The 41,425-nt window shown below is 46.4% G+C and carries 37 protein-coding genes; 2 read left to right on the forward strand and 35 right to left on the reverse strand.

The window, feature by feature from the left end:
* Positions 1–11: 11 nt before the first annotated feature.
* The 17 genes from DW835_RS15890 to DW835_RS15965 form a co-directional block, all read right to left on the reverse strand.
* Positions 12–764: a hypothetical protein gene (locus tag DW835_RS15890; RefSeq protein WP_242993531.1), complete on the reverse strand. Its 753-nt coding sequence runs from the start codon at positions 762–764 to the stop codon at positions 12–14.
* Positions 765–826: 62 nt separating this feature from the next.
* A complete protein-coding gene (locus tag DW835_RS18525; RefSeq protein WP_243037220.1) occupies positions 827–994 on the reverse strand; it encodes a hypothetical protein in 168 nt (55 codons plus the stop codon).
* Positions 984–1,883 carry a hypothetical protein gene (locus DW835_RS15895; protein ID WP_008118603.1) on the reverse strand — a complete coding sequence of 300 codons (900 nt, stop codon included), beginning with the start codon at positions 1,881–1,883 and terminating at the stop codon, positions 984–986. Before DW835_RS15895 ends, DW835_RS18525 begins: the two co-directional genes overlap by 11 nt.
* A 29-nt stretch (positions 1,884–1,912) precedes the next feature.
* Positions 1,913–2,668 carry a flagellar filament capping protein FliD gene (gene fliD, locus DW835_RS18530; protein WP_243029158.1) on the reverse strand — a complete coding sequence of 252 codons (756 nt, stop codon included), beginning with the start codon at positions 2,666–2,668 and terminating at the stop codon, positions 1,913–1,915.
* A 21-nt stretch (positions 2,669–2,689) separates the two neighbouring features.
* Positions 2,690–3,469 (reverse strand): FlxA-like family protein, encoded by a 780-nt coding sequence (locus DW835_RS15905; RefSeq protein ID WP_118669764.1) that lies wholly within the window; start codon positions 3,467–3,469, stop codon positions 2,690–2,692.
* A 288-nt stretch (positions 3,470–3,757) separates the two neighbouring features.
* Positions 3,758–5,128 carry a GHKL domain-containing protein gene (locus DW835_RS15910; protein WP_118669793.1) on the reverse strand — a complete coding sequence of 457 codons (1,371 nt, stop codon included), beginning with the start codon at positions 5,126–5,128 and terminating at the stop codon, positions 3,758–3,760.
* Positions 5,125–5,838 carry a LytTR family DNA-binding domain-containing protein gene (locus DW835_RS15915; protein WP_118669794.1) on the reverse strand — a complete coding sequence of 238 codons (714 nt, stop codon included), beginning with the start codon at positions 5,836–5,838 and terminating at the stop codon, positions 5,125–5,127. Before DW835_RS15915 ends, DW835_RS15910 begins: the two co-directional genes overlap by 4 nt.
* 417 nt (positions 5,839–6,255) lie before the next feature.
* Positions 6,256–8,658, reverse strand: coding sequence for an alpha-galactosidase (locus DW835_RS15920; RefSeq protein ID WP_118669099.1), 2,403 nt, complete (start codon positions 8,656–8,658; stop codon positions 6,256–6,258).
* A 3-nt stretch (positions 8,659–8,661) separates the two neighbouring features.
* Positions 8,662–10,020, reverse strand: a complete 1,359-nt coding sequence (locus tag DW835_RS15925; protein ID WP_118669100.1) for a glycoside-pentoside-hexuronide (GPH):cation symporter — start codon at positions 10,018–10,020, stop codon at positions 8,662–8,664.
* A gap of 76 nt (positions 10,021–10,096) precedes the next feature.
* A complete protein-coding gene (locus tag DW835_RS15930) occupies positions 10,097–12,541 on the reverse strand; it encodes a glycoside hydrolase family 2 TIM barrel-domain containing protein (RefSeq protein WP_118669101.1) in 2,445 nt (814 codons plus the stop codon).
* A gap of 56 nt (positions 12,542–12,597) precedes the next feature.
* On the reverse strand, positions 12,598–13,176 hold the full coding sequence (locus DW835_RS15935) for a TetR/AcrR family transcriptional regulator (RefSeq protein ID WP_118669102.1): 579 nt from the start codon (positions 13,174–13,176) through the stop codon (positions 12,598–12,600).
* A gap of 370 nt (positions 13,177–13,546) precedes the next feature.
* A complete protein-coding gene (locus tag DW835_RS15940; RefSeq protein ID WP_118669103.1) occupies positions 13,547–14,653 on the reverse strand; it encodes a ribonuclease E/G in 1,107 nt (368 codons plus the stop codon).
* Positions 14,650–15,381, reverse strand: coding sequence for a TIGR03936 family radical SAM-associated protein (locus DW835_RS15945; RefSeq protein ID WP_118669104.1), 732 nt, complete (start codon positions 15,379–15,381; stop codon positions 14,650–14,652). The genes DW835_RS15940 and DW835_RS15945 overlap by 4 nt, the downstream gene beginning before the upstream one ends.
* Before the next feature lie 106 nt (positions 15,382–15,487).
* Positions 15,488–17,362, reverse strand: a complete 1,875-nt coding sequence (locus tag DW835_RS15950) for a TIGR03960 family B12-binding radical SAM protein (protein ID WP_118669105.1) — start codon at positions 17,360–17,362, stop codon at positions 15,488–15,490.
* Between the two features lie 22 nt (positions 17,363–17,384).
* Positions 17,385–18,578 (reverse strand): hypothetical protein, encoded by a 1,194-nt coding sequence (locus DW835_RS15955; protein ID WP_118669106.1) that lies wholly within the window; start codon positions 18,576–18,578, stop codon positions 17,385–17,387.
* Between the two features lie 26 nt (positions 18,579–18,604).
* Positions 18,605–19,741: a DUF58 domain-containing protein gene (locus DW835_RS15960; protein WP_022313523.1), complete on the reverse strand. Its 1,137-nt coding sequence runs from the start codon at positions 19,739–19,741 to the stop codon at positions 18,605–18,607.
* Positions 19,738–20,688 carry a MoxR family ATPase gene (locus DW835_RS15965; protein ID WP_118731417.1) on the reverse strand — a complete coding sequence of 317 codons (951 nt, stop codon included), beginning with the start codon at positions 20,686–20,688 and terminating at the stop codon, positions 19,738–19,740. Before DW835_RS15965 ends, DW835_RS15960 begins: the two co-directional genes overlap by 4 nt.
* Positions 20,689–20,887: 199 nt before the next feature.
* Between DW835_RS15965 and DW835_RS15970 the strand changes: the two genes are divergently transcribed.
* Positions 20,888–21,187: a hypothetical protein gene (locus tag DW835_RS15970; protein ID WP_117465686.1), complete on the forward strand. Its 300-nt coding sequence runs from the start codon at positions 20,888–20,890 to the stop codon at positions 21,185–21,187.
* Here the strand turns inward: DW835_RS15970 and hisIE are convergent.
* From hisIE to DW835_RS16015, 9 genes are all read right to left on the reverse strand, one after another.
* Positions 21,165–22,451: a bifunctional phosphoribosyl-AMP cyclohydrolase/phosphoribosyl-ATP diphosphatase HisIE gene (gene hisIE / locus DW835_RS15975; RefSeq protein WP_117465687.1), complete on the reverse strand. Its 1,287-nt coding sequence runs from the start codon at positions 22,449–22,451 to the stop codon at positions 21,165–21,167. The two genes, DW835_RS15970 and hisIE, sit on opposite strands and share 23 nt — an antisense overlap.
* 56 nt (positions 22,452–22,507) lie before the next feature.
* Positions 22,508–23,095 (reverse strand): imidazoleglycerol-phosphate dehydratase HisB, encoded by a 588-nt coding sequence (gene hisB / locus DW835_RS15980; RefSeq protein WP_118669108.1) that lies wholly within the window; start codon positions 23,093–23,095, stop codon positions 22,508–22,510.
* Positions 23,096–23,128: 33 nt separating this feature from the next.
* A complete protein-coding gene (gene hisD / locus DW835_RS15985) occupies positions 23,129–24,421 on the reverse strand; it encodes a histidinol dehydrogenase (RefSeq protein ID WP_118669109.1) in 1,293 nt (430 codons plus the stop codon).
* Between the two features lie 49 nt (positions 24,422–24,470).
* Positions 24,471–25,127, reverse strand: a complete 657-nt coding sequence (gene hisG / locus DW835_RS15990) for an ATP phosphoribosyltransferase (RefSeq protein WP_118505207.1) — start codon at positions 25,125–25,127, stop codon at positions 24,471–24,473.
* Positions 25,127–26,272 carry an ATP phosphoribosyltransferase regulatory subunit gene (hisZ, locus tag DW835_RS15995; protein WP_117465689.1) on the reverse strand — a complete coding sequence of 382 codons (1,146 nt, stop codon included), beginning with the start codon at positions 26,270–26,272 and terminating at the stop codon, positions 25,127–25,129. Before hisZ ends, hisG begins: the two co-directional genes overlap by 1 nt.
* 119 nt (positions 26,273–26,391) lie before the next feature.
* Positions 26,392–26,928 (reverse strand): Holliday junction resolvase RecU, encoded by a 537-nt coding sequence (locus tag DW835_RS16000; protein ID WP_022313515.1) that lies wholly within the window; start codon positions 26,926–26,928, stop codon positions 26,392–26,394.
* A gap of 18 nt (positions 26,929–26,946) precedes the next feature.
* A complete protein-coding gene (locus DW835_RS16005; protein ID WP_118669110.1) occupies positions 26,947–27,969 on the reverse strand; it encodes an RluA family pseudouridine synthase in 1,023 nt (340 codons plus the stop codon).
* 26 nt (positions 27,970–27,995) lie between these two features.
* Positions 27,996–28,580 carry a hypothetical protein gene (locus tag DW835_RS16010; protein ID WP_118669111.1) on the reverse strand — a complete coding sequence of 195 codons (585 nt, stop codon included), beginning with the start codon at positions 28,578–28,580 and terminating at the stop codon, positions 27,996–27,998.
* A gap of 18 nt (positions 28,581–28,598) precedes the next feature.
* Positions 28,599–29,309: a pseudouridine synthase gene (locus DW835_RS16015; RefSeq protein ID WP_118669112.1), complete on the reverse strand. Its 711-nt coding sequence runs from the start codon at positions 29,307–29,309 to the stop codon at positions 28,599–28,601.
* 75 nt (positions 29,310–29,384) lie between these two features.
* On the opposite strand from DW835_RS16015, the gene DW835_RS16020 reads away from it, so the two are divergent.
* On the forward strand, positions 29,385–30,341 hold the full coding sequence (locus tag DW835_RS16020; protein WP_118669113.1) for a nucleoside recognition domain-containing protein: 957 nt from the start codon (positions 29,385–29,387) through the stop codon (positions 30,339–30,341).
* Here DW835_RS16020 and DW835_RS16025 read toward each other — a convergent pair.
* The 9 genes from DW835_RS16025 to recG all read right to left on the reverse strand — a co-directional run bounded on the left by DW835_RS16025 (position 30,296) and on the right by recG (position 41,345).
* Positions 30,296–31,732 carry an N-acetylmuramoyl-L-alanine amidase gene (locus tag DW835_RS16025; protein ID WP_118669114.1) on the reverse strand — a complete coding sequence of 479 codons (1,437 nt, stop codon included), beginning with the start codon at positions 31,730–31,732 and terminating at the stop codon, positions 30,296–30,298. The genes DW835_RS16020 and DW835_RS16025 overlap by 46 nt on opposite strands.
* Before the next feature lie 77 nt (positions 31,733–31,809).
* Complete coding sequence (locus tag DW835_RS16030; RefSeq protein ID WP_022313509.1) at positions 31,810–32,409, reverse strand: hypothetical protein; 600 nt, start codon at positions 32,407–32,409, stop codon at positions 31,810–31,812.
* 14 nt (positions 32,410–32,423) lie between these two features.
* Positions 32,424–32,933 (reverse strand): pantetheine-phosphate adenylyltransferase, encoded by a 510-nt coding sequence (gene coaD / locus DW835_RS16035; protein WP_022313508.1) that lies wholly within the window; start codon positions 32,931–32,933, stop codon positions 32,424–32,426.
* Between the two features lie 20 nt (positions 32,934–32,953).
* Positions 32,954–33,502 carry a 16S rRNA (guanine(966)-N(2))-methyltransferase RsmD gene (gene rsmD / locus DW835_RS16040; protein WP_118505217.1) on the reverse strand — a complete coding sequence of 183 codons (549 nt, stop codon included), beginning with the start codon at positions 33,500–33,502 and terminating at the stop codon, positions 32,954–32,956.
* Positions 33,503–33,533: 31 nt separating this feature from the next.
* Entirely contained in the window at positions 33,534–35,774 is a 2,241-nt protein-coding gene (locus DW835_RS16045; protein ID WP_118669115.1) for a DNA topoisomerase (ATP-hydrolyzing), read from the reverse strand.
* Between the two features lie 46 nt (positions 35,775–35,820).
* Complete coding sequence (locus tag DW835_RS16050; RefSeq protein ID WP_118669116.1) at positions 35,821–37,743, reverse strand: DNA topoisomerase subunit B; 1,923 nt, start codon at positions 37,741–37,743, stop codon at positions 35,821–35,823.
* A 151-nt stretch (positions 37,744–37,894) separates the two neighbouring features.
* Positions 37,895–38,320 carry a DUF2500 family protein gene (locus DW835_RS16055; protein WP_118669117.1) on the reverse strand — a complete coding sequence of 142 codons (426 nt, stop codon included), beginning with the start codon at positions 38,318–38,320 and terminating at the stop codon, positions 37,895–37,897.
* A 22-nt stretch (positions 38,321–38,342) separates the two neighbouring features.
* Positions 38,343–39,212, reverse strand: a complete 870-nt coding sequence (locus tag DW835_RS16060; RefSeq protein WP_118669118.1) for a DegV family protein — start codon at positions 39,210–39,212, stop codon at positions 38,343–38,345.
* 87 nt (positions 39,213–39,299) lie between these two features.
* Entirely contained in the window at positions 39,300–41,345 is a 2,046-nt protein-coding gene (gene recG, locus DW835_RS16065; RefSeq protein WP_347559398.1) for an ATP-dependent DNA helicase RecG, read from the reverse strand.
* Between the last annotated feature and the right edge of the window lie 80 nt (positions 41,346–41,425).

Raw genomic sequence — 41,425 nt, forward strand, 5'->3', positions numbered from 1 at the left:
AATAATTTCTATTATATTGAACGACTTGGATATTTAATTTCCGTTGATGTAAATTCATCTTCTGCCAAAACATTGATATGCCCACTGCTGTCAATAGCATACTCTTTACCATAAACGGAAAACGTATCTCCTTCTTTATACCCGATTTCTATCCAGTTTATATCATTTAACTGTTTTATCTTGGCGTCAACATTTATGGTCTTTCCTGATTCCTGCAATAAATAAGTGTGTTTTCCTGCTCCCGTATCTATAGAAAAGAATCCCGGAGAAATCCCGACTTTCTCACAGACTGACAGTACTTCCTCATTACTGTAGAGATAACCCCACACACTCTTTCCCTGTGCCAGATCAGATAAAATATTACTTGCTTTGCGCATTTCCCACTTATAATTTGTTCCTTTTTGATTTGTATTCTCTGCAAGCAACGATTCCGAGGCTGCCCAGCCTATCCTTCCATTATTGACCGTCCATGTATATTTACTGCCACTTGATGTTGTCCATGAATAATAATTTTTATTACTTAATACCAAAGAATTATTTGCAGCACAAATACCTGACATGGTGCTTGTATTCATTTTCGGTACTGCATAATTAGGTACTACCTGTCTGCTCCCATTAAGGTCAAAGGAAATAACCCCATACTCCTTAAAATCAGAATTATATCCACAGGAAACATTCTCCCCAAAATTGATTGCATCCAAAATAGCACTTGAATTATTATAGTTTGCAAAATAATAAGCCAATTCACTATTAGAAATATTCACATTTTTATCTATCAGTGCAGCTATGGATTGCTTTGAAAAGCCTCGTGCAGCATCAGAAATACTTAAACTGTCCTGTTTTTATTATTTCCTGCTCCAAGCAACATCTGTATTGCCTTTTGGTGTATTCCTGCCTCTGCCTGTTTTGAATATGTCAATAGCTGGTTTACTGTGTTTACATCTGTCACTGTCCTCATAATTATTCCAAACCCTTTTTCAACATTAAACGCCAAACATATGCTGCAATTTGTCCAGCATATTATTTACTCTGCCTTCAACAGCTTCTGGCTGATTCCTTAATTCATACCTGCTTCCATAGTAATCATTTAAACGGTCTTTCATCTCATTACAAAATAATTTTTGATCTGTTTTACCATTTAAAAACTGATTGCAGATACCACTTATCTCTTTCTTCTCATTTGTATAAAAAGCTGTCTCATCTGAGATTATTTCTGACTTGTACTTATAAGATTCTGTTTTGCTTCCAATTCCAACAACCATGTAATCTGGTGTCATTTTCTCCATGATAGAATTACGTGCCGAATCATTAAAATGAACATATTCGTCAATCATGTCTGAAAAACCTGCTTGTAATTGCTCTGGAACATACATTTCATTTACTTTTCTTAGCCCCGCTTCACTTGCACTTAACAAAAATACAGATTCATAGGAAGTTCCTCTATATCCCTCCTGAGCATTCAAAAAATCTACATCTGCTGTCATTGCATTAATCTTCTCTTTTAAATCTTTCATTTCATCTTCTGTCAAATATTCAGAAGCATTTTCGTCCAGCCATTTTTCAAAAACCTCTGACTGATTTTCCGAACAGCCTTCAAACGCACTTTGTTCTCCAGAAATGGAAGTTGCTTTCAAATCTAATTTGAATAAATTTTCACATTTATATTCTGCTGGTATCTCTCTTATTGCTCCATTAATAGATGAAAAATGCATTGTATGAAAATCCGATACCTTATTACGAGCAGTCTCAACTAACTTTCTTGCTGAATCACTGATTTTCACATCATCCTCCGAAATAATATTCTGAGGAACAGTTGTTTTCTTCTCAACCTTATTTTTTATCATCTCTGGATTATTAATATACCTATTTCCTTGAACTTTCATAGCAACCTCCCTAAGTTAGTCCACACTTTCTATACTTCTTTATCTATCTTGATCGATGTCAAAGAAGAATCCGTCTTAGAGTACGTACCATTATTTGTATAGGTTGCACTCGCCCGGTTTGCAGCATTCGATATACCAGTTGCTTTCTGCGATATTTTGCTTACAAAAGAATTATATCCTGTAAAGACCGTTTTCAGCGAACTGATATCTGCCTGCTTTAAAGCATCCTCATCTAATTCCAACTTGTTTCCTTTTCCTATGGTAATACCTATTTTGGCAAGCATATTACTGTTTTTGTCTGTCATTCCAGTCATCCATGAAGCATTTCGCAATACATCCTTTGTATTAGATTCTCCGGCTTCCTTAACTACATCATTATAATCTTCAACAAAAGATTTTACTGCCTTGGTGATTTTATCCCAGTCATAATCCTCTACCTCAATCTCTTCCCCCGTTTTTTCATCTTTCTTTTTTATTTTCTTTTTTTCCCAAAGAGAAGAGTCATTCAAAGCATCTGCTGATTTTTTCAGAGAATCTGCACTTGTTTTCATCAAGGTAAGTTTTTGTGAAGTATCACCTTTTCCCGATAATTTTTCAGCATCCTGTTTTGCATAATATGCTTTCATAAGTTTTCCATAGCTTCCATTTTTGATTGCAGCATAATCAGAAAGCATATTTGTATTGCCTACTGATGAACTATCTGACGTTCCACTAAACAACGCTGAAAAATCTACATTGCTGTTATATTTACTTGTATAATCACTAAAACTTTTGATTTCTGACATAACACCGGCCTCCTTTCCGAACTATAAACGTATATCGATCGGTGTATATACTACCGACTGTCCACTTTCTGATGCTGGATTTTTTATTGTTTCTGCTGTTTCTGTTTTAACATCTGCATTCTCTGATGCATCTGTTGCCGTATCTGCATTTTCCTGTGTATTCTCTGCTTTCTGCGTTTGATCCTTCTTTGTTTCTGCTGCATCTGTACTGTTGTCTGTCTTTGCTGCTTCTTCCATAGATTTATTTGCATCTGAAAGTGAAGACATCTGTGCTACTGTTGCAGACTGCGCTTTTGCCTGCAAATCTGCCAGTTCTTCTTCTTTCTTTTCGGTATTGCCTTTTCCAGCATCCTGCTTGATTTCAGACTCAAGCACACCGGCTCTTCCTTCCATCTGTGTTGCCATACTACCCTGCACTTTTGCTTGCTTCATAGATGAATCTGCGGAAATCATTGCCCGCATACCTGCCTGTGACAAGCCTGTTCCTTTCTTTGCAGATGTATTTTTTGTACCAACCACCATATCATCCATAGATGATTTTTTACTCTGCTGTTCCTTTCTCTGTTCAATCTGGTGCTGTCTTAACTGTTGATTGAGATTTGTAATTTCCTGTTGTATCTCCTGACGTTTCTTCATCTTATCCTCTAATGACAGTTCTTCATTTGATGATAAGTCCTGCAATTTCTGCTGTGCATTTGCAATCTGATTCTGAATATTTTTACTCACAGAATCATTCGCCTGTGCCATTCCCATTGCTCCTGTCTGCGTATTCGTTCCGTTAAATCCATTAATTTTCATCATTTCGTTGTCCTCCTTGAGCTAATACTCTGAAATCCGTTTCCTGAAAATCTGTATAACATGATTTCTCTTTATTTTTTCTTTCGGCATATCTTTCTTCACAATAAACCGTGATGTTGTGAACCGCCCTTTTTTCGTTGTGAAGCAGTCTGAAAATGCTTTTCAGACTGTCGCAGTGCTCCTCAAATATTGTTGCAAGCAACATATTTTCATCGCTACCTGCGCAAAAAAAGCACTACATATTTCTGTAATTTCTGTAATTTACAAAATACATAGTGCCAATTTATTTCTTTATTCTACCTGCATCATAATGCTAAGGATTACTTCCTCATTTCCCTGCTCCAAAGATATATCTCCCATATACATTCTGGCAACCCGGCGAATGTTATTCAAACCCATTCCATGTTCCCCCCCAGATTTGGTTGTTTCTGGCAAATCGCTATCACCAAAATTAAGCTGACCCCCAAAACTGTTTTTTATGGTTATCATAAAGATACTGTTTTTCCGAAAAGAAGAAATGCTGATATACGGATCATCTCCACTTACATTTTCCATGCAGTTATTCAAGGCATTATTCATGATCACACTCAAATCAAATGCATTTAACTTCGTATTCTGCGGATAATGAAAATCTGACAGAAACCGAATCTGCCTTTCTTTTGCTTCTCTCAACTTTTCCATCAAAATGACATCAATTACCGAACTTCCTGTCTTTATTTCCGGAGATACCTCGTCCCATTCATTTTTCAGATGTTCCAAGTATTCTGTAGCATCATCCATGTTATTATGTGCCACCAGATGTTCCAGTGTCTGTATATGATTTCCCATATCATGGCGCATGGAGCGGATATCCCGATACAACTTTTCGACTTCCCCGATATGCTTTTTCATGTCACTGATCTGATTTAATACCAGCTCTTGTCCCCGCTGTTCTTCCTGCATCTCTTTCCAGTTTTGAAACATTACAATCACAACAAGAATAGCAACTATGGAAATCAGATAGTGTAAAAAGCTTAAAGCTCCATAAAATCCATATGTAACAATCAAGTTCTTTCCAGTATCTCTTTCGTATATCATGAGATAATATTGTAAAATGCCATACCCAGTGACGCCTACAAGTGAAGGTATAATAAGCATTACCATCTCTTTGATGCTCATTTCATCTTTTTTGTATATATACGCTTTATTGATCAGTCCTATTGCAACCGCAATAAAAGCAATACAAAGTACAATATCCAAAACTCTGGTTCCAACATATAGTCCGTATTGCAACCACACTTTTTCTGCACTCATATTCCGAAATACAAGTGCTTTTGTAACAAGATCATCAAGTCTGCCTGCCATTGCAACCGTTAACCATCGGATAGAAAAGAACGTAATTGCAAGAAATATTTTCTGATATATATTTCTTCTGTCCTCTACATACATTGCAAGAAACGCTGCTATAACTCCAATCAGATATGCGGAAAAATTATCAATCTGTGGCGGAATCATATATAAAACAAGCATAATCGTAATATAAACAATACTGACTGCCACAGCCCCTTTTTCCTTTTTTATATAGGGACAAACAAATTTTCCAAAATAGATTCCTGTAATCATAAGGAGTGCAATAACAGAAATTTTCGATGTAACCATCCAGCATTTTTCTACCAAACTCATCCGATTTCTTTTCCTTTCCTCTGATTATATTTCAAATATTGTTTTACAAACTCAGAATAATTCTGTTTTGCAATCAATGCAGTTCCATTTTCCATCGTCACACAATTTGCATCATATTTCTGAACATATTTGAAATGTACGAGGTAGGCTCTGTGTGTACGAAAAAAATCTGCTCCCACAATTTCACTCAGTTCCTGCAATTTTCCATAATATTCAATATTCGTATCCCGTGTATGGATAATGACTTTTCGATTATATACCTCGGCATACACAATATCCTTCAAAAACACTTTCATATGGCTTCCTCCGGACTGCACCATCATGTATTTTTCATCCGATTGATTTTCAGAATATTTTTCAATGCTTCTGACTGCACATTTCACAACTTCCTCAAATTTTTCATCTGAAAATGGTTTCAGCAAATAATGAAATGCTGCAACATCAAATGCCTGAAAAACATACTCCTCCACAGCAGTTACAAATATCAATACCATTTTTTCATTTTTCTGACGCAGAATCCTTGCCGTTTCCATTCCATCCATTCCTGGCATCTGAATATCTAAAAATAGAATATCCGGCTCACAACCACTTGCAATCAATTCATCACCAGATAAATATTTTTCTATTACTACATCCGGTAATAATTTCTTTATTTTTTCTTCTAATATCAATCCTATAGACTTTTCATCATCGCAGATTGCAATTTGCATCTTGTCACTTCCTTGCTTACATACAATTATATTTATTATATCGGAAAAGTTCTTTTAATAGCTAGCCACCATGTTGTGAACCGACATTTTTTTGTTGTGAAATAGAATATCACATATAACGCATTATTTGCTTCCTGTTAATACGCAAAAACACTGTATCTCAAACTCATTGAAATACCATGCTTCCCCGAATTTTCTATATTGTCCTATTGATATTATTACTTTACTATCCGACACGCCTCTGGGCGTGACTGTATCTATCAAAAAAGAAGCCAGCAGTTTATTCACACACTACTGACTTCCTATACTGCTCATTTTATTTACTTCGCTGCGTCTCAGACAAGTTATTACAATACCGACCGACCTCATTAGATTTTCAGGCCTGACGAGGGGAGGCCGGTATATAAAAAAGCATTATTATTCCACAGCTTCCATAAAGTACATCCGGGAGGAAAAATCCGGGAACAGTCGGGTGTCGGAATTATATCCGGTTCCGGCGAAAGCAGGCTTCAGAGCAATACCCGCAAGCATCAGGGTATCTCCGTAAGCGGTCAGATCTTCTTTTTCGCCATCCATATTCACAAATCGTGAAAGAATCTCCTGTAATGCGGATCCTTGCTTGATATGCACCGGGGAAACGGTGTTCACAAGGTCTCCGAAGTCCTTCAGATTGTATTTGATATTCCTGCCGTAGAAATGATATTTCACATCAGGAAGTAACCCCACCGGGCGATACCAGTCATGGGATTGGTTCGGAGTTGTCAGGCGTCGGAAGAACAGCCCCACTGCTCTTCTGCCATCCGGGGACACGCAGGTCCAGGATAAGGTTTCCGAGTCGGAATCCTCGTTTTCTGTTCCACGGTAAAAGGTTCCAAACTGGAAAACATCCCGCCAATTTTTATAAAGTGCAATCTGTTCCCGGATCGCATTGAGATCACTTCCGGACAGATCCTTTAAATTGCATTCATATCCTAAGACGCCGAAGGAGGCCACCTGAAAACGGGTCTCAAGGGGTGTGATTCTTAAGGTCTGATGATTTGGACAGGATGACACATGTGCTGTAAATACCGATAAGGGATATCCGTAGCTGTAACTGTTCTGAATCCCGGTACGGCACAGGGCATCGGTATTGTCGCTGGCCCAGATCTGTGGGAAATAACTTAATATTCCCAGATCAAAACGATTTCCACCTGAACTGCAGCCTTCAAACAAAATCTCAGGGAAACGTGCGGTCAGTTCATCCATAATATGATAAAGCCCCAGCACATAACGATGTGCCGTCTCTCCCTGTTTTGCAGCCGGCAGATAAGGGGAATAAATATCACTGAAATTACGGTTCATATCCCACTTCACATAACGAATGTCTCCGGAGGAAAATACCTTCGTCATGGAATCTATTACATATTGTTGCACTTCGGGATTGCACAGATCCAAAAGGCGCTGATTGCGCCCCTCGGAATGGGGGTGTCCAGGAATCATCATTGCCCAGTCTGGATGTTCTTCATAGAGCTTACTTTTCTCACTGATCATCTCCGGCTCTACCCAGAGACCGAAATCCATCCCCAGGGCTTTGATCTTTTTACTGAGGGAAGAAATTCCTCCGGGCAGCTTCTTCGGATCAGGGGTCCAGTCTCCCAGGGAGGAGGTATCGTCATTCCGCCCGGCAAACCATCCGTCATCCATAACGAACAGCTCAATACCGACATCTTTTCCGGCTTTGGCAAGCTGTAACAGTTTCTTCTCATCGATTTTGAAATAACATGCTTCCCAGCTGTTTAACAGAAGCGGACGGGGTCTTCTCTTCCATGCTCCCCTGACAATATGCTCCCTGATAAAGGAATGTAACTGTCGGCTGAGTCTGCCATACCCCTTCGAAGAATAACTTAAAACAGCCTCCGGTGTATCAAAGTGCGCTTCCGGAGTCAGCTCCCAGGAAAAACTTTGTGGATTGATCCCACTTACAAAGCGCAGTTTCCCATAAGAGTCTTTCTCAAGGGCTTCATAATGATTTCCACTGTAGATCAGATTGCAGCCGATACAGGAGCCAAAAGTCTCACAAGTGTTCTTATGTCCCAGGATCATAAAAGGATTCGAACGGTTCGAAGAGGTTCCTGTATAAGAAGCATTTACAAATTTGCCGGAACGTAAGGAAATCTGTTCTCTGTGCATCTCTCTTGCCCAGGCACCGCTGAAATGAGTGATCACGGAATAATCCTCTGTCAGATCTAACTGTGCACTGAGGCATCGATCCAAGGTGACAGATGCGTCACTATGGTTGATCAGCCGTGCACTCCTGGTAATGACATCACATTCTTCGAATACGGTATAAAACAGCTGCAACTCCAAATGATTCGTAACATCCTGCAAAACAATCTGAAGGCATTCCGCGGAATCAGTTCCCACTTCCGAATAGCTGTGAGGAAGTCCGGAATCCTGCAGGCACTGCTCTCTTTCCTTTAAAGTAATAATTTCATAGGAATCAAAAGTAAAGTCAGAGGTGACACTTCCGTCAGCAAATCTGACTTCCAAAAAGGGGTCCCGGATATCTCCCTTTCCCAACGTACCAACCTCCAAACAGACATCTTCCATGGAAATCTGCGGATGTTCCCTGTCGTAGGTACAGGTGTTTCCCGGAGCGAAGGCTCTCTGTATGACAAGGGGCGTACAGGAGGAAGGATCCTGTGAATCCACAGTGATCCGCTCCCCGTAATACAGATGTTCTAAATGTCCGGTCTCCATGACCCACATTCCATAGGTTGTGTGGGCTGTCTGTAAAAAGAACCATGGTCTTGTATCGGAATCTTTTACAATCTGAATCATGCTTTAAGCCTCCTGAATCTCTTTTAACCGCTCCTCGGTCAGTTTATATTTTTTATGAAAGAAAATGACACCAATGACAAGGAGCAGAATGGGGAACAGTGTCATCGTCATACGAAGTCCCACTACAGAGCTTCCGGAAGCTCCTGCAGTTGCCACTGCATCACTGGTATCAGAGCTTAAGTTGCAGAGGTTCAGGCACAGGGAGGCTGCTAATGCAGCTACACCGGAAGCCAGTTTTACCACGAAGGTCTGCATGGAGAAAATGACACTCTCGTCTCTGCGGTGATTTTTCCATTGACCGTAATCTACGGTATTTGCCAGAAATACGGTGGTCAGCACCGTCAGCATACCGTTGGCGGCAAAGATCAGAAAACCGGGAATAAACAGTAAAAATACATTCCCCATATTGGTAAAACATAAGACAAGCAATACCAGATATCCCGCAATGGCCATCAGAAAGCTGACGTAGAAGATCCGGATGGTGCTCATAAATTTACGAAACAGCGGGAACAGAAGCATCATGGAGAGGATCTGCACTGCTCCGCCGAAGGTATTGAACAGTGTATAGGAATTGTACCAGGTATCTCCGCCAAAATCGTATTTAAAGAAATAAATTACCAGGTTGGAGGTGGTATAGACCGCGCAGTTGATCAGTACGATGGTAATGACCACTGCCATCGCCTGATCGTTCTGAATTAACGCCTTGAACATCTGACCGATGGAAGGTGCGTCCACATCTACCGTAGATTTTTCCTTGATATTAATACAGGTAACGGCAATAAATATCACGAACAGCGCGGCAATGATCAGGGTGAACCGGGAAAAACCGACCCGCTCTTCTCCTCCGCCCAGGGCATTAACGCAGAGCATGGTGATCACGGTGATGATGGCAGAGCCTACACCGGCACAGGAACGTCCCAGCGTAGACAATCCTTCACGCTCTTTTCCGCTGTGAGTAAATGCCGGTATCATGGACCAGAAGGGAATATCCATCATGGTATAGGTCACGCCCCAGAGAATATAGGTGACTGCCGCATATGCTACCAGTCCATTGCCATTCAGTGCAGGCGGTGCCGAGAACATCAGATACAGAACAACAGCATTGGTTACTGTGCCGATCATCAGCCAGGGGCGGAACTTCCCCCATCTGGTCCTGGTCTTTGCCACGATGACGCCCATGAAGGGATCGTTAAACGCATCGAACACTCTTGCAACCAGCAGAATGATACCCATGGCTACGGCGTTCACGCCTAAAATATCCTGATAATAATACAAAATATAGCTGGCAGACAGCATGTATACCATATCCTTGCCTACCGCACCCAGTCCATAAGAAAATTTTTCTTTTTCGCTTAAACTCATGATTAACCCTGATCCTTTCTTATGCAATCTTTTGAAATCCTTTGAAATCTTTCTCTCAAATGAAACCATTAAATCATTATACCTTAATCTGAAAAGGTATCCGTACTTCCCCTGCCGTCTGTGACTGCAACAGCAAAGCTCCTCGACCGGATCTTCCCATACTCTTAACATAAGTTCCACCCATGCCGCCCTGTAAGGCAATGGTGTCAGGTCCGATGATGGCAATGTCACCTTCCGCGGTGATCCGTACCGGCTCCTGATAAAAAGGAAGCACATTGCCGTGGGCATCCACAGCCCGGATCCGTACCAGTGCCACGTCGTAGCTGTGATGCTCTGTCAGATTCGTGTGATCCGCTTCCGCCTGCAGCCGGATCCCATTTACCGGCTCTTTGGTGACAGACTTTATGACTTTGCCGTTTTTGATGGCATCAAAACGGTATACGGTGGCGGTACCGCCCCAGTCACCGATGTATTTCGTGTAAAGCTTTGTCACCTCCGCAAAATCAATATGATACAGCAGTGCCAGCTTTAATGCGGTAGGATACAATCTCTTCGGAATATGGTTCAGACTGCCTCTGGCCACGATATTCATGGCATCCGCCATTTCTTTCGCATGTTTCGGACGGAACCGTTCGTTCTTCTCCAAAGCATCACCGATAAAGTCATCGATGAGAATGGGACCGTGCTTTAAATGCTTATAAGGGGACATTTCTGGCCGGTATTCCTTGATAAAACGGTCGTTTTTATACATTCTCACACTGTCGGCATTGGACAAAATATACAGGTTTCCGCGGTTGCAGCCGGGATGCTCTCCGATATCCATGGAGGAGGTGATCTGAAGCACGGGGATCTCATCCTGTTCACAGGCATAAACGGAAGCTGCGAGCTTCGGATTACGGAACATATCCATGACACCGTGATAACAGATCCGGTCACCGCTTCCGAAGTCCTTATGGGTATTGTAGTCGAACATACACCAGCCGAAGCTTCCGGCGATATCCTCCTGCTCCGCTACGGCATCCAGTACGTTGGCATGGCGGATCGCATGTTCACTGCGGCGTTCCTCATTATCGAAGGCTTTTGTGGGATACATGTGTCCGTTGTATTCGCTGATCAGGTAAGGCTTGTCGGTATCGGAAGTGACCTTTTTCTTCGGGTCACAGCCGGGAGTCTCGCCGTCGTGCAGAAAATCGTTATAAGTATAGACGTCCTCCAACAGATGGCTTTTCTTAATAGCCCGGACACCGCCGGTAGGTCTCGTGGGATCCAGCTTATGTGCCACGGCATTGGTCTTTTCGTAAAACGGATCATCATCCGGGGATTCATTGATCCGTACACCCCACAAAATAATCGAAGGATGATTGCGGTACTGACGGATCATGTCCTCTGCATTGACCACCGCCTGTGCTTTCCAGGTGTCATCTCCAATATGCTGCCAGCCGGGAAACTCTGTGAAGACCAGAAGTCCCAGTTCGTCGCACCGCTCCAGAAAATAATGACTCTGGGGATAGTGGGAAGTCCGCACGGCATTCAGCCCCAGCTCTCTTTTTAACAGATCCGCATCCAGTTTTTGCATGCTCTCCGGCATGGCATAGCCTACATAAGGATAACTCTGATGGCGGTTCAGACCCCGGATCCGCAGTTTTTTGCCATTGAGGTAAAAGCCGTCTTTTTTAAAAACTGCATCCCTGATACCGAAGGTAACCTCTGCTTCGTCCAGAAGCTGTTCTCCCTGCCAGAGCTGGGTCTTTAACAGATAAAGATGAGGGTGTTCGGTATCCCACAAAAAAGGATGTGGAATCGTTCCCTGAATACGAAACGGGGTCTCAGCCGTAGTGCCTGTGGGGACATTCTGTTCGCAGAGAAACTGCCAGTCATTATCTGATGTTACATCTGATACCACACCCGACATTACAGCATCGCTCTTTAACATATAATATTGTCTGACATTAAGGTCTTTCGCAACTTCATAAAAAGTGATTTCAGAAGTTACCTGAGCCTCATCCGGTGTGATCAGCGTGTGTACGAAAATATCCTCAAGGGCAATCTGATCTTTTACTTCGAGATACACATCCCGGTAGATGCCGCCGTAGGTCATATAATCGATCACGTAACCGAAGGGAGGCACATTTAAGTCTTCTCTGCTGTCCAACCGGACACACAGCACATTGTCCTGTCCGTAGTTCGCATATGCCGACAAATCTACAGTAAAGGCGGTGTAGCCGCAATGGTGCTCTCCAACCTTGCTGCCGTTGAGATAGACGGTACTGTCATGACCGGCCCCTTCGAAGGTGAGCAGGATCCGCTTGCCCTGCCATTCGGTCGGAATATGCAGATGGCGTCTGTAGCCGCTGACCATCTGGTAGAGAGATTCGTCAAAATAGTGAAACGGGGTCTCCTTACAGGTATGAGGAATTCGGACGGGCTGCAGGGTCTCTTCCGGATATTCTGTTGCAGTCATCCCCTCCTGAAAGTTCTCGTTAAAAAGCCAGTCTTCGCTTAAATAGATTTTCTGATTCATGGTTCGTTCCTCTTTCTTTGGGATATTATGGATTAATTCTGGATTATTCCATTGCCTCATTCTGATCTCTGTACGATGCCATACATGAGGATTTCCACAACTTCCTTCAGGGCATCTGCATAAGTCAGCTGATTTCGAGAGAGAATATCTCTCTGGAAGAACTGCTCAATGGAAGCTTCTAACATCATTTTCACCAGACAGATGGGAACCGGGCGGATGCTGCCCTCAGCCATGCCCATCTCGATCAGCTGGATTGTAGGCTCCCAGCCAGTGGAAAGTCTGAGTTCTACCTTCTGGTAGATCTTCGGGTATTTGTCCCGGAGGGAATATAATTTTCGAAGATCGATATTCTGATAACCTTCCGGCAGCACTCCCAGGATGCGGTGCAGTTTTTCCACTACACCGAGGGAAGGATCGGTCAGGATCATCTGCTCGCTTTCCTTGATGGAGTCAAAGATATAATCTACCATGGCAAGAAACAGTGCTTCTTTATCATCGTACACGGTATAGATGGTTTTCTTGCTGATCGAGAGTTCCTTCGCCAGATCATCCATTGTGAATTTCAGCCCTTTTTGATCGAAGACACGCAGGGTGGCGTCGAGAATATTTTTTTGCAGACCTTCTGTGGTATCCATCGCTTCTATTCCTCCGTTCGGTAAGATTGTAATTACAGTATGGAAACTGAAAAGTAAATTGTGGTTTCCTATAAAAACAGGGTAGCATTTTTGAAAAAAAAATTCAAGAAACGTTTTTGCCAAAAAGAGTTTCCGAGAATTGTGAAATATAACAAAAAAACCAGCCAACAAAACGGTTGACTGGTGAATGACAGAGTCTATAAATAGTTTTTCATGATGCGGTACAATGCTCTTGGATGCAGCGGTTTGGAAAGATACTCGTTGATTCCTGCATTTCTGGCCGCTGCAATATCCTCCGGCAGTGTTTTGGTACTGGCGGCAATAATGGGGATTCCAGGTCCGTCGGTATGGGTGGAAGCGTTTAATTTTATTATCTCTTGAATTGTTCTGCCAGCGTGGGATGAGATTTTTTGCGGGTGATCTCCACCAATCCTAAAGGCGTCATATCCACGATGCGGGGATGCTGGGGATCCCCTGCGGTCAGATTCTTTAATGTCTCCAGTAACTCCTTCTGCCGTTCCTTTTCCGCCATATTGATGAAGTCCACAATGATGATACCGGACAGATTCCGCAGGCGCAGCTGTCTGGCTACTTCTCCGGCAGCCTCCAGGTTTACCTGATAATAGGTGTCCTCTCCTGCTTTTTTCGCTTCGTTTTTACCGGAATTGACATCGATCACCGTCATGGCCTCCGTAGGCTCGATGACGAGATACCCTCCGCATTTTAACCAGACTCTCGTATCCAGTGCTTCCTCCATGCCGCGCTCCAGAGAATACAGCAGGCGTAAAGAGATCGCTGGATCATCGTAGAACCGAATGGACTTTTGTTTTAATAAAGGGTGATCTCCTTCCGACAGCTGACGATAGATCTGAGGATCATCGGTAAGGATCTCAGAATATTCCGAAGGATCCGCCATCTGCTCCAGGACCTCGTAAACGGCCTCAGAAGGCTTCAAAAGGCAGGTGAAGTACACTTTATGGTCTGCCTGCTCCCAAAGGCTCTGAAGGGCTTCAGAAGCGTTCTCAGGGGTGCTCCCGTTTTTACAAAGCAGCTGCTTCATCCGGGCAGGATCCGCAGTGGCGGAGGCACGCTTTGTCTTCTGGGCATCTCTGGTGACCATGACTACCAGCTCGTCTCCAGCTTTCAAGGTACCGTCTGCCTTACGATTGGTCAGATACGCCGCACCTGCTTCCCGCAGGGGTAGAAAGCACAATTCTCCGGGCAGGATCTCCACGAAGCAGGCATCAATATTTTTTGCCACATTCTGTATTTTCCCCAGATAGATGCCACCGATCTTACTGGCATCTGACCGCAGTACGCGTATAGCAGCCACGCCCCGGGCATTGACAAGCAGAGCTGCCCTGCGTTCCCGCAGACAGGTGAAGATCAGTTTTCCCTCCGTGCAATCCGTGGATTTACGGATCTGATTTACTTCTTTTTCTCTGGCCGGTCGTCCGCCGGTGAGACTGCGGCTCATTCCGTGTCACCGGAAGCTGCCCTGTAAGCTTCCTCACTGTCGAAACCTATGGCATCCAGGGGGAGAAGGGCGTCTGTTTCGTTTCTCAGATAGGTCTCTTCTCTGTTGACCAGAAGGGCATTTTCCTGCAGGGTCTCACCATTTTCGGAAAATAATGCTTCAATGACCTGAATGGGTTTGATATTTCCGGCACTGGAGGCATCCACCAGCAGATAAAGCTTTTCGGACTCCACCACCTTCATCTCATAGATACCTTCTTTTAAATTGATCTCCCGGCTTCCCTTTTTTGTCTCTTTGGTAATGAGGATCTCATCTTTTGCAAGAAAACGATCCACCGCGGAGCCCAGATCAAAATGAGGCCCTCTGCCCTCCCGGAAAGCTACCGTATATCCGGCGGCAGCAACGCTGGCCATGGCATTGCCGGCCTTGTCCGGCAGAATTTTCACCGAAGTAATCTCGATTCCCGGTACGGAAGCGGCATTCAACCGCTGCATTACATCCTCACAGGAGGTCAGGGAATGCACTTCCAGGTCCATATATTCTCCGTTGCTGGTCAGTCCCACGCCTAAGGGTGCGGCGAAGGACATGATCTGATGCGGGCTGAAGCCGCCGGTGTATGCCACATCCAGTTCTGCTCTGCGGTTGGCTTTCTGGAAGAAGCGCATTACATCCAGATGGCCAATGAAACGTACCGGTCCGTATTTTCTGAATTTGATTCTTAACTTCATAATTTCTGTCAGATTTCTATGAGGCCTTCCGTGAAAGACCTGAAATTTCCCTTTCTTCGTATTTTTCTACACTCTATAATGTGTCACAAAAGCATGCCCCTTACAATCATCCTCTGGGCTCCACACAGATACCGCAGCCGAATCTGGCGGCACCGCAGCCCTGACATGCCTGTTTGCAGTTCGGTGAGATCGTCTCGTTTTTCGCTTTCTGCCATTCTCTCTCCAGAAAGGCTCTGGATACACCGCAGTCCAGGAAATCCCAGGGCAGGATCTCGTCCAGAGGCCGTTCTCTGTGGGAATAGAAATCCGGATCCAGACCACAGGCTTCAAAAGCTTCCATCCAGACATCGTTGTGGAAATACTCACTCCAGGCATCGTAGAAGCAGCCCTTGTTATAGACATATAAAAGCACCTGGGACAATTTTCTGTCACCTCTGGCCAGAACACCCTCCAGAACGCTGACATCCGCTTCGTGCCAGTTGTACTTGATGCTCTTCTGGTTCAGCTGCTCGGAAATGGCCTTTCTGGTCAGATATGCCTTTTCCACGAACTCTTCCTTGGTACACTGGGGCGCCCACTGGAATGGCGTAAAGGGCTTCGGCACGAAGAAAGAGGTACTGGTAACAATCTGCACTCTGCCGTTGACACGTTTCTCCTTCGGCACCGTATCGAAGAAAGTGGCCGCAATTTTGTTGGAAAGCTCAGCGATTCCCCGGATATCCTCTTCGGTTTCCGTGGGATGTCCCAGCATGAAGTACAGTTTGACTCTGGTCCAGCCGCCTTCGAAGGCAAGGGCGGAACCCTGTAAGATCACTTCTTCAGTGAGTCCTTTATTGATGACATCCCGCAGTCTCTGGCTGCCGGCTTCCGGCGCAAAGGTCAGACTGGATTTCTTCACATCCTGTACTTTGCTCATGACATCCAGAGAAAAGGCATCGATACGTAAAGACGGCAGGGAGATATTGATATGTCTCTTATCACACTCTTCAATCAGGAAGTCAATCAGCTCCGGCAGCTTGCTGTAATCGCTGGAACTTAAGGAACTTAAGGAAATCTCCTCATGACCGGTGTTTTTCAACATTTCCATGGCGTACTTTTTCAGAACTTCCACATCCCTTTCTCTGACGGGACGATACAGCTGTCCTGCCTGACAGAAACGACAGCCGCGGATACAGCCTCTCTGAATCTCCAGAACGACTCTGTCCTGTGTGACTTTGATATAAGGAACTACCGGCTTCATAGGATAAAAGCTGTCGGTCATATCCGTTACCAGCTCTTTGCGGATCCTTGCGGGAATTCCCTCTTCCGTAGGTCGAAAGGAAGCAATGGTGCCATTTTCATGGTAAGTGGTCTCATAGAACCGGGGCACATACATTCCCGGCAGCTTTGCCACCCGGCGTAAGAATTCTTCTCTGCCTGTCTTCTCCGTCCGGCATTTCTTATAGAGATCGATCAGCGGCCGGTACTGGGTCTCGCCTTCTCCGATATAGAAAATATCAAAGAAATCGGCAATGGGCTCAGGATTATAGGTGCAGGGACCGCCGCCGATAACGATGGGACAGTCCTCTCCACGTTCGGTGGCAAGCAACGGGATCCCCGCCAGATCCAGAACCTGCAGAATATTCGTATAACACATTTCGTACTGAATGGTGATTCCCAAAAAGTCGAAGTCTTTTATCGGATCCTGACTCTCCAGGGCAAACAGCGGAATGTTCTCCTTACGCATAATTTCATCCAGATCCACCCAGGGAGAATACACACGCTCACACCAGACATCATCCCAGGAATTGAGCATGCCATACAGGATCTGGATTCCCAGGTGGGACATACCGATCTCGTAGACATCCGGGAAGCACATACAGAAACGGACATCAATGCTGTCCCTGTCCTTCACTACGGCATTGACTTCGTTGCCGATGTAGCGGGCCGGTTTTTCGATCTTCATCAGAATATCATCATTTAACGCTAACTTTTCGTTCATATTTACCTCAGGTTATTGATTTTTACATATAATTTTTCATCTGCCGGACATCTCCGTCTGTGCAGGGGACATCGGAATAACGGGCTTTTTCATAGATTTCAGCCATTCCTTCCACATCCAGCGATTTTTCGGCATCTCTAGCAGTATAAAATGGCAGGCTCATCTTTGCAAGCCCGCTGGCATTTATTTTTTTCTGATACATCCGCCTTATCTTCTGGCCGGCATCTAAGAAAGCAAAAGAAAACCATTTCTGCTTCTGCTTTGCGGCAGTATTTTCCGGGGCAGCCTCCAGGTGTTCCCGCTTGTCCATGCTCTCCGGCTGTTCAGAAACAGTGCCGGGGAGGGAAAACTGCATTCTGTCCCTGAGAAATGTGATCAGCTTTTGAATTCCGCGGTACAGCAGAAATACGCAGACGATCAGAAGTGCGATCATGGCCACATATTCCAGAATGACCCATAAAATAAAAGGATTTTCCGCTTCCATGGGAGGCATATCGCCACCGCCTGCCTGCTGTTCCACCACTACCGCTTCTGTCCCGGAATCCATGGGGAGCAGTCCGAACAGGAAACGAAGAATCGCAACCAGACCGTTTCGCAGTAACCGCAAAAAGGGCTTTAACCAGGCAAACTGTGACACTGCCAGGAGCAGAAGCCCCGATAACAGCACGAAGGCTGCGGTGCTGTGGAGACCGGAACGAAAAATCTCCTGAAACGGGATCTTGCCGGTACTCAGCCTGTTTACCGTAAGGAAATCCTCATAGGACTGCAAAAACAAAATGACAGCATACAATAAAAACACCAGGATCAGACTCATACGATAATAGAGATCCCAGACGTTGTTTCCCTGATAATGCTGCAGAAAAAGACACAAAAAGGCAATTCCGGCGGCTAACGGCAGAGGCAGCGGATCGGAAGCAAAGTTCTCCGTCCGAAAACGCAGCCAGAGGGAATAGATCACAAAGCCTGCACCTACCAACAGCCGGATACCACGGTTTACGCCGTTGGCTGCCGGAATGATATAAAAACATGCCAGTACCAGTCCGTGCAGAAGGAGCAATACCGACAGATGCTTACAGCGTTTTCTGGCGTAATACAGAAAAAACACCGGCAGCGCCCCGAGCATCCACAAAGCCAGGGACGGACGGCTCGCCGGAGCCAGCGCGGCCAACAACGTGGACGCAGTCAGCGCCAGGGGATAAAAACATAATTGATTCATTAGATCAGTCAAAATTTCTTTCACATTCAGACGCTTTCTTCCCGTAGGGAGATAAAAGTGATCAAAGACTTTAACGCTTCCCCGGGATCAGGAGGTGTACTTTCGGAATAAGGATAAAACCATTTCATATCCGGGTGTTTTTCCTGATATTGCAGAAGTAATGCTGCAAAGTCTTCATAGGCATTGGGTGATACAAAGCAGGTATAGAGCGCATTGGACGCATCGGACATACGGGCGGCAAACAGCTCGGAAAAAGACTGTACCGGTTTAGCCGTATCGATTCTTGCAAGCGTCTGCAGACAGACATTCCGCTGTCTGACTCCGCCGCCGGCTTCCAGAATACAGGGGTCTCCGCTGATTGTGTCAATACCGTTGCAATACAGGGCAACCTGCATCCCCTGTTCCAGAAACAGCAATAACAGTGCCGTGGCAATCTGCAGGCAGGCTTCCACGCAGTCCTCTTTTTTCAGAATACCGGTGTCCTCTAAGTTCACAAAAATCCGAACGGATTTCTGGGAGGTATAATTTTTCTGGTTTACCTTCAGATCCCCGGTACGGGCCGTGGCTTTCCAGTTGATGCTTTTTAAGTCATCCTGTGGTTGGTAATCCCGAATGCCCCGGTATTCGAAAGGGTCTTCCAAAAGATGTCGTTTTGTCAGAACTTCTCCGTTTAACTGTTTTAAAGACCGTTTAAAATCCGGATGGGAAAAGGGCTTCGGGTACACATAGAGACTGCAGTGTTCGATGGGTGTCGTAGCCGTATACTGTGCTGTCAGGAATAGATCGGACGCAACAAGATCCGCCTCCTGTATGGTGTAATAACCTCTTCTTCCGCCGGTAAAGTGCAGTGCTCTGGTGACCTTCTCCAGACGTCCGATCTGGAAAATATCATTGCGGTAATAGCGATCCGTGGTCCGGGAGCCTTTGGTATCGGCAAACACCAGATGTCTGTCAGTCTGGAATTTGACCTTCAACATGGTAAGGGGCAGCCGTTTGCGATTCTCAATGATCTCCGACAGCTCGCTCTCCTGTCCTTCCCAGATGCCATCCTCCCGGAAAGAAAGGGAAACCTTCAGATCCCGCTGCCATATTTTGGCGTATACATATTTCTGCCCCAGATACAGAAGCAGGGCAAATACAATGATTCCCAGCAGTTGTATCATGGCTCAAACCTTTCTGTGGGAACAGGAACGTTGGAAAGGATGTTTTCCATTCTGCCTGCTGCGGAGCCGGTATCGGAACCGAAGCTGCATACCAGTCTGTGGGCCAGCACCGGAACAGCCAGCGTACGAACGTCATCCGGGATCACATAGGAACGTCCCTGCAGATAAGCATAGGCTTTGACACAGCGTAAAAGCCCAAGGGTTCCTCTGGTACTGACGCCTGCCAGAATACCGTCTGCCCGTCTGGTGGCTTCTGCAATCTGTACCATATATTCCCGGATGCAGGGATGCACAAAAATCTTTGCAGCCTCTGCCCGGGCAGCCAGAAGTTCCTCCAGAGAGACCACGGCAGTCAGGCTTTTCAGGGGATCTTCCTCCATGTACAATTCCAGAATCCTCAGTTCCTCTTCTTTGGTGGGAAGGTTCATGGACAGTTTCATAAGGAAACGGTCTAACTGCGCTTCCGGCAGAGGAAATACGCCGGCACTTTCGATGGGATTCTCTGTGGCAATGACAAAGAAGGGTTCGCCCGGTGTATAAGAGACACCCTCGATGGTTACCTGACGCTCTTCCATACATTCCAACAGTCCTGCCTGGGTTCTGGGGGTGGCACGGTTCAATTCGTCTGCAAGTAAAATATTGGTAAATACCGGCCCCTTTCGCAGGGTGAATTCATTCTTCTGTCTGTCATAGACATTGATGCCGGTAATGTCACCGGGCAACAGATCCGGGGTAAACTGCACCCGGGAAAACCGGGCATTTAAAGATTTTGCCAGTGCCTTGGCCAGCTTCGTTTTGCCGGTGCCGGGGACATCCTCTAATAGTACATGTCCGTCAGCGATTAAGGCCGTCAGAAGAAGTTCTGTCACTTCCTCTTTTCCGACCAGGACTTTTTGAATATTGTTTTGTATTCTGGATGCTAATTCTTTTCCGTTTTGTTCAGCCATAATTTCTCCTAAATTACTAAAACTATTCAGAACTTTATTCGCAAAAAACTCTTTCAGAGTTACCTTTTTGCTTATGAAGTGCTTACATGGCTCTGAATAGTTATCATTATACCTTATAAAATTAAGTTCTGCCAGTACCAAAAGGCACATAAATATGAACTGCGAAGATTGCAGATACCAGAAAGGAATGTAAAAGAGCATGGAAAAACATGATCACAGACATAAGGAAGAACTCTTACAGCAGATGCGCAGACAGGCAGAAATACGGCCAGAGCAAAACGATTCGGAACCTGCCGCATCTTCCGATACCGGTACGTTCAAAATCCGCCTTGCTCTGGCCGGAGTATTATTATTGACGATCATATTGCTGGATCAAAAAGGCAAATGCTTTGCCGGGATCTCCATGGATCAGGTGCTGCATTATGTCACCGATGTAGATTACGGCACTTATCTGGAGACCTGGGTGGAAACTGCAGTTAACGGTTCGCAAGCTCTGTAGTGATCTCTTCCCAGGTGACATCTTTTTCTGCCATCAGGACCATCATATGATACAGGAAATCACTGATCTCATATTTGACCTCATTGGGGTTGGGATTTTTGGCGGCGATCACAATCTCAGTTGCCTCCTCGCCCAGTTTCTTGAGAATCTTGTCAATGCCCTTGTCGAACAGGTAATTGGTATAGGAACCCTCCTTGGGGTGGACCTTGCGGTCCTTGATCACATCGAAGACTTCCTCGAATACCTGTAAGGGATTGTTGCTTTCCTCATAATCCTTTTTCGTGATCTCGTTGAAGAAGCAGCTTCTGCTTCCGGTATGGCAGGCAGCGCCCACTTGAGATACCTTCGCAAGGATTGTATCCATATCACAGTCCGCCACCAGTTCCTTCACATACTGGTAATGACCGCTGGTCAGACCTTTCAGCCATAATTCCTGACGGCTTCTGCTGTAGTAGGTCATCTTGCCCAGCTTCAGGGTCTGCTCATAGGCTTCCTCATTCATATAAGCCATCATCAGAACTTCCTGTGTCCGGTAATCCTGTACGATAACGGGTACCATGCCGTCACTGTTCTTTTTGAAATCTTCCCACTTGTAGGCAGCCTGGAAGGATTCAATGGGAATATCGTTCTCCCGGCACAGATCCTTCAGGGCTACGATCTCTTTCACATTGTCATTTATCGTATTGCCGGTGACACCACAGACATTCTCATAAGCAAAAATCTCCAGCAATTTATTCAATGCCACCTGATTGATCTGCACGAAAAACGGAAGGGAAAGAATGGCCTGAGTCTCCCGGATCTGATGAGGGTTCATCAGGATCATGGCAGAGATATATTTCTCAATCTTCTCCTTATGTAATTCCAGAACGGACGGGTCGTTGTAAGAGATCAGAATCTTGTCCTTACCGAATTTCAGAGAGACCTCTTCGGTAATCTCAATATTACTCTCTTTCTCATAGTCGAGAACTGCTTTTTTACATCCGGCATAAAGTAATTTCTTAATGTCCTCCATACGCTTGACATTGCCGGCACCGATGACATCCACTTCCGCCCTGGTACAGATCTCCTTGATGATATCCAGTGCGGCATCATGCTCCGCGTCACCTTCGGACATATCGAAAACGATCAGCTCATCCGCATTGTGCTCACAGTAATAATCTGCCAGACGGACGGGATCCGTATCCACGATGGTGGTATCCGTAAGATTCCGCACCGCATGCTCATGATATAAATAAATGCAGGGAACAAATTTCTTGATGATCATAGTAATCCTCACGTCTTTCTATACCTGCAAAGCCTATGGCCGCAGGCACGTATTTTTTACAGACTTCCTTTGGTACTTAAAACATCCGTTACCTTCGGATTATAGGAAACGGCCTGATCCAGCGCCTTGGCAAATGCCTTGAACATGGCTTCGATCATATGGTGATTATTGCCCGGAGACAACATTTTGATATGTAAGTTCATTCCGGCACTGTAGGATACGGCATAGAAAAATTCCTTTACCAGCTCCGTATCCAGTTCACCTACCTTCGGTACAGTAAATTCACATTCAAAATTAAGATAAGGCCGGCCGCTTAAGTCAACGGCGCACAAAGCTAGTACCTCATCCATAGGCAGAATAAAATAGCCGTAACGATTGATGCCCTTCTTGTCTCCTACCGTTTTTTTGATAGCTTCACCGAAGACAATGCCGGTATCCTCCACCGTGTGGTGACCGTCCACCTGCAGATCGCCCTTCACCTTGCATTCCAGGTCAAAAAAGCCGTGCCTCGCAAAGCCGTCCAGCATATGGTCAAAAAATCCGATGCCGGTAGACAGATCCGCTTTTCCGGTGCCGTCCAGATTTAAGGTGATGGCAATGTCGGTCTCTTTCGTTGTACGGGTCACAGTTGCAATTCGTTCCATAATATCCGATGACTCCTTTCCCAGAGGAAATGATTAATCTTCAAATCTAACTTTAATACTGTTTGCATGTGCGGTCAAGCCTTCACTCCTGGCGAAGGTCTCGATCTGGTTGTGCACCTTTTCCAGTGCCTGCCTGGAATAAGAGATAATACTGGTCTTCTTGATGAAGTCGTCCACGTTTACCGGGGAGAAGAACCGTGCGGTACCGTTGGTGGGCAGAATGTGGTTCGGACCTGCAAAATAATCACCCAAGGGTTCGGAAGCATACTCTCCCAGGAAAATCGCACCGGCATTGCGGATACGGGTCATGGTATCAAAAGGATTCTTTGTAATGATCTCCAGATGCTCGGAAGCAATGGCGTTGGCGGCATCAATAGCATCTTCCATGTTGTCGGCTAACAGAATGTAGCCGTAATTGTCCAGAGACTTCTGGATAATGGGAGCACGCTCCAGTACTTTTACGAAGCCGTCCACTTCCTCGGAGACTTTTTCCGCCAGTTCCTTCGAAGTGGTAATCAGAATGGCACTTGCCAGTTCGTCATGCTCTGCCTGAGACAGCAGATCTGCTGCAACGTATCTGGGGGTAGCGGTCTCATCTGCCAGTACCAGGATCTCGCTGGGACCCGCAATGGAATCAATGCTGACATAGCCATAAACAGCTTTTTTGGCAAGAGCTACGAAAATGTTACCGGGACCGGTGATCTTGTCGACCTTAGGTACCGACTGGGTTCCGAAAGCCATGGCTGCGATAGCCTGGGCACCGCCGACCTTATAGATGGTATCCACGCCTGCAATATCAGCGGCTACCAGAGTTCCGGGATTGACCTTACCGTCTTTTCCGGGAGGGGTGGTCATAATGATCTCATCCACACCGGCTACCTTGGCGGGGATCACATTCATCAGTACGCTGGAAGGGTAAGCGGCTTTACCGCCGGGGACATAGACACCGGCTCTTTCGATGGCGGTGATCTTCATGCCTAAGATCGTACCGTCGGGCTTGGCATCGAACCAGCTGTTGCGAAGCTGCTTCTGGTGAAAAGCGCGGATGTTTTCCGCAGACTGTCTGATCACATCGATCAGATTCTCATCCATCTGTGCATAGGCTTCGGCGATCTCTTCCTTTGTGACACGGATATTCTCTGCGCTTAAAGCGAACTTATCAAACTGTAAAGTATAATCGAACAATGCGTTGTCACCCTCGGCACGGACTTTTTCGATGATCTGGTTTACAGTGCTCTCATACTGGGAATAATTGTTCGGACTTCTCTTTAAAAGGTCGTTCAAAATACTCTGCTTTGATTCTTTATCCAATGCTACGATTCTCATGACGGTACTCTCCTTTAAATACTTTTTATGACGCTGCTTATCGTCTCGGTCAGGCCTGTATTTTTAACTGCTCCCGGATCGCACCCACCAGCTTGCGGATACGGTCGGCTTCCATCTGCATACTCACCGGATTGACGATCATACGGGCGGACAGAGGACATACCTCTTCCAGAACCTCCAGCCCGTTTTCCCTTAAGGTGGAACCGGTCTCAACGATATCCACGATGACGTCAGACAGCTCTACCAGCGGCCCTAATTCTACAGAACCATTTAATTTGATGATATCTACGGTCTGATGCTTTTTATTATAGAAATACTCTCGGGCGATATTGGGGTATTTGCTGGCTACCCGGATCCGCTCATGGTGTTTCAACAACTCTCTGGCGGAAGCAGGACCGCAGACACACATCCGGCATTTGCCGAAGCCAAGGTCCAGCACTTCGTAGACATTCCGGTTTTCTTCCAGAATGGTGTCCTTGCCGACCACACCGATATCAGCAGCACCATACTCTACATAGGTGGGAACGTCGGGACCCTTTGCCAGGAAAAAGCGTAATTTGTATTCTTCATTAACGAAGATCAGCTTTCTGGTATCTTTATCCTTCATTTCTTCACAGGTAATGCCGATCTGTTCGAAAAGCTCCAGTGTCTTTTTGGCAAGTCTGCCCTTTCCCAGAGCAAACGTAAGATATCTTTCTTCACTCATTACTGATCTGCCTCCTCGTTCTCTGTGATCTCGGGGGAAAGCACGGTGGGAATCCCTTCTTTCCTCAGGGTTATGACTTCGGAAAGTTTCGCAAGATAATCTGCCTCGTCTCCTGCCCGGTAATACACGGTTTTGCCGGAAGCGGGAATATCGATATTCACTTTCTGGCGGGATAATGCTTCCAACAGGTCGTCAATGACGATGACGAAACCGATAGCTGCGGCATTCTTGCCGAATTTCCGAAGCAGATTGTCGTAACGGCCACCCTTTACCACGGCATCACCGATACCGTAGGTGTAAGCCTTGAAGACAACGCCGGTATAATACTGATATTTGCTGAGCATTCCGAGATCAAAGGAAATGTATTCCGCCACACCGTACTGCTCTAAGCGTTCTTTTAACTTTTCCAGTCTTGCAATCGCCTGTAAGGATCTTTCATTTTTAACCAGTGCTTTGGCAGCCTCCAGAGACTCTATATTTTCGAACATATCCGCCAGCTTTAACAGAATGCTGTGATAAGGCTCGGGGATCTGCTTCTGCTCCAGTAATTCCTGGGCAGCGAAAAAGTTCTTGCCGGAGATACAGGAACGAAGTTCCTTTTCCGTATCCTCATCCAGACCGGCTTCCTCACAGAGGCCGCGGAAATAATCCACCTCACCGATAGTCACCTGGAATCTGGTCAGTCCTGCGCTTTTCAGAGCTTCGATCACCATACTGATTACTTCGGCATCCGCCTCTACGGAAGGATCTCCGATGAGTTCTGCACCCATCTGGGTCACCTCTTTTAATTTACCCTGCAGATTGGAAGTGTTTGTAAACGTATTGCCGTTGTAACTGAAACGAAGCGGCACCTTTTCCTCCATAAAATACTTCGCTGCGCAGCGGGCGATGGACGGTGTAAAGTCCGGCCGCAGCACCAGCGTATTACCCTCTTTATCAAAGAACTTATACAGCTCCTTACTGGGAGTGGTTCCGATCTCCTTGGAGAAAACATCGAAAAACTCAATGGAAGGGGTCTGGATATCTTCGTAACCGAAACAATGGATCGCCTGCTGCAGTTTCTGTTCTATAGCCAGCTTCTTTGCATATTCTTTGCCGTAAATGTCCCGGACGCCCTCCGGCGTATGTAAAAGTCTGTTGTTCATAAGTGTTCCTCAATTCATATACTTTAATATATTAACGTGCTACCATATTATCATAGTAGCATGTGAAACTATTTGTAGTATACTAGGAGACCTCTCCGCTGTCAAGAAATTATTATTTATTATTCCTCCCGGTCTTCCAGATCCTTTTTCAGAATATCCAGATAGGGAACCAGGATTCCCTGATGCTTCGGGATAATATATTCCGGGTTCAGTTCCTCGAAACGGAAGCTTTTCCGGCCGCCCTCCTGTGCCCTGTCCCAGAAAAAGCGGAGCATTTCATAGGGAAGGTAATATAACAGATCCTTATGGCTGTAAAATATCAGGAAAAAGGCGATACCCCCCTGTTTCTCGAACTGATGCATGAACTCCACCTGATGGGGATGGATATTTTGCAGGGAAAAGGTGTCCACTGCACATTCCTTGGCATCAAAGCAGACCGGAATGCCCTGTACGACACCGATATAGTCTACGGTACTCTTCTGTTCGAAAAAGGCCAGGGTGATCTGGCGGCTCTCCTTATCCATTTTGACCGGGGTAATGGGGGTGGGGATCTTCTGAATCAGGGCCAGACCGGCCTCGGCATATTTTTCATTGGTGCGGTTGACCATATCCTCCAGAGTAGATCCACGAAGCCCTCTGGTATTCCATGTTGCCATTGTTCTTAGTTTTCCTTTCTAGCAGGCGGAATCCGGTGTCAGATTCAGAGCCTGTAAGATCTCTGCAAATTTATGGGGAAGCGGTGCGTCAAAAGTCTGACCGCTCACCTTTGCAAGAGGTCCTTCCGCTTCTTCCGGGAAACACACTCTTCCGGCATGCAGAAGCTGGTGGTGCAGAGAGTATTCCGATTGCATCCTGCGATTTAATTTGCTGTCTCCGTACTTGGTGTCACCAAGTAACGGATGTCCGGTGCTGGCCAGATGGGCGCGGATCTGGTGGGTTTTGCCGGTGACCAGTTCTACGGTCAGCAGGGTATATTCCCCAGCCACCGCACTGGGAGTGTAGATTGTTTTTATAAAGGAAGCATCTTCCGGAGCCTCCGCCATATCTGGAAATACCTGTACCGTATTGGTGCGTTCGTCCTTGTACAGATAGCCTTCCAGGGTGCTTTCCTGTAAAATCTTGCCCTTACAGACGGTCTGATAATATTTCTTTACGGAACGATCCTTGATGATCCGGCTGAGTGCCTGGGAACCGGCCAGCGTCTTTCCGCACAATACGATACCGCTGGTATTGCGGTCGAGGCGGTTGCAGACAGATGGATGGAAGGTGGCAAGATCGGTTTCTTTTATGGCACCGGCAGCCAGCAGGTGGCCAATCAGCCATTCGTTCAGGGAAAGATCTTCCGGTTTGGCTTTCTGGGTCAGAACTCCGGCAGGTTTATTCAGCAACAGGATATTTTCATCCTCATAAAGAACGCTGATATCCTTTAAGGAACGGTAAGCCTTACGGTAATCGGAAGTATCTTCCGCTGCCCCGGCACCGGACAGAGAGGCATAAGTTTCCTCAGAGAAAAAACATTTTACCTCGTCTCCCTGGGCAAGGATTTCTTTACCTTCAGCCCTTTTCCCGTTCAACGTAATATTTTTCTTGCGAAGCATCTTATATAAAAATCCTGTGCCTGCATTAGGTAACGCTTTTTTTAAAAATTTGTCCAGACGTTGTCCCGCCTGATTTTTGCCAATGGTAAGCAACTGCATAGGACACCCTCCTTTTGAGAAGTAAGTTATAGAGATACGCTCTTTAAGGTCTGGCAGATCCCGGCAGACAGTTCCGGCTGTGAGGAAAGCTCCTTTAACTGATCACATCTTGCCAGATACTTGTCCAGATCGTTAAATATTTTCACAGAGACTTCTCTGTAATTGTCTTTTTTCAGAATGTCCTGAATGTGCTTGTAAAAAGCCTGTTCCGCAAATTTCGGATCCGTGGTGTAGCCACAGACCGTATTACCGCAGACTGTCAGATGATAGATAACATAATTCTTCTCATAGGAAGTAAATACCATATCGTAGAGAGTGGTAAGGCCTTCTGTATGTGCCGCGATTTTTGCAGCTACCTGCTCGTCACAGCCCCGGTAGCGCAGGAACATGAACATTTCTACCAGACTCTTGCAGGCCGGAAGACATCCCAGTACCGCCACGATGGTCAGGAGATTCTCACGGCTTCCGGTGCTGACCCATCCGGCGATAAACAAAGACAGAGAGATGGCAAAATAAAGCACTGTTCTTAAAATCTCATAAATTTTCTGTGTGCGGAGATACCCGCGGGTTCCTCTATAGGCATCAGTGGTAAACATTCTTTTGAATTGCATGAAAAATAACTCCTTTATTTATGATTTCTTTCCAGAGCCAGACAAGACTTCGATCTCTTCTTCCGTCAATGCCCGGTATTCCCCTCTTTGCAGGGAAAGATCCAGGGACAGGGGGCCGAAGCTTACCCGCTCCAGTGTAAGTACCTGATTATCAACCGCCTGCAACATCCGTTTTACCTGATGAAACCGGCCTTCATGAATGGTCAATAACAGATCACCGTTTTCTGTGAGTCTGGCTTTGGACGGGGCTGTCGGTTTCTCATCACCGATGTCAAGCCCGTTTTCCAACCGGTGGATATCTTCTGCGGAAAGCGGCTTTTCCGGCTTTACCAGATAGGTCTTATCCACATGTTTTTTCGGTGACAACAGATCATGGGCCAGAGCACCGTCATTGGTCAGGAGCAGCAATCCCGTGGTATCCTTGTCCAGCCGCCCTACCGGGAACAGATCCTTTTGTTCCGGGACAGTAAGGAGACTTACCACGGTTGGGGCTGTATTATCGTTGGTGGCAGAGACAACCCCCTCCGGCTTATTTAACATATAATAGACATATTTCCTATAATGGATCGGCTGTCCCTGACAGACCACCGTATCGGTCTCTTCATTGACTTTTGTCTCCGGCTTTTTGATTATCTGGTCGTTTACTGTCACCTGACCTTTTTTGATGTACTCTTTCACCTGACTTCGAGTGCCAATATTGTTATCGCATAAAAATTTATCCAACCGCATGGGCTTTGATCCCTTTCTTAGACTTAATTTTTCTTCATCGGCATATAGTATACAAACCTTTCAAGGCAGACAGCCATGAAAAAAATATTCGGAATCTGTTTCTTTGTTCTAATGACCGGCTGTATTCTGACTCATTCTTCCCTGAGCCTTGCCTATGCTGCCTTGGGTCTGAATCTTTGGTATGAAAAAATGGTACCGGTGCTTCTGCCGTTTATGATCCTGTCCGGCACTTTGATCCGTATGGGCATGACGGACAGCCTGATCCGCCCAGTAAGACCTTTGTTCGGAAGAATCTTTCGCCTGCCCGGACCGGGAATCTATGTGATCCTGGTGGGCTTTTTGTGCGGATTTCCCATGGGTGCCCGGACGATTGCGGATTTACGGAACCGACAGGAACTTTCTTCGGAGGAAGGACAATATCTGCTGGCCTTCTGCAACAATCTGGGACCAGTCTATTTCCTGGGATTTGTACTGCCGCTACTGCATAGGAAGCTGCTGTTCCCTTATGTATTTGGTATGTACGGCGTTCCTTTGCTATATGGCATTTTCCTTCGTTATAGCGTGTACAAAAATCGGATTTCGGAGAAAACAGACCACTCTTTTGGAAGAGACAATGCTGCAAAGTTTTTGGAACCGACCGGTCCGGCTCCCCTTCCTGCCATGTCCCTGACGGATGCCCTGGATGATGCTATTACCGCTGCCGGAAGAAGCATCTTACAGTTGGGAGGCTACATGATCTTTTTCAATCTGCTGAACCTTCTGCCAAGGCTTTTACTTCCCGACAGTTTCCGGTATGCACCGCTTTTGGAGATCAGTGGGGGCCTGAAGCTGCTGGGAGACAGATTCCCTTTGTATACGTTATTGCTTTTGCCCTTTGGCGGCTTAAGCTGTATCGCCCAGACCGGAAGCTGTATCCGCAATACCGGGCTTTCTCTCAAGTCCTACATCCTTCATAAAATGGTACTGACAGTGCTTACTGCAGCTTATTATCTGGGATGGTTTCTGTTGTCTCCGGATACTTTTCTGCTTTGATTTTTCCGTCTTCGTTTTCTGTGTCTGCCCTGTTGGATCTGGTATAACAAAAAGACCAGCAACAACAGCACTACCAGAATCCCACAGATCACCAGAAAAACACCGAAATTCACTTCCGGACTTTTTTCGGAAGGCACCGGAGTATTTCCGGCGGCATCGGCCATGGTGATCACGGAACTGCCAGCTTCTGTGATCTGTTCCTCTGCAGCCCGGGAAGCTTCCGCTGCCTCCTGTGCCGCAAGACTTTCCTGTAATGCCTCTTCGGCAGCTTTTTCCTGATCAATAAAAGGCTGTGCAAAGTTGACAGGATCACTCTCTGTGAACAGATCCGCCTGATTGTAACCGCGGACGGTGATCACCGGCTGTTCCCCCTTTGTGAAGGTCACGGAAAATGTGAAGGTATCGGGATAGGTCCCGGCCATAATATCCAGTCCCGGCCAGGGAAGCAGTTCGGAATAAGTCCTGCCTCCATCGGTACTGTAATCGTAATACATCATGGGGCAGTCATAGTCGGCTGCCGTCACTTCCAGAGAGACTTCTCCGGTCTCATAGTCTGCATTCTGCAAAGTCAGCTGGCAGATATCCGGTTCGGTCTTGTCCCGCACAGTGGCAGGCAGAATGGATTGCAGCGAGACTTCCGGAAGAGCGTCTGCCTCTCCACTGTAGTCCACACCAAGACTTGCACTGGATAATCCGAAATATTTTGCAACAGACAAAGCATCCTCCCTGCCGAATTTCTTCCAGTCCTCTTCTGTCTGGCAGTAAGGAGTGTCTCTGCTCTCATCCACATGACAATGCTCGATGATGGCGGAGGGAATGGATCTGGAGGTACTTTCTCTTATAATTCCGTAATAGTCATCACCGTTATCTTTCAGTTTCGTCTTGACTCCCCGTAGAAACAGTCCCATGTCCTGCATCTGCTGCATCTGTTCCCAGCCGAACTGATAACCGTAAGCGTTGTAAGGCTGTACGGAAGAGATCCAGACTTCGGATCCGAACAGATCATGATCCATGGAAGCGTTGTAATGAATACTGAACAGGAAATCCGCATTCCGGTCTGCAGCAAATTGTGCCCGGTCTGCCAGAGACATGGTCACATCATCCGTATGAGTCAGATAGACATCCACATTATCGTATTTTGTCAGTTCCTCGTACATGGCCAGCGCGGTCACCATGGTCATTTTTTTCTCCTGTGCAGGGCCTTCCAGCGTTCCCTCGTTATCACCGCCGTGTCCGGGATCAATGACAATGACGACCCTTTCTCCGGTCTCCTGCGCTCTGGGAGCCGCCTGTGCAGGCAGGGAATTTCCATAAAAACAGGCTGCCGCAAGACTGACCGCACAGATCATTGTCCTGACTAACAGCCCTTTTTGCTTTTTCCATACTTTCATTTATCGTATTCCTTTATTTTTAAAAAACCAGCTTTCAGCAGAAAACTGGTTTTTCGTACTCGTTGTTTGGACATGCTTTACATAACGTCCAGATTGTCTTCGGCATCCGCAGCAGTATCTACGTCATCAAGATCCTCATCTACGGGGTGCAGCTCACTGCGGTTGGACTGGATAATGTCACGATACTGGTTCAGATTGCCGATCAGAGCATCGTAATTGGCGCTGGCCTGCTGTGTGGAGGAAGAAATAATATTCTCCAGATGTGCCAGCATATCATCCATGTACTGCATGGCAGCGGATTTGACATTGTTGGCCTCAATAGTGGCATTGTCCAGAATCTCCTGGGCCTGCTTACTGGCCATGGTAACGACCTCGTTGGCCTGGGCGTAAGCCTGCTGCATGATCTCATGCTCGTTGATCAGCTCGTTGGTATGCACGGTAGCCTCGTTGATCAATGCTTCTGCCTTGGCTTTGGCATCGTTTAGGATGGCTTCCTTGTTGCTGATGATCTTCTGGTAGCGCTTGATCTCATCCGGGGTCTTCATACGCAGTTCCCGCAGTAACTCATCAATCTCATCCTTATTCACGATGATTTCGGTACTGGACATGAACTTCGGCTTGCAACCCTCGATGTATTCTTCTATTTCATCAATTAACTGTTCGATTCTGCTGCTCATGAAACTCTCCTTATTTACACATCACTATGCTCTGAAAGCTTTTTCTCGCGATATTTGTCGTAGATCAGTTTCGCCACAAAATCCGGAACACAAGGGGTGATATCTCCATCAAAACTTGCAATCTGCTTGATGGCGGAAGAACTGAGGTAGGCATATTCCAGACTGGTGGTCAAAAATACCGTATCAATTTTGCCATGGGACAACATCCGGTTGGTCTGTGCCATCTGCAGTTCATATTCAAAATCCGTAATGGCGCGTAAGCCCCTTACGATAACATGCAGATCTTTTTCCCTGGCATAATCCACTAAAAGCCCACTGAAACTGTCAATCTGCACATTAGGCAGATCTTTTGTGGCTTCTTCTAGTATCTTAACACGTTCCTCTACAGAAAACAACGGTGTCTTTTCTTTATTGTTCAAAATGCTGACGATCAGAACATCAAATATTTCGGATGCCCGCCTTATGATATCCATATGTCCGTTGGTGACGGGATCAAAGCTTCCGGTGTAAACAGCTCTTTTCATAAAAATCATGCCTTTCAGTGTTACTTCTTGCGAAGGAACACATGCTTATTGGTTTTGTATTTTTTCTCACGGATCACTTCAAACCCTAAGTCTTCCGCATAGGAGAAATCGGTATGCAGAGAGGCTTCTACCAGGATCAGAGTCTCTTCGGAGACATATTTGGCATAGCGCAGCTGCTCTAAGACTCTGCGCTCCTGCTCCTGATCGTAGGGTGGATCCATGAAGATCACATCCACGTGCTTTTCATAGATGCCCGTCAGTCCTGCGCAGGCATCCTGTTTTAATACTATAGCACGGTCTTTCATTTTCGTAAATGCCAGATTGTCCTCGATACATGCCAGGGCTTTCGGCGCATTTTCAATAAAATAGGCTTTTCTGGCACCGCGGCTTAAGGCTTCGATGCCGATGCCGCCACTGCCACTGAAAATATCTACAAATACACAATCGGGAATATAGGTCTGCAACATATTAAAAAGGGTTTCCTTGATCCGGTCGGTAGTGGGTCTGGTATCCATTCCCTCTGGTGTCTTTAACGGCAGACTTCTTGCGGTTCCTGCTATCACTCTCATATATTTTTCTCCGTTTTCTAAGCTGACTTTGTTATACTCTGACCTTGGTGCCCTTGCTGTCACGCTTTCCAAGCTTCAGATTGTTCAGGACAAGTTCCTTGCCCTTATATTCAATGGTGGTCTCTACGGCATTCTTCGTATAATATACATTTTCCACCTGATCACCGTCGCCCAGTTTCATGCCGCGGACGCCGATGGCTCCTTTTTTCTTCTCAGGAATCTCATCTACGGCAAAGCGTAGAAAAAAACCGGCCTTTGTCTGTAATACGATATTCCGCTGATCCGTAAGAGCCGTAACGCTGACAACGCTGTCGCCCTCCGCCAGCTTCGTGGCTGCAACGGTGCGCTTGGTCACATCGAACTCTCCGCCATCTACCACCTTCAACATGGACTGTGCAGTGGCAAAGATCACCTGACACAGATTCAGTTCCTTCTGACTGGTGATATAGACGATCTCTTCGGTCTTCTGGCTGAAGTTACTCACGTTGTCAATGGGCGTGCCTTTGTCACGGAACTTGCCGTAAGGCAGGTCCAGCACCTTGATAGTGTGCATCTGTCCGGTGGTGGTAAACAGGCAGAGCCTTCCGGTATTTTTACAGGTAAAGATGTATTTATTTTCTGCATCTGCGGCTTCTTTATTCCGCTCGTAAGTAGAAACATCCACGGTTTTGGCGTAGCCAAAACGATCCATCAGGAAGACGACATCCATCTCTTCCAGTTCTTTTTCCTTGTAGACCGCTTCCTGTCCGTTCTCGATGACAGTTTTGCGGGGATGGCTGTATTCCTTCTTGAATCCGTCCAGTTCATTCATGATGACCTGGGCCATGGAATCTCTGCGGTCCAGAATATCCTCATAGCGATAGATGTTTGCCATGGTCTCTTCGTGTTCGTTGATCAGTGCTTCCAGTTCCAGACCGATCAACTTATACAGACGCATCTCTAAGATGGCATTGGCCTGTTTTTCGGTGAACATCAGCTGGGCTGCCATGATCCTGGATTCCTTGGACTTGAACTTGATGCCATCGACCTTACCCTCTACGAGACAGGCTTTTGCCATGGCACGATCCTTGGATCCGCGTAAAATTTCAATGACCAGATCGATCACATTGCAGGCCTTGATCAGACCTTCCTGAATCTCCTTGCGTTCCTGCTCCTTGGCCAATAGATTGGTATATTTTCTGGTAGCCACTTCAAACTGGAAGTCTACATTGGCCTTGATGATCTGCTTTAAGCCCATAGTCTCTGGTCTGCCGTTTGCGATAGCCAGCATATTGACACCGAAGGTATCCTCCAGACGAGTCTTTTTATAGAGCATATTTACAAAGTTCTCGGGATCGGCATCCTTACGAAGTTCGATGACGATACGGATGCCTTCCTTGGAAGATTGGTTGGAAATATCCACAATATCCTGTGTCTTCTTCGTCTCGGAAAGAGCGGCCACGTCGGATAAAAACTTCGCAATATTGGCACCGATCATGGTATAGGGGATCTCGGTGATCACTACATTGGTCTTTCCAGCTTTTCCCTTCTGGAATTCCACTTTGCCCCGCAGCTTGATCTTGCCGGTTCCGGTCTCATAGATGTCTTCCAGTTCATCCTTATTGATAACGATGCCGCCGGTGGGAAAATCCGGCCCCTTCAGGTAACGCATCAGTTCTTTTGTTGTGATCTCATTATTGAGCATATAAGCCTTTACGGCGTCAATGACTTCCCCGAGATTATGAGGGGGAATGCTGGTGGCCATGCCTACGGCGATACCTTCGGAACCATTAACCAACAGGTTCGGAATCTTTACCGGCAGTACGGACGGCTCTTTTTCCGTCTCATCGAAGTTCGGAACAAAGTCTACCACATCCTTGTCCAGATCTGCCAAAAAAGCCTCCTGCGTCACCTTCTGAAGTCTTGCCTCGGTATAACGCATGGCTGCGGCACCATCTCCTTCAATGTTGCCGAAGTTACCATGGCCGTCGATCAGGGGCATGCCCTTTTTGAAATCCTGGCTCATGACTACCAGTGCCTCATAGATGGAACTGTCGCCGTGGGGGTGATATTTACCCATGGTATCACCTACGATACGGGCACTTTTACGGTAGGGGCGGTCGTAACGGATCCCCAGTTCGTGCATATCGTAGAGAGTTCTGCGCTGTACCGGTTTCAGACCGTCTCTGACATCCGGCAAAGCTCTGGCGATAATAACGCTCATGGCATAGTCGATGAACGATTTCTGCATCTCCTCGGAGTATTCTGTTTTTATGATTCTGCTGTCGTCCATTTCTGGTCCTCGCCTTTCTGACATTACATTTCAGGATCTTACGATACTAGATGTCTAATTCCGCATCTGTAGCGTGATCATAAATAAAGGCTTTTCTGGGCGGTACATCTGTTCCCATGAGAAGCTCGGTCATCTCGGAAGCCATGCGGGCATCCTCGATCTCTACTAATTTCAACAATCTGCGTTCCGGATCCAGTGTGGTCTCCCACAGCTGTTCGGCATCCATCTCACCCAGACCTTTGTATCGCTGTAAGGTAAAGGGACTCTTGTGGGTCTTGCGGTATTTTTCCAGTGCCTTATCATCATACAGATATTTTTCTTCTCCCTTGGAGGGCATGGCCTTATATAAGGGAGGCATTGCTATGTATACGTGGCCTTCGAAGATCAGATCCGGCATGAAACGATAGAATAAGGTCAGCAGCAACGTGGAAATATGTGCGCCATCCACATCGGCATCCGCCATGATAATGATCTTGTCATAGCGCAGCTTACTAATATCGAAATCGTTGCCGTAGCCCTCGGAAAATCCGCAGCCGAAAGCGTTGATCATGGTCTTGATTTCGGCGTTGGCCAGTACTTTGTCAATGCTGGCTTTCTCTACGTTCAGGATCTTACCGCGGATCGGAAGGATGGCCTGATACATACGGTTTCTGGCAGTCTTGGCACTGCCGCCCGCAGAGTCACCCTCTACGATGAAGATCTCACACTTGGAGGGATCTCTGGACTCGCAGTTTGCAAGTTTTCCGTTGGAATCAAAGGAGAACTTCTGCCTGGTCAGCATATTGGTCTTGGCTTTTTCCTCTGTCTTACGGATCTTGGCTGCCTTTTCCGCACAGCCGATAATGCTCTTCAAAGTCTCCAGATTGCGGTCGAAGAACCGGACGATCTCTTCGCCGGTCACCTTGGCCACGGCCTTGGCGGCATCCTGGTTGTCCAGTTTCGTCTTGGTCTGGCCTTCGAAACGGGGATCCGGGTGCTTGATGGATACCACTGCCGTCATTCCGTTCCGGACATCGGCACCGGTAAAGTTCGCATCCTTTTCCTTTAAAATGTTCAGCTCTCTGGCATAGGTATTGATCACATTGGTGAACTGGGTCTTAAAGCCGGTAAGGTGGGTACCGCCTTCAGAGTTGTAAATGTTATTACAGAAGCCCAGTACATTCTCATGAAATTCATTCACATACTGGAAGGCCACTTCCACAGAGATTCCTTCGCTCTCGCCGGAAAAGAAAATGACATCATGTACGGTCTCCTTGGAATGGTTCATATCCTTTATAAAGCCAATGATACCTTCCGGCTCATGATAAGTGACCTTCTCCGGCTCTTCTTTTCTTTTATCTTCAAAAATGATCGTAAGCTTCGGGTTCAGGTAAGCGGTCTCATGGAGACGGCTCTTAACATCATCTTCCTTGAAACGGGTCTTGTCGAAGATGGTATCATCCGGCAGGAAATTGATGGTCGTACCGGTCTCTCTGGTCTTGCCCACTACGGGAAGCAGACCGTCCACCAGATCCATGACGGGGATACCTCTCTCGTAATGATCCTCATAGATGCAGCCACCGCTCTTGACTCTGACAGTCAACCTTGTAGAAAGTGCATTTACTACAGAGGAACCTACACCGTGCAGACCACCGCTGGTCTTATAAGCGGAGTTGTCAAATTTACCGCCGGCATGCAGGGTCGTGAATACCAGACGTTCCGCACTGATCCCTTTTTCGTGCATTCCCACGGGAATACCACGTCCGTTATCTTCTACGGTGGCGGAACCGTCCGCCTCCAGAGTTACTTTTATCGTATCGCAGTATCCGGCCAGATGCTCGTCCACAGAGTTATCTACGATCTCGTAGATCAGGTGGTTCAGACCCTTGGTGGAGACACTGCCGATATACATTCCGGGTCTCTTTCTTACCGCTTCCAGACCTTCCAGAACGGTAATACTCGAGGCGTCATAATTATTGTCTTTTGCCATGAAATGGAACTCCTTATCAACACATGATTGTCTTTAGTATAGCATAGATTTTGTGTTTGGAAAAGAAAAAAATACAAGGGATAGCATAGCACCCTGCCAGAAATAAAAAACCACCAGTTCCCTGATTCTGAACTGGTGGTATAGGAGTCTGTTAAGAAATACCCTTGAATTTATAATTCTTATGATTTTGCGACTGTAGTGCTCCAAAGGACAGCAGGCGGTTATCACGGAATATCAGTTTTCCCTGCTCTCCTTCTTTCAACGTTGCAAAAATGGTATCTTCCACTTCCAGTATGACGCAGTTTTCAGGATGATCCATGTCCTGAAAGTTAATCTGATTCACCGCTTCTGTTTCTACCAGACCTGTTGTCACATTCGTGTTCTGAATATAAACGGCCTGGGAGGTATCGGCACTTGTATTTTTCGAAAGCACGACCGCTTTTTCCATGGTCTGTGTGCGCAAAGCCCCCTTACCGCGGCGGCACAGGCATAAGTAACAGATCCAGAGAACAACCGCTATTAAAAACAGGACGGTTAAAATGTTTTCCAATAAGCTGAACTGCATTGGATTTATCATATGGCACCTCCAGAAAATATTATTACACCGTGATCTTCTTACAGCATGCCAGTGCCAGGGAGCCGGGGCCGATATGGCAGGCAACGCTTAAGGACAGAGGATCTAAATGGATATCATAACCGGGGAACTCCGCCTCCACTTCGGTGCGGAACTGCTCTGCTGCGGCTCTGTCGTAGGTATAGGCGATCTGCATCCAGATATGCTTGTCTTCCGTCATACCGCCGAAACGCTCGTTAATGTCCTTTTTGATGGCATTGATCATCATGGTCTTGCCCTGTGTGGTGGTTCGGGCCTTTGCGAAAGCATCCAGCTTTTCTCCCTGAATAGTCAGTACCGGTTTCAGACGAAGCATAGTGCCGATGGCTGCGGCCGCCGGAGTGATCCGTCCGCCTTTTTTCAGATAATACAAGGTGTCCAGCATAATATAGATACTGCTGTTGAATTTATCATTTTCCAGGAATTCTTTGATCTGGGCCGCGTCTTTACCGGCTGCCGCAAGCTGCAGGGCATCCAGTGCAGACTGACGCTGGGTTACGGAGATTCTCTGGTTGTTCACGACCTGAACTCTGCCATCATAATCTGCCGCAAAGGCCATGGCACTCTGACAGGAACCGGACAGACCGCTGCTCATGGGAATGTGTACAATCTCGTCATATTCCTGCAAAAGCTTGTCCCACAGACTGGTGACACTGTCAGGAGACGGCTGGCTGGTGGCAATATTGGCACCGGATTTCAGCTTTTCATAGAACTGCTCCTGTGTCAGGTCAATATCTTCATAATAAGTGACTTCATCAATCATAAAAGGCATGGGAAGTACATAAATTCCAATTTTTTTCCCCTCCGCCTGCGTAATACCGCTGTTACTGTCTGTTACAATTGCTATTTTTGCCATTTGGTATCTAAACCTTCCCTTTGCATTATTTTGCAGAAATTACCCGATTCGCAGTTTGAAACTTTGAACCTAAAAGTAATTTTACTGTCAGATGGTCCGAAAGTCAACCATATTTGCCGAGCGATGTTCCTCAAAATATTGCCGCAACGGCAGCGTGTCTTCGCTGCTCAGTTCCGGATCTGAGCATAACAGCGTATCTACGGCTTCAGAAGCCTCCTTTAACAGTGATGCATCCGTATAGATATCTCCCAGTACAAAAGAAAATTCACCGCTCTGCCGGATTCCGAAGATATCACCGGGGCCTCGTAACTTCAGATCCTCGGAAGCAATATGGAAACCGTCGTTGGAATGGTTCAGGATCTGCAGACGTTCCATGGTCTCTTTGGCCTCGGAAGTACTGATGAAAATACAATAGCTCTGGAATTCTCCACGTCCTACACGTCCCCGCAGCTGGTGCAGCTGTGCCAGACCGAAGCGCTCTGCGTTCTCCACCATCATTACCGTGGCATTGGGAACATTGATGCCGACTTCAATGACTGTGGTAGAGACTAAGACATCGATCTTCTTATCAGCAAATTCTTCCATGATACGGTTTTTGTCTGCTGGGCGCATTTTTCCATGGAGGTAAGCTACTTGAACGGAAGGTGGCAGAGCTGCCCGGAGTTTCTCCGTATAATCTACTACATTCTCTAGGTCTTCCGCTTCCCCTTCCTCCACCATGGGACAGATGACATAAGCCTGTCTTCCCGAGGCCACTTCTTTTGCAATAAATTCATAGGCCTTGGGACGATAGGAAGTTCCTACGACGCAGTTCTTGATCGGCAGACGATTTGCAGGAAGCTCATCCACGACAGAAACTTTCAGATCACCGTATAAAATGATGGCCAGCGTCCGGGGAATGGGGGTGGCACTCATGACCAGTACATGGGGTTCTTTTCCTTTGGCGGCCAGTGTCTCCCGCTGTCTTACTCCGAAACGGTGCTGCTCATCCGTTACCACCAGTGCTAGGGAAGAATATTCCACCTTTTCCTGGATCAGGGCATGGGTTCCAATGATCAGATTAGCTTCTCCGGAAGCAATTTTCGCATAAGCCTCCCGCTTCTCCTTCGCCGTCATAGAGCCTGTCAGAAGCACCGGACGAAAAGCAATGCCATATTTTTCTACATAGCCCGAAATGGTCTCAAAATGCTGTACAGCCAATACCTCCGTAGGGGCCATCATTGCTCCCTGATAACCATTAGCCGCACACATGAGAAGTGCCAGCACTGCCAGGATCGTCTTACCGGAGCCTACATCTCCCTGAATCAGGCGGTTCATGGCATAAGGACTTCCCATATCCTCCCTGAGCTCCCCCCAGACCTTTTTCTGGGCTTTTGTCAGAGGAAACGGCAGTTGCTCCAGAAATCTTACGGTATCCGCGGTCTCATACATGGGAAAATGATTCTCCGTCTTCGCCGCCAGATCTTTATTTTTCCGAAGAACCAGTAAAAAAGAAAAGAATTCTTCGAATACGATACGGTTCCTTGCTGCCAGCAGTTCCTCCCGGTTTTCCGGGAAGTGCAGTGAATTGACAGCTTCCCTGTGGGAAAGCATGGGTATTTTTTGCAATACGGACTGCGGCAGATATTCTTTTTCCGGGGGATAATATTCCAGTGCCTGGGCTACGGACTTCTGCACCGTCTGGTTGGTCAGTCCTTTGGTCAGGGCATATCTGGGCAGAAGCCGACCTGATTTTTTCTGATATTCCTCCCAGGTAAACATTCTGGGCTGCTCCATGATCTTATGAGTGCCCCTCTGCTGTACCAGACCACGGAACAGATAGAATCCGCCGGGTTTTAACACCTTTTTTAAAAATGGCATATTGAAAAAAGTTAGCTGAATGGAATCTCCGTTGTCATCCGTCAGCACAGCGTTCAGGATCGACAGATTCCGGACCTTCTTCACATTGGGAATGGCCGTGATCCGCCCATAGATGGCCTGCACACTGCCGGCAGACACCTCCCGGATGGATACCGGAGCATCGTAAGTCTCATAATCCCTGGGATAATGGCGGATCAGATCGTCTACGGTATAGACATTGATCTTGCCGAACAGAGCCGCCGTCTTCTCTCCCACACCTTTTATTCTGTTCACAGGTATTGCATCCCTCATACCGGTTCCTCTTTTCTATACTAAATTGAAATTTAGCGAAATATCCCCGTAGCCCTTGGCAG

This window comes from Clostridium sp. AM34-9AC (assembly GCF_003480225.1).
GTDB classification, from domain to species: Bacteria; Bacillota; Clostridia; order Lachnospirales; family Lachnospiraceae; genus Acetatifactor; species Acetatifactor acetigignens.

Bases quoted from the DNA above. Each gene is read 5' to 3' on its own strand.
- DW835_RS15895 (WP_008118603.1), bottom strand. From the start codon at position 1,883: ATGAAAGTTCAAGGAAATAGGTATATTAATAATCCAGAGATGATAAAA.
- fliD (WP_243029158.1), bottom strand. From the start codon at position 2,668: ATGTCAGAAATCAAAAGTTTTAGTGATTATACAAGTAAATATAACAGC.
- DW835_RS15905 (WP_118669764.1), bottom strand. From the start codon at position 3,469: ATGATGAAAATTAATGGATTTAACGGAACGAATACGCAGACAGGAGCA.
- DW835_RS15910 (WP_118669793.1), bottom strand. From the start codon at position 5,128: ATGAGTTTGGTAGAAAAATGCTGGATGGTTACATCGAAAATTTCTGTT.
- DW835_RS15915 (WP_118669794.1), bottom strand. From the start codon at position 5,838: ATGCAAATTGCAATCTGCGATGATGAAAAGTCTATAGGATTGATATTA.
- DW835_RS15920 (WP_118669099.1), bottom strand. From the start codon at position 8,658: ATGATTCAGATTGTAAAAGATTCCGATACAAGACCATGGTTCTTTTTA.
- DW835_RS15925 (WP_118669100.1), bottom strand. From the start codon at position 10,020: ATGAGTTTAAGCGAAAAAGAAAAATTTTCTTATGGACTGGGTGCGGTA.
- DW835_RS15930 (WP_118669101.1), bottom strand. From the start codon at position 12,541: ATGAATCAGAAAATCTATTTAAGCGAAGACTGGCTTTTTAACGAGAAC.
- DW835_RS15935 (WP_118669102.1), bottom strand. From the start codon at position 13,176: ATGGATACCACAGAAGGTCTGCAAAAAAATATTCTCGACGCCACCCTG.
- DW835_RS15940 (WP_118669103.1), bottom strand. From the start codon at position 14,653: ATGAGCCGCAGTCTCACCGGCGGACGACCGGCCAGAGAAAAAGAAGTA.
- DW835_RS15945 (WP_118669104.1), bottom strand. From the start codon at position 15,381: ATGAAGTTAAGAATCAAATTCAGAAAATACGGACCGGTACGTTTCATT.
- DW835_RS15950 (WP_118669105.1), bottom strand. From the start codon at position 17,362: ATGAACGAAAAGTTAGCGTTAAATGATGATATTCTGATGAAGATCGAA.
- DW835_RS15955 (WP_118669106.1), bottom strand. From the start codon at position 18,578: ATGAATCAATTATGTTTTTATCCCCTGGCGCTGACTGCGTCCACGTTG.
- DW835_RS15960 (WP_022313523.1), bottom strand. From the start codon at position 19,741: ATGATACAACTGCTGGGAATCATTGTATTTGCCCTGCTTCTGTATCTG.
- DW835_RS15965 (WP_118731417.1), bottom strand. From the start codon at position 20,688: ATGGCTGAACAAAACGGAAAAGAATTAGCATCCAGAATACAAAACAAT.
- DW835_RS15970 (WP_117465686.1), top strand. From the start codon at position 20,888: ATGGAAAAACATGATCACAGACATAAGGAAGAACTCTTACAGCAGATG.
- hisIE (WP_117465687.1), bottom strand. From the start codon at position 22,451: ATGATCATCAAGAAATTTGTTCCCTGCATTTATTTATATCATGAGCAT.
- hisB (WP_118669108.1), bottom strand. From the start codon at position 23,095: ATGGAACGAATTGCAACTGTGACCCGTACAACGAAAGAGACCGACATT.
- hisD (WP_118669109.1), bottom strand. From the start codon at position 24,421: ATGAGAATCGTAGCATTGGATAAAGAATCAAAGCAGAGTATTTTGAAC.
- hisG (WP_118505207.1), bottom strand. From the start codon at position 25,127: ATGAGTGAAGAAAGATATCTTACGTTTGCTCTGGGAAAGGGCAGACTT.
- hisZ (WP_117465689.1), bottom strand. From the start codon at position 26,272: ATGAACAACAGACTTTTACATACGCCGGAGGGCGTCCGGGACATTTAC.
- DW835_RS16000 (WP_022313515.1), bottom strand. From the start codon at position 26,928: ATGGCAACATGGAATACCAGAGGGCTTCGTGGATCTACTCTGGAGGAT.
- DW835_RS16005 (WP_118669110.1), bottom strand. From the start codon at position 27,969: ATGCAGTTGCTTACCATTGGCAAAAATCAGGCGGGACAACGTCTGGAC.
- DW835_RS16010 (WP_118669111.1), bottom strand. From the start codon at position 28,580: ATGCAATTCAAAAGAATGTTTACCACTGATGCCTATAGAGGAACCCGC.
- DW835_RS16015 (WP_118669112.1), bottom strand. From the start codon at position 29,309: ATGCGGTTGGATAAATTTTTATGCGATAACAATATTGGCACTCGAAGT.
- DW835_RS16020 (WP_118669113.1), top strand. From the start codon at position 29,385: ATGAAAAAAATATTCGGAATCTGTTTCTTTGTTCTAATGACCGGCTGT.
- DW835_RS16025 (WP_118669114.1), bottom strand. From the start codon at position 31,732: ATGAAAGTATGGAAAAAGCAAAAAGGGCTGTTAGTCAGGACAATGATC.
- DW835_RS16030 (WP_022313509.1), bottom strand. From the start codon at position 32,409: ATGAGCAGCAGAATCGAACAGTTAATTGATGAAATAGAAGAATACATC.
- coaD (WP_022313508.1), bottom strand. From the start codon at position 32,933: ATGAAAAGAGCTGTTTACACCGGAAGCTTTGATCCCGTCACCAACGGA.
- rsmD (WP_118505217.1), bottom strand. From the start codon at position 33,502: ATGAGAGTGATAGCAGGAACCGCAAGAAGTCTGCCGTTAAAGACACCA.
- DW835_RS16045 (WP_118669115.1), bottom strand. From the start codon at position 35,774: ATGGACGACAGCAGAATCATAAAAACAGAATACTCCGAGGAGATGCAG.
- DW835_RS16050 (WP_118669116.1), bottom strand. From the start codon at position 37,743: ATGGCAAAAGACAATAATTATGACGCCTCGAGTATTACCGTTCTGGAA.
- DW835_RS16055 (WP_118669117.1), bottom strand. From the start codon at position 38,320: ATGATAAATCCAATGCAGTTCAGCTTATTGGAAAACATTTTAACCGTC.
- DW835_RS16060 (WP_118669118.1), bottom strand. From the start codon at position 39,212: ATGGCAAAAATAGCAATTGTAACAGACAGTAACAGCGGTATTACGCAG.